This is a genomic window from Vibrio coralliilyticus (assembly GCF_024449095.1).
GTDB classification, from domain to species: domain Bacteria; phylum Pseudomonadota; class Gammaproteobacteria; order Enterobacterales; family Vibrionaceae; genus Vibrio; species Vibrio coralliilyticus_A.
This window is the reverse complement of sequence record NZ_CP024627.1, coordinates 288,358-346,028: the sequence shown is the minus strand read 5'-3', so window position 1 is coordinate 346,028 and position 57,671 is coordinate 288,358. Positions and strand designations below refer to the sequence as shown.

52 protein-coding genes and 9 tRNA genes (2 of these 61 only partly in view) are annotated in these 57,671 nt (G+C 44.9%); 8 read left to right on the top strand and 53 right to left on the bottom strand.

All coding sequences use genetic code 11. The features are described from left to right. On the bottom strand, positions 1–501 hold the beginning of the coding sequence (gene pgi, locus CTT30_RS01610) for a glucose-6-phosphate isomerase (RefSeq protein WP_252035869.1). The gene continues 1,152 nt to the left of window position 1, outside the view; 501 of the gene's 1,653 nt are visible here — the first part of the coding sequence; it begins with the start codon at positions 499–501; its stop codon lies off the left edge, out of view. Between the two features lie 276 nt (positions 502–777). On the opposite strand from pgi, the gene CTT30_RS01605 reads away from it, so the two are divergent. Then, positions 778–1,200 (top strand): secondary thiamine-phosphate synthase enzyme YjbQ, encoded by a 423-nt coding sequence (locus CTT30_RS01605; RefSeq protein WP_239835080.1) that lies wholly within the window; start codon positions 778–780, stop codon positions 1,198–1,200. Between the two features lie 42 nt (positions 1,201–1,242). On the opposite strand, the gene alr is transcribed toward CTT30_RS01605, so the two are convergent. Both alr and CTT30_RS01595 read right to left on the bottom strand, forming a co-directional pair. Beyond that, entirely contained in the window at positions 1,243–2,331 is a 1,089-nt protein-coding gene (alr, locus tag CTT30_RS01600) for an alanine racemase (protein WP_252035868.1), read from the bottom strand. Positions 2,332–2,334: 3 nt separating this feature from the next. Continuing rightward, positions 2,335–3,747 (bottom strand): replicative DNA helicase, encoded by a 1,413-nt coding sequence (locus tag CTT30_RS01595; protein WP_239835079.1) that lies wholly within the window; start codon positions 3,745–3,747, stop codon positions 2,335–2,337. 174 nt (positions 3,748–3,921) lie between these two features. Here CTT30_RS01595 and CTT30_RS01590 point away from each other — a divergent pair, with 174 nt between their 5' ends. Beyond that, on the top strand, positions 3,922–4,686 hold the full coding sequence (locus CTT30_RS01590) for a DUF481 domain-containing protein (protein ID WP_252035867.1): 765 nt from the start codon (positions 3,922–3,924) through the stop codon (positions 4,684–4,686). Positions 4,687–4,759: 73 nt separating this feature from the next. On the opposite strand, the gene rplI is transcribed toward CTT30_RS01590, so the two are convergent. From rplI to fkpA, 14 genes are all read right to left on the bottom strand, one after another. Beyond that, on the bottom strand, positions 4,760–5,212 hold the full coding sequence (gene rplI / locus CTT30_RS01585; RefSeq protein WP_239835077.1) for a 50S ribosomal protein L9: 453 nt from the start codon (positions 5,210–5,212) through the stop codon (positions 4,760–4,762). A 32-nt stretch (positions 5,213–5,244) separates the two neighbouring features. Then, positions 5,245–5,472 carry a 30S ribosomal protein S18 gene (rpsR, locus tag CTT30_RS01580; RefSeq protein WP_000090472.1) on the bottom strand — a complete coding sequence of 76 codons (228 nt, stop codon included), beginning with the start codon at positions 5,470–5,472 and terminating at the stop codon, positions 5,245–5,247. A 103-nt stretch (positions 5,473–5,575) separates the two neighbouring features. After that, positions 5,576–5,956: a 30S ribosomal protein S6 gene (rpsF, locus tag CTT30_RS01575; protein ID WP_004747103.1), complete on the bottom strand. Its 381-nt coding sequence runs from the start codon at positions 5,954–5,956 to the stop codon at positions 5,576–5,578. 208 nt (positions 5,957–6,164) lie between these two features. Beyond that, positions 6,165–6,647, bottom strand: coding sequence for a bacterioferritin (gene bfr, locus CTT30_RS01570; RefSeq protein ID WP_239871423.1), 483 nt, complete (start codon positions 6,645–6,647; stop codon positions 6,165–6,167). Positions 6,648–6,722: 75 nt separating this feature from the next. After that, complete coding sequence (locus CTT30_RS01565) at positions 6,723–6,911, bottom strand: (2Fe-2S)-binding protein (RefSeq protein WP_239835075.1); 189 nt, start codon at positions 6,909–6,911, stop codon at positions 6,723–6,725. Positions 6,912–7,254: 343 nt separating this feature from the next. Next, positions 7,255–8,439 (bottom strand): elongation factor Tu, encoded by a 1,185-nt coding sequence (gene tuf / locus CTT30_RS01560; RefSeq protein ID WP_252035866.1) that lies wholly within the window; start codon positions 8,437–8,439, stop codon positions 7,255–7,257. Positions 8,440–8,593: 154 nt separating this feature from the next. Continuing rightward, the gene (fusA, locus tag CTT30_RS01555; protein WP_006957064.1) at positions 8,594–10,693 is read right to left on the bottom strand and encodes an elongation factor G; all 2,100 of its coding nucleotides are present in this window, start codon (positions 10,691–10,693) and stop codon (positions 8,594–8,596) included. Positions 10,694–10,849: 156 nt separating this feature from the next. After that, positions 10,850–11,320: a 30S ribosomal protein S7 gene (gene rpsG, locus CTT30_RS01550; RefSeq protein WP_006957063.1), complete on the bottom strand. Its 471-nt coding sequence runs from the start codon at positions 11,318–11,320 to the stop codon at positions 10,850–10,852. 97 nt (positions 11,321–11,417) lie between these two features. Next, positions 11,418–11,792 carry a 30S ribosomal protein S12 gene (gene rpsL, locus CTT30_RS01545; protein ID WP_004399892.1) on the bottom strand — a complete coding sequence of 125 codons (375 nt, stop codon included), beginning with the start codon at positions 11,790–11,792 and terminating at the stop codon, positions 11,418–11,420. A 188-nt stretch (positions 11,793–11,980) separates the two neighbouring features. Continuing rightward, positions 11,981–12,256, bottom strand: a complete 276-nt coding sequence (gene tusB, locus CTT30_RS01540) for a sulfurtransferase complex subunit TusB (RefSeq protein WP_239866821.1) — start codon at positions 12,254–12,256, stop codon at positions 11,981–11,983. Positions 12,257–12,263: 7 nt separating this feature from the next. Next, a complete protein-coding gene (gene tusC, locus CTT30_RS01535; protein ID WP_239866824.1) occupies positions 12,264–12,620 on the bottom strand; it encodes a sulfurtransferase complex subunit TusC in 357 nt (118 codons plus the stop codon). Further along, the gene (gene tusD, locus CTT30_RS01530; protein ID WP_239876757.1) at positions 12,617–13,012 is read right to left on the bottom strand and encodes a sulfurtransferase complex subunit TusD; all 396 of its coding nucleotides are present in this window, start codon (positions 13,010–13,012) and stop codon (positions 12,617–12,619) included. Before tusD ends, tusC begins: the two co-directional genes overlap by 4 nt. Then, positions 13,009–13,731, bottom strand: a complete 723-nt coding sequence (locus CTT30_RS01525) for a helix-turn-helix transcriptional regulator (RefSeq protein WP_019275011.1) — start codon at positions 13,729–13,731, stop codon at positions 13,009–13,011. Before CTT30_RS01525 ends, tusD begins: the two co-directional genes overlap by 4 nt. Before the next feature lie 183 nt (positions 13,732–13,914). Beyond that, a complete protein-coding gene (gene fkpA / locus CTT30_RS01520; protein WP_252035865.1) occupies positions 13,915–14,709 on the bottom strand; it encodes an FKBP-type peptidyl-prolyl cis-trans isomerase in 795 nt (264 codons plus the stop codon). Between the two features lie 138 nt (positions 14,710–14,847). On the opposite strand from fkpA, the gene CTT30_RS01515 reads away from it, so the two are divergent. Continuing rightward, on the top strand, positions 14,848–15,828 hold the full coding sequence (locus tag CTT30_RS01515) for a WD40 repeat domain-containing protein (protein WP_239838073.1): 981 nt from the start codon (positions 14,848–14,850) through the stop codon (positions 15,826–15,828). Between the two features lie 2 nt (positions 15,829–15,830). Further along, complete coding sequence (locus CTT30_RS01510; RefSeq protein WP_239838072.1) at positions 15,831–16,058, top strand: SlyX family protein; 228 nt, start codon at positions 15,831–15,833, stop codon at positions 16,056–16,058. Here the strand turns inward: CTT30_RS01510 and CTT30_RS01505 are convergent. The 9 genes from CTT30_RS01505 to tsaE form a co-directional block, all read right to left on the bottom strand. Further along, on the bottom strand, positions 16,055–16,240 hold the full coding sequence (locus CTT30_RS01505; RefSeq protein WP_239876759.1) for a DUF2065 domain-containing protein: 186 nt from the start codon (positions 16,238–16,240) through the stop codon (positions 16,055–16,057). The genes CTT30_RS01510 and CTT30_RS01505 overlap by 4 nt on opposite strands. 62 nt (positions 16,241–16,302) lie before the next feature. Further along, positions 16,303–17,283, bottom strand: coding sequence for a protease modulator HflC (hflC, locus tag CTT30_RS01500; protein WP_239838071.1), 981 nt, complete (start codon positions 17,281–17,283; stop codon positions 16,303–16,305). Positions 17,284–17,285: 2 nt separating this feature from the next. Continuing rightward, positions 17,286–18,479, bottom strand: coding sequence for an FtsH protease activity modulator HflK (gene hflK, locus CTT30_RS01495; RefSeq protein ID WP_239838070.1), 1,194 nt, complete (start codon positions 18,477–18,479; stop codon positions 17,286–17,288). Between the two features lie 45 nt (positions 18,480–18,524). Next, on the bottom strand, positions 18,525–19,814 hold the full coding sequence (gene hflX / locus CTT30_RS01490) for a ribosome rescue GTPase HflX (RefSeq protein WP_239866832.1): 1,290 nt from the start codon (positions 19,812–19,814) through the stop codon (positions 18,525–18,527). 44 nt (positions 19,815–19,858) lie between these two features. Continuing rightward, positions 19,859–20,125, bottom strand: a complete 267-nt coding sequence (gene hfq, locus CTT30_RS01485; RefSeq protein ID WP_006957051.1) for an RNA chaperone Hfq — start codon at positions 20,123–20,125, stop codon at positions 19,859–19,861. 188 nt (positions 20,126–20,313) lie between these two features. Next, positions 20,314–21,261 (bottom strand): tRNA (adenosine(37)-N6)-dimethylallyltransferase MiaA, encoded by a 948-nt coding sequence (gene miaA, locus CTT30_RS01480; RefSeq protein ID WP_239866834.1) that lies wholly within the window; start codon positions 21,259–21,261, stop codon positions 20,314–20,316. Continuing rightward, positions 21,258–23,228, bottom strand: a complete 1,971-nt coding sequence (gene mutL, locus CTT30_RS01475; RefSeq protein ID WP_252035864.1) for a DNA mismatch repair endonuclease MutL — start codon at positions 23,226–23,228, stop codon at positions 21,258–21,260. The genes miaA and mutL overlap by 4 nt, the downstream gene beginning before the upstream one ends. A gap of 8 nt (positions 23,229–23,236) precedes the next feature. Next, the gene (locus CTT30_RS01470; RefSeq protein WP_252035863.1) at positions 23,237–24,958 is read right to left on the bottom strand and encodes a LysM peptidoglycan-binding domain-containing protein; all 1,722 of its coding nucleotides are present in this window, start codon (positions 24,956–24,958) and stop codon (positions 23,237–23,239) included. After that, on the bottom strand, positions 24,955–25,416 hold the full coding sequence (tsaE, locus tag CTT30_RS01465) for a tRNA (adenosine(37)-N6)-threonylcarbamoyltransferase complex ATPase subunit type 1 TsaE (RefSeq protein WP_239838065.1): 462 nt from the start codon (positions 25,414–25,416) through the stop codon (positions 24,955–24,957). The genes CTT30_RS01470 and tsaE overlap by 4 nt, the downstream gene beginning before the upstream one ends. 200 nt (positions 25,417–25,616) lie before the next feature. Here tsaE and queG point away from each other — a divergent pair, with 200 nt between their 5' ends. Then, positions 25,617–26,729 (top strand): tRNA epoxyqueuosine(34) reductase QueG, encoded by a 1,113-nt coding sequence (gene queG / locus CTT30_RS01460; RefSeq protein WP_239876763.1) that lies wholly within the window; start codon positions 25,617–25,619, stop codon positions 26,727–26,729. 546 nt (positions 26,730–27,275) lie between these two features. Here queG and CTT30_RS01455 read toward each other — a convergent pair. The 10 genes from CTT30_RS01455 to orn form a co-directional block, all read right to left on the bottom strand. Further along, positions 27,276–27,351, bottom strand: a tRNA-Gly gene (locus CTT30_RS01455). A 96-nt stretch (positions 27,352–27,447) separates the two neighbouring features. After that, positions 27,448–27,524, bottom strand: a tRNA-Met gene (locus tag CTT30_RS01450). Between the two features lie 41 nt (positions 27,525–27,565). Continuing rightward, positions 27,566–27,641, bottom strand: a tRNA-Gly gene (locus CTT30_RS01445). A gap of 96 nt (positions 27,642–27,737) precedes the next feature. After that, positions 27,738–27,814 (bottom strand) — tRNA-Met (locus CTT30_RS01440). A 42-nt stretch (positions 27,815–27,856) separates the two neighbouring features. Next, positions 27,857–27,932: transfer RNA gene (locus CTT30_RS01435), tRNA-Gly, on the bottom strand. A 3-nt stretch (positions 27,933–27,935) separates the two neighbouring features. Beyond that, positions 27,936–28,012, bottom strand: a tRNA-Met gene (locus tag CTT30_RS01430). A gap of 42 nt (positions 28,013–28,054) precedes the next feature. Then, positions 28,055–28,130, bottom strand: a tRNA-Gly gene (locus CTT30_RS01425). A gap of 96 nt (positions 28,131–28,226) precedes the next feature. Beyond that, positions 28,227–28,303: transfer RNA gene (locus CTT30_RS01420), tRNA-Met, on the bottom strand. A 41-nt stretch (positions 28,304–28,344) separates the two neighbouring features. Beyond that, positions 28,345–28,420, bottom strand: a tRNA-Gly gene (locus CTT30_RS01415). A gap of 179 nt (positions 28,421–28,599) precedes the next feature. After that, on the bottom strand, positions 28,600–29,145 hold the full coding sequence (orn, locus tag CTT30_RS01410) for an oligoribonuclease (protein ID WP_239876764.1): 546 nt from the start codon (positions 29,143–29,145) through the stop codon (positions 28,600–28,602). A 110-nt stretch (positions 29,146–29,255) separates the two neighbouring features. Between orn and rsgA the strand changes: the two genes are divergently transcribed. Further along, entirely contained in the window at positions 29,256–30,311 is a 1,056-nt protein-coding gene (gene rsgA / locus CTT30_RS01405; RefSeq protein ID WP_252035862.1) for a small ribosomal subunit biogenesis GTPase RsgA, read from the top strand. A gap of 111 nt (positions 30,312–30,422) precedes the next feature. Continuing rightward, positions 30,423–31,295, top strand: coding sequence for an archaetidylserine decarboxylase (asd, locus tag CTT30_RS01400; protein WP_252035861.1), 873 nt, complete (start codon positions 30,423–30,425; stop codon positions 31,293–31,295). A 123-nt stretch (positions 31,296–31,418) separates the two neighbouring features. On the opposite strand, the gene CTT30_RS01395 is transcribed toward asd, so the two are convergent. The 16 genes from CTT30_RS01395 to CTT30_RS01320 form a co-directional block, all read right to left on the bottom strand. Next, positions 31,419–32,210, bottom strand: coding sequence for a DUF1338 domain-containing protein (locus CTT30_RS01395; protein ID WP_239876767.1), 792 nt, complete (start codon positions 32,208–32,210; stop codon positions 31,419–31,421). 176 nt (positions 32,211–32,386) lie between these two features. Continuing rightward, on the bottom strand, positions 32,387–33,844 hold the full coding sequence (astD, locus tag CTT30_RS01390; RefSeq protein WP_252035860.1) for a succinylglutamate-semialdehyde dehydrogenase: 1,458 nt from the start codon (positions 33,842–33,844) through the stop codon (positions 32,387–32,389). Between the two features lie 17 nt (positions 33,845–33,861). Next, positions 33,862–34,881 (bottom strand): arginine N-succinyltransferase, encoded by a 1,020-nt coding sequence (gene astA, locus CTT30_RS01385; RefSeq protein WP_239838083.1) that lies wholly within the window; start codon positions 34,879–34,881, stop codon positions 33,862–33,864. A gap of 226 nt (positions 34,882–35,107) precedes the next feature. Next, entirely contained in the window at positions 35,108–36,322 is a 1,215-nt protein-coding gene (locus CTT30_RS01380) for an aspartate aminotransferase family protein (protein WP_252035859.1), read from the bottom strand. A 391-nt stretch (positions 36,323–36,713) separates the two neighbouring features. Next, positions 36,714–37,292: an aminodeoxychorismate/anthranilate synthase component II gene (locus CTT30_RS01375; protein WP_252035858.1), complete on the bottom strand. Its 579-nt coding sequence runs from the start codon at positions 37,290–37,292 to the stop codon at positions 36,714–36,716. A 244-nt stretch (positions 37,293–37,536) separates the two neighbouring features. Continuing rightward, positions 37,537–37,878, bottom strand: coding sequence for a hypothetical protein (locus CTT30_RS01370; protein ID WP_252035857.1), 342 nt, complete (start codon positions 37,876–37,878; stop codon positions 37,537–37,539). A 23-nt stretch (positions 37,879–37,901) separates the two neighbouring features. Then, a complete protein-coding gene (locus tag CTT30_RS01365; RefSeq protein WP_252035856.1) occupies positions 37,902–38,243 on the bottom strand; it encodes a hypothetical protein in 342 nt (113 codons plus the stop codon). A gap of 13 nt (positions 38,244–38,256) precedes the next feature. Beyond that, the gene (locus CTT30_RS01360) at positions 38,257–38,628 is read right to left on the bottom strand and encodes a hypothetical protein (RefSeq protein WP_252035855.1); all 372 of its coding nucleotides are present in this window, start codon (positions 38,626–38,628) and stop codon (positions 38,257–38,259) included. A 163-nt stretch (positions 38,629–38,791) separates the two neighbouring features. Then, the gene (locus CTT30_RS01355; RefSeq protein ID WP_252035854.1) at positions 38,792–46,048 is read right to left on the bottom strand and encodes an RHS repeat-associated core domain-containing protein; all 7,257 of its coding nucleotides are present in this window, start codon (positions 46,046–46,048) and stop codon (positions 38,792–38,794) included. 807 nt (positions 46,049–46,855) lie between these two features. Continuing rightward, positions 46,856–47,179: a hypothetical protein gene (locus CTT30_RS01350; RefSeq protein WP_252035853.1), complete on the bottom strand. Its 324-nt coding sequence runs from the start codon at positions 47,177–47,179 to the stop codon at positions 46,856–46,858. A 149-nt stretch (positions 47,180–47,328) separates the two neighbouring features. Further along, complete coding sequence (locus CTT30_RS01345; protein ID WP_252035852.1) at positions 47,329–47,643, bottom strand: hypothetical protein; 315 nt, start codon at positions 47,641–47,643, stop codon at positions 47,329–47,331. A 29-nt stretch (positions 47,644–47,672) separates the two neighbouring features. Then, the gene (locus tag CTT30_RS01340) at positions 47,673–48,041 is read right to left on the bottom strand and encodes a hypothetical protein (protein ID WP_252035851.1); all 369 of its coding nucleotides are present in this window, start codon (positions 48,039–48,041) and stop codon (positions 47,673–47,675) included. A 139-nt stretch (positions 48,042–48,180) separates the two neighbouring features. Beyond that, entirely contained in the window at positions 48,181–48,504 is a 324-nt protein-coding gene (locus CTT30_RS01335) for a hypothetical protein (RefSeq protein WP_252035850.1), read from the bottom strand. Positions 48,505–48,665: 161 nt separating this feature from the next. Then, positions 48,666–49,040, bottom strand: coding sequence for a hypothetical protein (locus tag CTT30_RS01330; protein ID WP_252035849.1), 375 nt, complete (start codon positions 49,038–49,040; stop codon positions 48,666–48,668). 11 nt (positions 49,041–49,051) lie between these two features. Next, positions 49,052–56,155, bottom strand: coding sequence for an RHS repeat-associated core domain-containing protein (locus CTT30_RS01325; protein ID WP_252035848.1), 7,104 nt, complete (start codon positions 56,153–56,155; stop codon positions 49,052–49,054). 82 nt (positions 56,156–56,237) lie between these two features. Further along, positions 56,238–56,603, bottom strand: coding sequence for a hypothetical protein (locus CTT30_RS01320; RefSeq protein WP_252035847.1), 366 nt, complete (start codon positions 56,601–56,603; stop codon positions 56,238–56,240). Positions 56,604–57,011: 408 nt separating this feature from the next. On the opposite strand from CTT30_RS01320, the gene CTT30_RS01315 reads away from it, so the two are divergent. Beyond that, the gene (locus tag CTT30_RS01315) at positions 57,012–57,389 is read left to right on the top strand and encodes a hypothetical protein (RefSeq protein WP_252035846.1); all 378 of its coding nucleotides are present in this window, start codon (positions 57,012–57,014) and stop codon (positions 57,387–57,389) included. A 53-nt stretch (positions 57,390–57,442) separates the two neighbouring features. On the opposite strand, the gene CTT30_RS01310 is transcribed toward CTT30_RS01315, so the two are convergent. Continuing rightward, positions 57,443–57,671, bottom strand: partial view of an ExeM/NucH family extracellular endonuclease gene (locus tag CTT30_RS01310; protein ID WP_252035845.1) — the 3' end only. 2,369 nt of this gene lie beyond the right edge of the window; 229 of the gene's 2,598 nt are visible here — the last part of the coding sequence; its start codon lies beyond the right edge, outside the window; it ends in the stop codon at positions 57,443–57,445.

Genomic DNA, 57,671 nt, shown 5'->3' with positions numbered 1-57,671 from the left:
AGTCACCATGTAAGGCCCAAGGTCAGAGCCACCAATACCAATGTTAACTACGTCCGTAATCGCTTTACCTGTATAGCCTTTCCACTCACCGCCGATAACGCGCTCGGTGAATGATTTCATTTTTTCTAGCACGGCATTGACCGCAGGCATGACATCTTCACCATCGACCATAACAGGCTTGTTGCTACGGTTACGCAGTGCGGTATGAAGTACTGCACGACCTTCTGTTTGGTTAATCGCTTCGCCACTGAACATCGCTTCGATTGCTGCCTTTAGCTCAGTTTCGTTGGCAAGTGCGAACAGGTGTTTCATGGTTTCTTCATTGATTAGGTTTTTAGAGTAATCAACAAGAATGTCGCTACCGAAACGGGTAGAGAACTTATCAAAACGTGCTGCATCTTGTGCAAATAGATCTTTGAGATCCATATCTTGTGCAGTTTCGAAGTGCGCGGTTAGCGCGTTCCAAGCTTGTGTTTGCGTTGGATTGATATTTTTCAACATGGTTACTATCCCGATGTTACAGTAGGTTTTATTCCATACAGCCTAGCGAAAACTGTGGAATCCCCGATTATGCAAAAATAGTTCGGTTCTGGCGTTGCAACAAGCAGCCAAAACTTTGTAATAAATTTTCAAGGTGCAATTATGAACCAGAGTGGCTGCACCATCATTGAGTTAAGTCACGTTAAATGATTAAGTGACACTCAAACCCAGACTTATATTGACTCTCACCATACCGACAAAGGTTAGGTTTGCCAAATAGATTATAAAGGATGCCATATGTGGTCTCAGAAGCGTATTCAATTGAGCGCAAGAAAGCGTGGGTTTCATCTCATCACCGATGAAATAGAACAACAAATCCCAGAAATCGGTCAGTTTTCTGTCGGAATATTACAGTTATTTATCCAACATACTTCCGCAAGCCTGACCATCAATGAAAATGCAGATCCAACAGTTCGTCATGATATGGAGAAACACTTTAATCACTATGTGCCTGAACGGGCTCCCTATTATAAGCATACCTATGAAGGTGATGATGATATGCCAGCCCATATCAAAGCTTCTACTTTAGGATGCAGTGTCATGATTCCCATTAGCAATGGGCGATTAGCATTAGGGACATGGCAGGGGATCTATCTTGGAGAGCACCGAGATTATGGCGGGAGCCGCACTCTTGTGGCGACAATACACGGTGAACGGTAAAAAGGCTGGCTTTTCGCCAGCCCACTATAAAAGAGTCACTCTCTATGCCTTAGAATATTCCATCTCTACTCGTGAAGTAAGCTTGGTCACCAGCTCATAAGCAATGGTACCAATATGGCAAGCAACTTCCTCTGCTGGCAGGCTATCTCCCCAGAGGATAGCCTCATCTCCAACCATATCATGAGCCTCAGGGCCAAGATCTACCGTTAACATATCCATTGATACTCGACCCGCGATAGGCACTTTACGGCCATTGACTAAGACAGGGGTGCCATTAGGTGCCGCTCTTGGGTAACCATCACCGTAGCCAATAGCAATCACCCCTACTTTGGTATCTCGCTGACTCGTCCAAGTCCCACCATAACCAACACTCTCACCCGCTTTGACATCTCTTACCGCAATAAGATGTGATTTCAGAGTCATTACAGGTTGGTACCCCATCTGCTGGGCTGTTCTGTCATTGAATGGTGATACACCATACATAATGATGCCTGGCCTTACCCAATCTAAGTGACTGTCTTGCCAAGCGAGCAAACCAGCAGAGGCAGCTAGAGAACGCTCACCTTCACACCCGTTAGTGAGTGATAAAAAGAGCTTGGTCTGCTCTGTAGTCGTGGTGTTATCCAACTCATCTGCGCAACCAAAATGACTCATATAGCGTAAAGGTTTTGCCACATTGCGACACGCTTTCAGCCGGGTCACAAAATCGGTGTATTGCTCTGGCCTCACCCCTAATCGATGCATGCCGCTATCGACTTTAAGCCACACCACAACGGGTACTTCCAATTCAGCCTGTTCAAGCGATTCAAGTTGCTCTTCACAGTGCACGACTGTTTGGATGTTATTGGTCACTAAAACAGGTAAATCACCCGATGAATAGAAGCCTTCTAGCAGTAGAATCGGTTTGACAACACCACATGCTCGCAGCTGCAAAGCTTCTTCTATTCGAGCAACACCAAAAGCATCGGCCCCATCGGCGTATTTGGCAATATGTCTCAGGCCATGACCATAACTATTGGCTTTCACAACAGCCATGATTTTGCTGTTTGGCGCTTGAGATTTTATCTGCTCTAAGTTGTGTTGTAGTGCGTCCAAATCGATAAAGGCAGTTGCCGCTTTCATATAACTCATGTGTTACTCTTCATCCACATCAAACGCCGGACCAGCGTAATTATCAAAGCGTGACCATTGGCCTTGGAAGGTCAGACGAACCGAACCAATCGGGCCATTACGCTGCTTACCAATAATGATTTCCGCTGTACCTTTCATCGGACTGTCAGGGTTATAGACTTCGTCACGGTAGATAAACATGATCAAGTCGGCATCCTGCTCGATAGAGCCCGACTCACGCAAGTCAGAGTTTACTGGCCGTTTGTCTGCACGCTGCTCCAAGGAGCGGTTTAACTGCGATAGTGCGACAACAGGCACATTCAATTCTTTGGCTAGAGCCTTCAGAGAGCGAGAAATTTCGGCAATTTCTAACGTTCGATTTTCGGTTAGTGAAGGTACACGCATGAGCTGCAGGTAATCGACCATGATCATGGAAAGACCACCATGATCACGAGCTATACGGCGTGCACGAGAGCGAACTTCAGTGGGAGTCAAACCCGAACTGTCATCGATGAAGATGTTTTTCTTCTCCATCAGCAAACCCATAGTCGATGAAATGCGCGCCCAATCCTCATCATCTAATTGGCCCGTTCGTATCTTGGTTTGATCCACGCGAGACAGTGACGCAAGAGAACGCATCATCAACTGTTCAGACGGCATCTCTAATGAGAAGACTAACACGGGTTTATCATGTGCCATCGCCGCATTCTCAACCAAGTTCATCGCAAAAGTAGTTTTACCCATCGATGGACGAGCTGCCACTATCACCAAGTCTGATCCTTGCAGGCCGGCCGTTTTCTTATTCAAATCGGTAAAGCCTGTCGTCACGCCTGTCACGCCATCTTGCGGTGACTTGTACAGCATTTCGATACGTTCAAGCGTTTTTTCAAGAATATTATCGACGTTTTGTGGACCTTCGCTTTCGTTGGTGCGCGACTCAGCAATGGCAAACACCTTACTCTCTGCCATATCAAGCAGATCTTCCGATGTTCTCCCTTGAGGATCATAGCCCGCATCCGCAATTTCATTGGCAACGCCAATCAAATCACGGGTCAAAGCTCGCTCAGCAACAATATCTGCATAAGCATTAATGTTGGCCGCGCTCGGCGTATTCTTAACAAGGTCCGCAAGGTAAGCAAAGCCACCAACATCATCAAGCTGCTCACGCAGCTCAAGAAACTCCGACAAGGTGATAAGGTCAAGAGGCTGGCTGTCTTCTAAAATGGCTTGTGATGCTTCGAATATCAGACGGTGTGGTCGGCTATAAAAGTCCTTCGCCACCACACGTTCTGCGACAGTATCCCAGCGCTCGTTATCCAGAAGTAAACCACCAATGACGGACTGCTCAGCTTCCAACGAATGCGGAGGAACCTTGATAGCATCAACTTGGGCGTCTACTGGTTTCTGATTACGATTGTCTGTTCTCTGATCTGCCATGTTTTTGCTCAACAACTTACTTATGACCGCCCATTATAGCCAGAATGAGCGGGATGTCTGTAATAAACAAGGGGTTTGAAAGCAACTCATGTAGAATTAACTTAGAACTGACGAAATTAGAGTGAATAGCCTCTACTATTCCTCACAATTTTCCCATTATTAAAGAGGTTGTGAGTGGCGAAACTTTGGCTCTTAAGTGCAGGCCTGCTGTGCTGTTCCGTAGCCTATGCGGATGAGGCGGTACAAAGTCAAACGGATATTGAGATACCCTCCCCTTGGGATACCGAAGTTGAATTCGGTTATCAAGCACACACCGGAAACTCAGATTCGCGCTCTCTCAATTCTCGACTCAGTGCCGAGTATCTTTCTGGCCGTTACCGAACCAGTGGTGAATGGAAATATTATCTTCTATACAAAGATGGTGAGGAGGATAGACGTCAATCCACATATACAGCTCAGAGTGACTATAAACTAGGCCCTAAAACTTACCTATACGGTAGCTTCAAGGGCGTTGACTCTCGCTATAGTGCCTACTTTAAAGACTACACACTCTCAGGCGGTTTGGGTTATCAATTTTCCAATACCGATGTGTTTGTCCTTGAGCTGGAACTAGGTCCAGGTTTTCGTTATCAGGAACCCAATACCGATGAAATTGGCGACAACGACATTGTGTTTGAAGAGATCGTTCAAGAGGCGATTTTTCGAGGCAAGGTCAACTCAAGCTGGCAAGTTGTGAAAAATTTGAATGTGTCAGCGGGGCTGACATTAGTTGCAGGTGACAGTAATCTCAGAGCCGATACGGATGTTAACGTCACCAATAACATCACCGATGACATTGCACTCAAGCTGGCTTATACACGCCAATACCATGACCGTGTACCAGAGGGGCTGAAAAAAGCAGACAGCATCTTTTCTGTCAACTTGCTGTTCTTATTCTAATCTTACTTTCTAAATGCCAGACGTAAAAAAAGCACCTCTAAGAGGTGCTTTTAAAATACATCTTGATACTGAATTACTCAGCAGCAACAACTTGTAGGTTAACTGTCGCGAAAACTTCAGAGTGAAGTTGAACGCTGATCTCGAACTCACCAGTGTTACGTAGTGCGCCTTCTGGAAGACGAACTTCGCTTTTAGCCACTTCAACGCCAGCTGCAGTGATTGCATCAGCGATGTCGCGAGTACCGATAGAACCGAATAGTTTACCTTCGTCACCCGCTTTAGAAGCGATAACAACTGCTTCAAGAGCGTTAACTTTCTCAGCACGCGCTTCTGCAGCTGCTAGTTGCTCAGCAACTTTAGCTTCTAGTTCAGCACGACGAGCTTCGAACATTTCAACGTTAGCTTTAGTTGCCATCACTGCCTTAGCCTGAGGGATAAGGAAGTTACGAGCGTAACCAGATTTAACGTTTACAGTGTCACCAAGACCACCTAGGTTACCGATTTTATCAAGTAGAATAACTTGCATTGCTTAATCCTCTTTCTTAATAAAACGACCGATTACTGATGCTTGTCAGTGTACGGTAGTAGAGCTAGGTAGCGAGAACGCTTGATAGCGCGAGCTAGTTGACGTTGATACTTAGCGCTTGTACCAGTGATACGGCTAGGAACAATTTTACCAGCTTCTGTGATGTAGTTTTTAAGAGTTGCTACGTCTTTGTAATCAATCTCTTGTACGCCTTCTGCAGTGAAACGGCAGAATTTACGACGACGGAAGAAACGAGCCATGGGCTATCTCCTGATCTTAAATTTAAAAAAGTTGTCTGCCTAAATAAACACATTCGAGTAAACCCGTGAGTTATCTAGACTGAGTACTAATTCTGAGTAGTAATTACTCAGCAGCTGCTTCTGGCTTAGCTTCAGCACGCTCTTCGCGACGAGGAGCACGCTCTTCTTTCTGCTTAAGCATGATAGATTGCTCAGTGATAGCCGCTTTAGTACGCATGATCATGTTACGTAGAACTGCATCGTTGAAACGGAAAGCAGTTTCTAGCTCATCGATTACAGCTTGGTCAGCTTCAACGTTCATTAGAACGTAGTGAGCTTTGTGAAGCTTGTTGATTGGGTAAGCCAGTTGACGACGACCCCAGTCTTCTAGACGGTGGATAGTACCGCCAGCTTCAGTGATAGAACCAGTGTAACGCTCGATCATGCCAGCAACTTGCTCGCTTTGATCAGGGTGCACCATGAATACGATTTCGTAATGACGCATTGGTTGCTCCTTACGGATTATTCAGCTTCCACAATTGGCCCGGTCGTCCAGAGGAAGCAAGGAACTAAAGATAATTGACCGAGTTTTAAGGAGCACGAATAGTACAGAATGAATGCAATTTAAGCAAGAAAAATGTGATACAAGTGGTGGTAAGCTGGTAGGAATAGAGCAGCGTATCGCACGCTGCCCAGAGTTGTTCTAATTCTGACTAGTCACCATCTTCATCAACATATTGAGCCTGCAAGTAATTTTGGATACCTGTCATGTCAATTAAACCAAGTTGCGTTTCAAGCCAGTCTACGTGTTCTTCTTCATCTTCCAATATATCTTGAAACAGATCTCTGGATACATAATCGTGTGTGTCTTCTGCGTAAGCGATGGCAGCTTTTAAATCAGGTATCGCAGCCATTTCTAACTTAAGGTCGCACTCCAGCATCTCTTTGGTATCTTCGCCGATCATGAGCTTGCCTAGATCTTGCAAGTTAGGGACGCCTTCAAGAAACAAAATACGTTCAATTAAATGATCCGCATGTTTCATTTCATCAATGGATTCGTGATATTCCTTATCCGCTAGATGCTTTAAGCCCCAGTCTTTATACATTCGTGCATGAAGGAAATATTGATTAATGGCAACTAGTTCATTGCCAAGGATTTTATTGAGATGTTGAATAATGATTGGATCGCCTTTCATGACAAAAACCTCCTCTTTGGCTCCAATTAAACTGTAGAACCAATTGAGAAGGTGTCAAAAAGCCACGAGACGGTTTCAACTCGCTTTTTGGTACTGTACTACACCTGTTTCATTAAGGATTTCCTTCGCCATCTTGACACATTTGCCACATTGGCTACCAAGCGCGGTACATTTCTTTATGCCTCTGATATCAGTGATGCCTTCTTCTAAAGCTAACTTTTTGATTTTCTTATCAGAAATTCCATGACACAAACAAACGTACATAAATGAAAACCCGTAATACAACCTAGGAGAAAAATATAAACAATAATTGTTCTTATTACCAGTTACGATTTTGGAGATATTAAGACTGATTTGTTATATCAAAAATGGCAAAGAAGCGGCTCTAAACACTTACGCATTTAACCACAAAAATAGTAATGAAATCAGTTTTGATAACTGTTTGTTTTAAAGGATAAAGAAAAGAGGAATTGGTGAGTAAGTGAAGTTATCGGACAATTTTTTTTATAACCAAAAATCAAAAAAGAGAAGCCGAAGCTTCTCTTTTTCTAGATGCGCTTTCTTCATAAATGAAGAAAAGTGCAAGATTTCAATTAATTCCTAAGAATTAGTCGAAGATCTTAGCAACAACACCAGCACCTACTGTACGGCCACCTTCACGGATCGCGAAACGAAGACCTTCGTCCATTGCGATTGGTGCGATTAGCTCTACAGTCATCTTGATGTTATCGCCTGGCATTACCATTTCTACGCCTTCTGGTAGCTCGATGTTACCAGTTACGTCAGTTGTACGGAAGTAGAACTGTGGACGGTAGCCTTTGAAGAACGGAGTATGACGGCCGCCTTCGTCTTTAGAAAGTACGTATACTTCTGACTCAAACTTAGTGTGTGGGTTGATTGACTTAGGAGCCGCTAGTACTTGACCACGCTCTACTTCGTCACGCTTAGTACCACGTAGAAGTGCACCAACGTTCTCACCCGCACGACCTTCGTCTAGAAGCTTACGGAACATCTCAACACCAGTACAAGTAGTTGTTGTAGTCTCTTTAATACCTACGATTTCTACTTCGTCACCTACTGTTAGGATACCACGCTCGATACGACCAGTTACTACTGTACCACGACCTTGGATTGAGAATACGTCTTCGATCGGCATTAGGAATGGCTGATCGATTGCACGCTCTGGCTCTGGGATGTAGCTGTCTAGTGCTTCTGCTAGTTCAACGATTTTCGCTTCCCACTGCTCTTCGCCGTTTAGGGCACCTAGTGCAGAACCTTGGATAACTGGTAGGTCATCACCTGGGAAATCGTACTCAGATAGAAGTTCACGAACTTCCATTTCTACTAGCTCTAGAAGCTCTTCATCGTCAACCATGTCACATTTGTTCATGAATACGATGATGTATGGGATACCAACCTGACGGCCTAGTAGGATGTGCTCACGAGTTTGTGGCATTGGGCCATCAGTCGCAGCAACAACTAGGATACCACCGTCCATTTGCGCAGCACCAGTGATCATGTTTTTAACATAGTCAGCGTGTCCTGGGCAGTCTACGTGTGCGTAGTGACGAGTTGGAGTGTCGTACTCAACGTGAGAAGTTGCGATTGTGATACCGCGCTCACGCTCTTCTGGAGCGTTATCGATTGATGCGAAGTCTTTCGCTTCACCGCCGTACACTTTAGCAAGAGTTGTACAGATTGCAGCAGTTAGAGTTGTTTTACCGTGGTCAACGTGGCCGATAGTACCAACGTTAACGTGCGGTTTAGTACGTTCAAATTTTTCTTTAGACACGATCGTGTTCCTTCCTAGTTATGATTCGCCGCGAACATTATTGATCACGACGCGCCAGAATTTGCTATTTTATGCGCCAACGTCCGTCAGCGCAATATTTGGACGTATTGATCTTTAAAAAAGTCTTGCTATTTTTAAAGGTTAATACGATTTATTAGTAACCACGGTCTGCAATGATTTTATCTGCAAAGTTTTTCGGTACTTCAGCGTACTCGTTAAACTCCATAGAATAAGACGCACGGCCTTGAGTTGCAGAACGTAGATCAGTTGCGTAACCAAACATCTCAGATAGTGGCACTTGAGCGCGGATGATCTTAATACCAGCCACACCATCGTCCATACCTTCGATCATGCCGCGACGGCGGTTTAGATCACCAACAACGTCCCCCATCCAATCTTCAGGCGTAGTTACTTCAACATTCATCATTGGCTCAAGAAGTACAGGCTGTGCTTCTAATGAACCCTTCTTGAATGCCATCGAGCCAGCGATCTTAAACGCCATCTCGTTAGAGTCAACATCGTGGTAAGAACCATCAAACAGTGTTGCTTTAATGTCTAGAACTGGGTAACCCGCTAGAACACCACTGTTCATTTGCTCTTCGATACCTTTCGCTACCGAACTGATGTATTCCTTAGGAACAACACCACCCACAATTTCGTCAACAAAGACAAAACCTTCACCAGGTTCAGATGGCTCCAGTTTGATCCATACGTGACCATACTGACCACGACCACCAGATTGACGTACAAATTTACCTTCAACTTCCGCGTTACCACGAATCGTCTCTCGGTAAGCAACCTGAGGTTTACCAACATTACAGTCAACGCTGAATTCACGTTTCATACGGTCAACGATGATATCTAGGTGAAGCTCACCCATACCAGAGATCAGTGTCTGACCTGTTTCGTCATCCGTTTCTACGCGGAAAGACGGATCTTCTGCGGCTAGTTTACCTAGCGCAATAGCCATCTTTTCTTGATCGGCAACAGAGCGAGGCTCTACCGCGATCTGAATTACTGGGTCAGGGAACTCCATGCGCTCCAGAATCACCTTGTGGTTCTGGTCACACAGTGTGTCACCTGTTGTCACGTCTTTCAGGCCAATTGCCGCTGCAATATCACCTGCGCGAACTTCTTTAATTTCATCACGCTTGTTTGAGTGCATCTGTACGATACGACCAAAGCGTTCTTTTTTCTGTTTAACAGAGTTGTAAACCGCATCGCCAGAGTTGACCACACCAGAGTAAACACGCATAAAGGTTAGCGTACCTACAAACGGGTCCGTCGCGATTTTGAATGCGAGAGCTGAGAACGGTTCGTTGTCGTCTGCATGACGCTCAACTTCGTTGTCGTTGTCATCAACACCTTTGATCGCTGGAACGTCAATTGGCGATGGTAAGAATTCGACTACTGCATCGAGTACTGCTTGAACACCTTTGTTCTTAAACGCACTACCACAAGTGGCCAGTACGATTTCATTGTTTAGTGTACGAGTACGTAATGCTTGCTTGATTTCAGCTTCCGTTAGTTCGCCTTCTTCAAGATACTTATCCATTAGCTCTTCGCTAGCTTCTGCCGCTGACTCAACTAGGTTGTTGTGCCACTCTTCAGCAAGCTCAAGCATGTCCGCTGGAATATCTTCGTAAGTGAAAGTTGTACCTTGGTCAGCTTCACTCCAGTTGATCATCTTCATCTTGATTAGGTCAATCACACCCTTGAAGTCTTCTTCCGCACCAACATTAAGTTGGATAGGAACAGGGTTTGCACCAAGACGGTTTTTGATTTGATCAACAACGCGTAGGAAGTCAGCACCTGCACGGTCCATCTTGTTAACAAATACCATGCGAGGAACGTGGTATTTGTCAGCTTGACGCCATACAGTTTCAGATTGAGGTTCAACACCCGATGAACCACAGAACACTACAACTGCACCATCAAGTACGCGTAGTGAACGCTCTACTTCGATAGTGAAATCTACGTGTCCAGGAGTATCGATAATGTTGATGCGGTGGTCCTGGAATTGAGCTTCCATACCACGCCAGAAAGTGGTCGTAGCCGCAGAGGTGATCGTGATACCACGCTCTTGCTCTTGCTCCATCCAGTCCATGGTAGCAGCACCGTCGTGAACCTCACCGATTTTATGAGAAAGACCAGTGTAGAAAAGAATGCGTTCACTTGTGGTTGTTTTACCTGCGTCTACGTGAGCGACGATACCAATATTGCGGTAACGCTCAATAGGTGTTTTACGAGCCACGATTGAATCCTCTTGAATTAGGGACTATTGCTATTTCTAGTTGCATCTTAGCCTGCTCATGGCAATTTTCACGTGCCCTAGATATAGCAATAGTTCCTAAGCTTACGCATAGGAACTAGAGTTGCGCCGCGAGGGTTCTCGCGGCACTGAAAGGTATTACCAGCGGTAATGAGCGAATGCTTTGTTCGCTTCTGCCATACGGTGAACGTCTTCACGTTTCTTAACAGCAGTACCTTTGTTCTCAGACGCATCTAGCATTTCAGCAGCTAGGCGTTGAGCCATAGATTTTTCACCACGCTTACGCGCAGCTTCAACTACCCAACGCATAGCAAGTGCGTTACGGCGAACCGGACGTACTTCTACAGGTACTTGGTAAGTTGAACCACCCACGCGACGAGATTTAACCTCTACCGCAGGGCGAACATTTTCAAGAGCTTCTTCAAATACAGCTAAGTGATCTTTACCAGATTTCTCAGCCATTGCATCTAGTGCAGTGTAAACAATTTTCTCTGCAGTAGATTTTTTACCGTCAACCATAAGGATGTTAACGAATTTTGCCAGCAGTTCAGATTTGAACTTTGGATCTGGAAGGATCTTACGCTGACCGATGACGCGACGACGTGGCATGGATTTTCTCCGTTGTCTTCTTCAGGTTATCCAAAACTTTTCAGTTTCTTCAAAAATTAAAAATAATTTAGTGTTTGGCCTTACTTAACGGATACCATTAAGATTTTGGACGCTTAACACCGTACTTAGAACGACCTTGTTTACGGTCGTTAACGCCAGCACAGTCTAGTGCGCCGCGAACTGTGTGGTAACGTACACCCGGAAGGTCTTTTACACGACCGCCACGGATTAGAACAACTGAGTGCTCTTGAAGGTTGTGACCTTCACCACCGATGTACGAAGTCACTTCGAAGCCGTTCGTTAGACGAACACGACATACTTTACGAAGTGCTGAGTTAGGTTTTTTAGGTGTAGTAGTGTAAACACGAGTACATACACCACGTTTTTGTGGACACGCTTCTAGTGCAGGCACGTTGCTTTTAACAACTTGCTTTGCACGAGGCTTACGTACCAACTGGTTAATAGTTGCCATTAACTAGCTCCTGATTTACTTGAAAGTAAGCTTTGTGAAAAATCTATCCCTAATCACCAATGGCAATTAGGGACGCAAAATTCTATGCAGCAGTGAGAGGTGTGTCAAGAAATATACGGATCTTTTTTGTTCAACTCAAACCTTCATACCGTAAATGTTCTTCCACACCGATTGAAAAGAGGATAAGGCTAATCCCAAGTCAGAGAAGTTTCCTGTGCCACAGTAAGATCAACAAACCCATCATAGCCGATAACCTCAACTGAAGGGCTGACGCGATTAAGGATGCCACGCGCTTCTAAATCACTGCGAAGTGCTGCGATATTGAAGCCTTTTACCATGGGGTATGACCTGTGTTGAGGGTTGAGTGCATAAACGGCATTTTCAATAAACAGTAAGGTGTCGCTCTCTTTAGATACTTTTCTCACCTCTTCTACAGCCGCTACGGATTTGACGATGTGTAACATAAGACCTCTAGAATGAAAGTATTTTTCTCGCACTATGTATCTGCGTTTTGAGCTCATCGTCGTCGAGCAATTGAGCATCAATAATCAAATCCGCTTGCGCCAGACCACGCTCAGCCAGAGATTGCGCGCATACATACACTTGCTCTATATCGTAAAGATCGAACAGCTTCAACATAGGTGAATAATCTTTACTCAGGATGTCACTGGTTTGCTGACCGGCAATCAACTGATAAACACCATCCCCTATAAACAGTACGCTAATATCTTCACAATATGCGGATGCGGCTAATAAAGCATCAACACCTTCACGTCCAGATGCACTTCCATGCGGAGCGCTACGAAATAAGTAGGTTAACTGACTCAAAACTGTACAACCCTATCTTGTGTCAGCATGGCTTCCGCCAAACTACCTAAGCCCGCTTGATGGAAGCCATCGGCCAAATTACTTTGGATTAAGTTGTGCTGATTGGATTCATCCTGACTGACAATCCCACGGCGCAGCGCTGCCGCCACACACGTTTCTAACCGCACATTATGCTCTGTAGCTAGAGCTTGCCACGCCTTCACCAAATCAAACTCATCATTAGCAGGGACGCTGAGTGCTGTGCCATTGGTCACGCCATCTTGGTAAAAGAATACACTGACCAATTGATGCCCTTTAGTAATCAGGCTGCGTGCAAATTGATAAGCCGTTCTAGCCGACTGACTACCATATACCGGCCCATTGACGACTAAGGTATAGCTCAATGCACTCAACTTTCGTCGTCCTCAGTTTTACGCTGACGAATATAAAGATAGACGGTGTGCTTAGAGATATTTAAACGATCTGCGACACGGTTTATTGCATCTTTAATATCAAAAATCCCTTTGTCGTACAGCTCCATCACAATCTGACGATTTTTGGTATTGTTTGATACTGACTTATCCGCATTGATCTCTTCAATTGTGCGTTCAACCGTCTGATCAACCAGTTCTTCGACATCGCTGGCAAAATTCACTGACGATGCCGCTTGCTTAGCTTCTTCTGTTGGCATGAAAGATTGCAGTACCTGAGAAAAAGGCGCGTCAAGATTAACGTTGATACATAGCAGGCCGATCACTCGGTTCTCACCATTACGGATCGCAACCGTAATCGACTTCATCAACACGCCACCTTTCGCACGAGTAAAATATGAGCGGGAGAAATTACGCTCAGAGCCTTCGATATCTCGCAGCATTTTCAACGCTAGATCAGTGATGGGTGAGCCAACCTGACGGCCCGTATTTTCACCATTGGCAATTTTAATGGCTGACGTATTGAGATCTTCCAAAGAATGCAGAACGATTTCACAAAAAGGGCCAATAAGACTGGCGATACCGTCCACAACGGCTTCATACGATCTGAGAATAATTTTATCGTGCTCGCTAAATGGCATCACATTGACAGATTCCATTTCGAGCAACATATCCGTGTTAACTGTGTCTGTAGTTGTCACTTTTTAAGCCTTCGAGCGAAAAATCAACAAATTGGTGTAAGTTTATCAGAAATTTTGAATTGAACATCTAGCAATGCCACCATCTAGTGATTTAGAACAAACTATTCACGCGATACAGCGCCAAAAAATGAAAAAAGGCCTGATTTTCATCAGACCTTTGGGTTTATTTCAGAGGGAAGTGGCTTATTGAACCGCTTGCTCACCTTCACCGTTATCGATTTTCAGTAATTCAACTTCGAAGACCAGTGTCGAGTTAGCAGGAATACTAGGCGTGTCTTGCTCACCATATGCTAGCTCTGGCGGAATAACGAACTTGAATTTAGAGCCAACAGGCATCAGCTGCACACCTTCCGTCCAACCTGAAATCACACGATTCAGTGGGAAAGTCGCAGGTTCACCACGGTCGTATGAACTATCAAACTGAGTACCGTCGATTAAAGTGCCTTTATAATGGACTTGTACAGTATCAGTATCTTTAGGCTGGTCGCCTTCGGCAGGAGTCATGACTTGATACAGTAGGCCAGATTCTGTCTTCTTCACGCCTTCTTGCTTTTCAAAGTCAGCACGGAAGTCATCGCCTGCTTTCTTCGCTTCAGCTGCTTTTTCTGCCGCTTGCTTTTGCATTGTTTCAGCAACACGCTTATCTAGCGATTCAAGGGCTGCGCGTGTTTCTTCTTCATTTAGCTCAGGGCTACCCGCAAACACATGTTCAATGCCTTTCAGTACAAGGTCTTTATCTAGATTGATACCAATCTCGTTTGGCTTATCTAGACTAGTGTTTAGATAGTTTGCGAATGATACGCCAATTGCGTAAGCCGCTTTTTCATCGTCGGTTTTAAAGTGAACCGTTTTACCGGCTTCTGCTTGCACTTGTTCTGCTGCTGGTGCAGCCTCTGTTTTAGCTTCTTCTTCTTTCTGACAGCCAACCGCCAACATTACTGTTGCTGCAAGCAGTGACACCTTAAAAATAGATTTCATTGAATTCTCCAATTAATGGCTAACCATTTGTCTTTGCGCACAAATCTTTAATTTCGACTGGTGCTTATAAGCATGTTGTACCACTATAACCAATATGCGTTTTAATTAAACGTTAACTAAAGCGGATCTTTGTATTTAATGCGAACTATTTTTCATACTCTATTACTTACGTTTGTCATCACAACGTTAAATGGTTGCTTTTTCTCCACGCAAGATGATCAACGTTGGGTTATAGAGCCCCTAGGAACAACTAGCTTCGCCTTAAGCCGAGATGCCCGCTTTGCCCTATTGTACTCCAAAGAGCATCAACTAGTACTGTGGGATCTCTATGAAAGCCAGCAGCTTGCCTCATTAGGTGAACAAGATCCTCAAGCGAGTACCGTTTCTCGAATCCGTATCTCAGATAATGGCCGATTTGCCGTCACCGCAACACAAATAAACTTTGCTGTTTGGGACTTGGCTTGGACCCAAGCTCAAGGGCTATGGTCGATATCTGACGGACTGATTCGTGACGTTGATATTGCTAGTAACGGCGAACAAGTACTGCTTGGTTTATCGAATGGCAAAGCCATTTACGTCAACTTAGTCACCGGAAGACGACTAGAGTTCCTTGCCCACAATGAAAAAGTCAATTCCGTGGCACTTTCACCCAATGGTCGTTTTGCGTTATCTGGTGGCAATGATTACACCGCCTACTTATGGGATACCCGTACAGGTCAGATTCTCAAAAGCTTCGAACACGAGCAACGAATTAATCGCGTTGCCTTACAAAGAGATGGTCTTTATGCCTTTACGTCCGATGGTGGAAACCAAGCAATTATTTGGAACCTACGTACTGGGGAGAAATTATCGCAGCTGCGAAGCTTTTCGCGTCAATTGATCTTTTCTACAGCCCGCTTTTCAGATGATGGCCAATACTTAGTGACAGGAACACCTTCAAGCCGAATTATGGTCTGGGAAACCAATACGGGCAAACGTGTCGATGGATTTGAAGCTGAGCCGTTAAAAGATACTCGCCCTCCACGCGCAGTGGTGTATGATGCAGCCTTTGACAACCAGAATCGAGTAATATCGGGCACATCCGCAGGAATAGCCCAAGCTTGGAATGTGGACGACTAATCATGACCGAAAAGCGTGTAGCAGAACTAGAAAACCGTATCAATGACATGGAGTGCCAATTGGCGTTTCAAGAACAAACCATTGATTCACTTAACGATGCATTGAGCCAACAACAGTTGCTGATCACAAAAATGCAAGATCAGATGAAGTACGTAGTGGGTAAAGTCAAGAATATGGACACTTCAAATATGGCCGATCCATCCGAAGAAACTCCACCACCTCATTACTAACTGAACACGTAAGCAATAACAGCGCCTGCAACCACTAGACACCCACCAATACGCCTCAATTGATTGTTCGGCTGTTCACTCAATTGCGCAACCATGTTTCGCCAACCATTCGGGGCAATTAAAGGCCCGATTCCTTCAACAATTAACACCAGACCAAGCGCCATCCAAAGTGAGTTTGACATCATGATTCCCTCGAAAAAAGAAAGGCTCCGTGAAGGAGCCTTTGCTATTTGTAAATTTGATCTTATTTTGCCGGAGCGCCCGCTGAGTTGTTCATGTACTGGAAGAACTCACTCTTAGGATCTAACACCAAAATATCACTCTTCTCACTGAATGATTCTTCGTACGCTTTTAGTGAACGTAGGAAACTGTAAAACTCAGGAGCTTTGTTATACGCTTCAGAATAAACCTTCGCAGCTTCTGCATCCGCCGCACCTCGTGTCACACGAGCTGTTTTGTCTGCTTCAGCCAAAATGGTCGCCACTTCAAGTTCAGCTTGAGCGCGAATAATTTCAGCTTGCTCACGACCTTGAGAACGGAATTGCCTTGCAACCGACTCACGTTCAGCTCTCATACGATCGTATATTGACTTACTAATGCTGTCCGGAAGGTTAATTTTCTTCATGCGGAAGTCGAAGACATGAATACCTAAGTCTTCCATGGCATCTTTACGCGTATCATTCAGTACATTTTTCATAATGATATCGCGCTCACCATCAACTTCTAAGGCCTCTTTTGCTGCTTTAGTCGTTACAACTTCACTATCAGCACTATCCGGTAAGACATCATCATTGCGCGGGCCAGAAACAATCTGCTTAATTTCACGCGAACCAATTTCAGAACGAAGTACATCGGTCACTTTACGACTCAAAAGAGCTTGTGCCGTTGATGAATTACCGCCACCGGTTGCAAGATAATACTGACCGAAATCTTCGATACGCCATTTCACGTAGGAATCAATGATTACGTCTTTTTTCTCGGACGTAACGAAACGATCCGAACGGCCATCCATAGTTTGGATACGTGCATCTAATGTTCTTACACGATCAAACAATGGCATCTTGAAATGTAAGCCCGGTTCATAAATTCGTGCAATCTCATTGTTGTCTTTCAACACACGACCGAAGCGAATGACGATACCGCGCTCACCTTCAGGGATGACAAATAGCGACATCAGCATCAAAACCAGTGCGACGACTAGTACAGGGATCATTAACTTACGCATTCTTAATATCTCCCTTGACGTGAACCCGTTGAACGAGATTGTGAATCTGAGGTTGTCTCTGTGCGTTGAGGCTCCAGTTCGATTTGATCATACGAAGAAGATTTCGATTTACGATTAGTTTGTGCTTTACCTTCTTGACCTGCCAGCTTATCGATCGGCAAGTATAGAAGGTTACCACTCGACTCTGAGTCAATCAGGACTTTAGAAGTATTGGAGTAGACTTGCTCCATAGTATCTAAGTACAGACGATTACGGGTAACCTCAGGAGCTGCTTGATATTCTGGTAGCAGTTTTTCGAACTGAGCGACTTCACCTAAGGCGGCATTCGTGACTCGCTCACTATAACCCTGCGCTTCTTTTAGAAGTCGCTCTGCACGACCTTTCGCTTTAGGGATAATATCGTTTTGATATGCTTCCGCTTCACGCTTAAATCGCTGTGCGTCTTCTCGAGATGCCGTGGCATCATCGAAAGCAGCTTTAACCTCTTCCGGTGGACGAGCATCTTCAAAGTTAACTGCGACCACTTCGATACCCATATCATAGCTAGCGACAATATCTTCGAGTGTTGTCTGCGTGTTTTGACGAATCGACAAACGACCACTGGTCAAAATGCTATCCATCAGAGAGTCACCAATCACTGCTCGAAGCGCAGAGTCGGTCGCTTGGCGTAAGCTGTCATCAGCGTTGGTCACGCGGAATAGGTATTTATACGGGTCAGCAACACGGTACTGAACATCCATAGCAACGGTCACAACATTTTCATCTTTCGTCAACATAAGACCAGATGAACGTAGCGAGCGAATTGCCTGTACGTTAACAGGGGTTACTTCATCAATGAAGCGAGGACGCCAGTTCAGACCAGGATCGACGATGCGATCGTATTTACCCAGTCGTAGAACGACACCACGCTCAGCTTCACCGATGGTGTAAAAGCCAGCGAAGAACCAGATTGCTATCGCGATTACTGCAATGACACCAAAACCTAGTGCACCGCCGCCACCACCGATAGAAGATCCTTTGCCTCCTTTTCCACCACCAAACTTTCCACCCAGTTTCTGACTCAGTTTATTAAATACTTCGTCTAAGTCTGGCGGTCCTTGATCACGGCCACCTTTGTTACCACGATTATTACTCCCCCAAGGGTCGTTATCGCGGCCATTGTTGCCGTTGTTATTACCAGGCTCATTCCACGCCATTAGAAAGCTCCATCATTTGATATGACGTTATACTGTAGCAGTCATTTAAGTAACTATAAAGTCACGTAAAACTGCCCCTTCTCTTTTTTCAAGTCTAGACCAATCCACTTGCTGCATGCGAACATCAATCAACAAGTTACCATCCTGATCATACTCTTCTCGTTGAATACATTTCATTTGGAAGAATGTACTACGAATACGCCCCTGATGTTGTGGCGGAATTCGCAATTGATACTGAACCATTTGACTGGCTAAACGCTCAGTCAGGGCTTCAAATAGCAGTTCAATACCAATGCCTTCCATTGCCGAAACCCAAACGGCACGAGGAATGCCTTCTTCGTCCCTTTCAATACGAGGTTTCTGATCTTCGAGATTGTCAATTTTGTTCATCACTAGAAGAGCCGGCACCTCATGGGCATCAATCTCTTCAAGCACTTCATGAACAGCCTGAATATTCTCACGAAAACGCTCATCACTGGCATCGACAACATGTAACAAAATGTCAGCTTCCTGCGTTTCTTGCAGGGTTGCTTTGAAAGCAGCAACCAGATCATGGGGTAAATGTCGGATGAATCCAACCGTGTCAGCTAAAATGGCTGTACCCACATCCGCAAGCTCAATCTTTCTCAACGTTGGATCCAAAGTGGCAAACAGCTGGTCAGCTGCATATACGCCCGCTTCAGTAATGCGGTTAAACATGGTGGATTTACCCGCGTTGGTATAACCAACCAGAGAAATCGTTGGGATTTCCGCTCGATTTCTGGCTCGGCGACCTTGTTCACGCTGTTTCGCCACCTTTTCCAAGCGTCGCAAAATAGCCTTTATACGATCACGCAATAAACGTCGGTCAGTTTCTAGCTGAGTTTCACCTGGACCACGTAAACCAATACCACCTTTTTGTCGTTCAAGGTGCGTCCAACCACGAATAAGTCGAGTAGAAATATGACGAAGTTGAGCAAGCTCAACTTGTAATTTACCTTCATGTGTTCGGGCGCGTTGGGCAAAAATATCTAAGATAAGACCGGTGCGATCAAGCACTCGACATTTACACAACGATTCTAGGTTACGTTCTTGGGCAGGAGAGAGGGCGTGATTGAATATCACTATATCAGCGCCAGCAAGTTGCACCGCTTGGGCAATTTCCTGAGCTTTACCCTCTCCGACATAGTATTTAGGGTGTGGTGACTGGCGACTGCCGGTTACAACTTGTAACGATGAGACTCCAGCCGAAGATACCAGCATTTCAAATTCACTGAGATCTTCCCACTCCCCTTCTTGCGTGAAGTTGATATGAACAAGTACGGCTCGCTCACCGGCTTCATAACGGTCAAACAAGCAATCAACTCCTTAAAATAATACTAATTTTCTTTTTCAGAGAATTAATCTTCTGATTTCTCTTGCTGACGCTCGCCGCCCTGAGGACGCTCACCGCTGTGGTGGCTTACTGGACGAGCAGGAACAACTGTCGAGATAGCATGTTTATATACCATCTGATTTACTGTATTTTTCAGCAAGATCACAAATTGATCGAAAGATTCAATCTGACCTTGAAGTTTAATTCCATTTACTAGGTAGATTGATACTGGGATACGTTCACGACGTAATGCATTTAAGAATGGGTCTTGAAGAGATTGCCCCTTAGCCATTTTATTTTCCTTATTTTGTAATTTTGTTCTAGTTATTTAGCTAGTGGTGCACTGAAAAAACTAGGTGCGCCTTTGCATCTGAGCTAAACGAATAAAAAACACCCTGTCGTTACCTGTTATGACGGCTTTGCTAGCAAATTTCAAGTAACAGATCCTTTACAGAGCACATTCACGCAAAAGCGATCACATTATACACGGCTAAAACCTTCAGACGCTATGGCATTTGATACGGTTTCTAGAGCCTGTTCTATGTTTTCGCTATCTAACCAAGTTAAATCATCCCAGCTGCGCAACCAGGTGATTTGTCGCTTGGCCAACTGGCGGGTCGCACAGATACCTTTAAAAATGGCATCTTCAAGTGTGCAATTCCCATCCAAATAGTCCCACATTTGCCGATAACCGACACAACGAATAGAAGGAAGATCAGCGTGAAGATCGTCTCGGGCGTACAGCCCTCGCATCTCCTGTTCAAACCCTGCTTCTATCATTTTGTCGAATCTCAACTCAATTCGGCGGTGGAGTTCTGCCCTTTCCTTGGGAGCTATCGCGAACTGTTTCACTCTAAACGGCAGGCTTTCACCTTTCGTTTGAGTTAGTTCAGTAAGAGTTTTACCTGAAATTCGATAAACTTCCAATGCCCTAGACAATCTTTGTGGATCATTTCGGTGGATTCGTTCAGCGGAAACAGGATCGATCTCTTTGAGTTGATCGTGCAGTACGTCCCAGCCATGAGTCAATGCTTCCTGCTCAATTTGCTGGCGTATTTCAGAGTTTGCAGCCGGAAGAGGTGATAAACCTTCCAGTAGTGCTTTGTAGTAGAGCATGGTGCCCCCTACCAGCAATGGAATTTTTCCTTGCTCAACAATGTGATGCATTTCATTTAATGCATCACGACGAAAGTCGGCTGCCGAGTATGCTTCACTTGGGTCAAGAATATCAATCAGTCGATGTGGAGCCTGTGCTTGCTCTTGTTCATCTGGCTTCGCGGTGCCTATATCCATCCCTTTGTAAATCAAAGCAGAATCAACAGAAATAATCTCTACTGGATATTTTCTCCGCAAGCGGATAGCTAGGTCGGTTTTGCCAGAGGCGGTTGGCCCCATTAAAAAAAGAGCCAAAGGTAGTTCATTATTCATAACTTCATCGCTGCAATCGTTGCAGAAAAATCAACAGGGTACACAAAGCTGCGGTCATCCAAAGGGAGGTTACCTTGCCACAACTGCTCTATCTCAGCGATGACTTGTATCGCCTCCGACAAAGTGTAGTCGTTTTTTACCTGTGTGACGTGGTTCGTTAGCCAATCAGAGAGCTGCAATTTCTGCCCACTCTCTGACGTCAAAGCGGCGTAAGATAACAGATCTGGTATCAATTGTTGCAAGTTTTGCTGACGAAGTGGTTGAGGTACCCCCATCACCATCAACGCAGATGCATGACGACTTTTCAGCTCGATACCAAACTGGAGTAATGCTTCTTGGTGAATCTGAGCGGCTTCAATCTGCACTGTGCTGAGCTTCAATGACAAAGGGACCAACAGAGGCTGGCTTTTTAGTCCACCGCCAATGGTCGATAACTGCCCTTTAATACGCAACCATTCCGCTTTCGCCAGTGAAACTAATCTCGCCCCCTGTTTATCTCCCATCAGCACATATTGTCCTTGAGTCACACAAATCGCTTTGCCCAGCGCCTCAATGGATTGAGAAACCTGCTCGGATGTTAAACATGAACGAGCAACCTCCGCACCCAATTCGATGCTTGGACTGGTTTGAGGGAGATGAGGAGTTGTTAATAACTCCTTATATGCTTTGACTTCCTGCTTGCTTGGCGCAGGTTCTCCGTATCTTTCTTCGGATGCAACCTTAGGCTTAGAGGACGAGCGTGATTCAACCCAGTCACCTCTTGGAATCGATTCTCTCACCTGTTGAGCCTGACGTTTTTCTTGATAGTCTTGCTGCCCAGGATAAGCCGGAACTTTCTCTATTGCTTGATAGACAGCCTCAGGCACATCATGGCTGACAGAGTCAGCAGGTGCTGAACTTTCTGCCTGTGTGTGCGTATCCTTTTCCGTGTGGAAAGCGGATGCATTGATTTCAGGTTTATCAATGTGGGCACTTTGTACTAGAGCGTCACTGAGTGCCTGATAAATAAAATCGTGAACCAAGCGAGCTTGGTGAAAACGAACCTCGTGTTTTGCTGGGTGAACATTGACATCCACTTGGTGTGGGTCGATTTCAATAAATAACACATAAGTCGCAAACTGATCTGGCCGTAGACTGCTTTCATAGCTTTGACGAATTGCGTGATTGATCAATTTATCACGCATCATCCGCCCATTCACATAGCAATACTGCAGATCACTTTGTTGACGAGCACCTTCAGGTGTTGTGATCCAGCCATGTAACTTTAGCCCCTGATGTTCGAGTTCGATTTTCAACATATTACGCACGAACGGGTTACCACACACAGCTGCAATGCGTTTTTCTTCTTGGAGCTGAGTCTTCGCCGCTCGGTACTGTTTAATCACCTTGCCGTTGTGTCGCAAATTGATCGTGACATCAAACCGACTCAAGGCAATTCGCTTTAGCAGCTCATCGATATGAGTGAACTCAGTCTTTTCTGTGCGAAGAAATTTACGTCGTGCCGGCGTATTAAAAAACAAATCCAAGACTTCAACAGAGGTGCCAATAGGGTGTGCTGTGGGTTGCAACTTGACCGCCATCTCACGGCCTTCGCTGTAAGCAGACCAAGCTTGATCTTGTGTCGCTGGACGCGAAGTCAGAGTAAGACGAGAAACTGAACTAATACTGGCCAGCGCTTCACCGCGAAAGCCTAGGCTCATGATCGCTTCCAGATCGTCCAAAGTGTGGATCTTTGATGTGGCGTGACGACTCAGTGCTAGACCAAGTTCATCTTTAATGATCCCTTTACCGTTATCACGCACACGAATAAGCTTAGCACCACCTTTTTCGATATCAACATCAATTCGGGTCGCGCCAGAGTCTAAACTATTTTCAACCAGCTCTTTGACCACAGAAGCCGGCCTCTCAACCACTTCCCCTGCCGCAATTTGGTTAGCCAGCCGCGCTGGAAGAATCTTAATCGTCATACCAATAGCTACTTATTCGGAATCACCAAAACTTGCCCTATCGCCAATTCGTCTGAACGCAAGTTATTTGCCTTACGGATCGCACCAACACTGACATCGTATTGGCTGGCAATTTTGCCTAAGAACTCACCCCGCTTCACCTTATGCTTGCGCAGCGGCTGATCTTTCAAACTCACTGTAATGCGTAGCTTTTGGCCAAGTTTAAGTGTATCCGAGCGCAATTTATTTTCTCGTTTAATATGGGCAACTGAGACTTTATATCGCTCAGCAATCTTACCGAGATATTCCCCACTCTGAACCACGTGTGTGATGGTCTTAGTTTCCACAGGGTTCATCACTTTAGGTACCGGCACTGCGCCTTTGGAGCCAGGAATGGTCAATACCTGGCCAATCGCTAAACCAGAGCTTTTCAGATTATTGGACTGCATAATGGCCTTCGTCGTTGTACCGTACTTCTTAGCAATCACAGAAAGGGACTCACCTCGTTTCACTTTATGCTTGATCGTCTTCCCTCGGTTCGCAAACAAAGTCCCCTCAGGAGGGTTAGCTTCGAAGTATTCGACAATCGCTTTCGTCAACGCTCTGGCCAATTTATCTTGATGGCTACGCTGGAAGAGCAGTTTTTCTTCGGTTGGGTTCGTAATAAAACCGGTTTCAACAAGCACTGAAGGAATATCGGGAGACTTCAACACCGCGAGGCTTGCATTCACTGGCTGTTTTTTATGTAGCCTTATCCCCGCACGGCTCATCTGTTTTAGGATCTTTGTCGCCAGTTTATAGCCTTCTTTTTGTGAATGACTAAACTGCAAATCTAACAATGTCTGGCTGATATTTCTGTCTCTGGTGTTTTTCGAAAGAACTTCCCCCGCTCCGCCTAATAACTGAGACTGTTCTTCATGATTTTCTACCCAGCGTGCAATTTCTGAATTCGCACGGCGGGTATTCAGAACAAATACAGATCCCCCACGAGGTTGAGGGCTACGGAAACCATCAGCATGAATTGATACCAATAAGTGCGCTTTATTGCCACGTGCAATCTCGGAGCGTTTATTGAGATTGACAAAATAATCCCCGCGACGAGTCAAAACGGCCTTCATTCCTGGAACAGCATTAATCTGAGCAGCAATTTTCTTAGAAATCGCCAAAGTGGCGTGCTTTTCATACTTGCGACTTGGGCCAATAGAGCCCGGATCTTCACCACCATGACCAGCATCAATAGCGACCACAATGTCCGCAGTGCCTAATAACTGGGAAGCATCTCTATTCACTTGAGGTGAAGAGTTGGACGAAACCTTGGCGGAAGAGGTAGTGGAAGTGCCATGCGGCAGATCAATCACGAGTCGATGACCATACTGTCCACCAGGAGTGGGCGCTAACTTAAATAAGCGCGGTGCCACTTTACGCTTGAGTTCAAACACCAAACGATAAGTGCCCTTTTGTGGGGGTGAACTTTTACGTATTTTCTTCAATACAGGGCTATCCGACACATTGATCGGCAATTTGGTATTAAGCGAAGTTCGCGGTAGATCGACAACCAAACGTTCTGGGCTGCTAAGCGTAAAATAGCTGTATTCGGCTTCGGAAGCCAAGTCGATTACGACACGGGTTTCATCTGGAGAAGGCCAAACACGTATGCTTTCCAGAGCATTTGCCCACACGCGTATGGGCAAAAGAAACAGAACGAAAAGAAGAGAAACAGAGACAGCTCGAACAAATTTACTGATTATCATAACTCCAACTGCTCAAGTAATTTAGAACCATAACTATTATTGGCGGTGAGATCGACCACACGCGCTTCACCGTCATAGCGCAGTTCAATATCTAAATCAGCACAAGGTAGTAAACCTTGGCCTTTCTCTGGCCACTCAACTAAGCAGATAGCATCAGGAGTAAAGTAATCTCGGATTCCCATAAACTCGAGTTCTTCTGGGTCAGCTAAGCGATACAGATCAAAGTGATACACCTGCCATTGATCCAACTGGTACGGTTCTACCAATGTATAGGTTGGACTTTTTACATTGCCCTGATGACCCAGTGCACGTACAAACCCGCGACTGAACGTCGTTTTACCCGCACCCAAATCACCATGCAAATAGATGGTCGTTTGTTGAGAGCATAGGTTTGCCAAGACTGTCCCTAATTGAATCGTTGCGTGTTCATCTTTAAGGGCAAAATGTTTCGTGGTCATGAAGATCAATCTCTAGTGGGTGACTATATAAAAATCAAAAGAACAGGAATAGTAAACTGGGTTGGAATTGAGAGACAAGGTCTGTTGTGTAAGTAAAAGCCAAATTCCTGTAATTCTGCCAAGACTTCTTCGTTTTCGCGTCTAGATTCAACGAAAAAGATCCGTTAAGATCCGCTCCCCATTTCACCAGAGTCATTAGAATGAACTACCAAGAGCTCGCAAACAAGATCAAAGTTTGGGCAAAAGAGCTTGGCTTCCAAAAGGCCGGTATTTGCGATATTGACCTGAGTGAACATGAAGCTGCGTTACAAAAGTGGCTTGATGCTGGACACCACGGTGAAATGGACTGGATGGCTCGTCACGGTATGATGCGTGCGCGACCTGCTGAGCTGTTACCAGGAACAATACGCGTCATTAGTGTTCGTATGGACTACCTTCCCCCTGAAGCCTTGTTTGCAGCCAATCTAGCAGATCCTACCCAAGCTTATATTAGCCGCTATGCACTGGGTCGCGATTACCACAAGCTGGTACGTAATCAGTTAAAGAAACTTGGCAAAAAAATAGAACAGGAAGTGGGCCAGTTCGGCTACCGCCCTTTTGTCGATTCAGCGCCGATACTTGAACGTCCCTTAGCTCAAAAAGCAGGCCTAGGCTGGACGGGAAAACACTCTCTCATTCTAGATAAAGATTGTGGTTCATGGTTCTTCCTTGGCGAACTACTGATTGACCTGCCTTTGCCTGTTGATGACGTTCATCAGGGTGACTGTGGTAAATGCACCGCCTGCATGACTTCTTGCCCCACTCAGGCCATCATCGAGGATGGAGTGGTCGATGCTCGTCGTTGTATTTCTTATCTGACGATTGAGTTCGATGGTGTAATCCCAGAAGAGTTTCGTAAGCCGATGGGCAACCGTATTTACGGATGCGACGATTGCCAGTTGGTTTGCCCATGGAATCGGTTTTCTGATGTCACAGAGCAGGAAGACTTCCATCGTCGGCAAGCTCTAACTTCACCTGACCTCCTAGCTCTATTTGAATGGGATGAAGAAACCTTCCTCAACAATATGCAAGGCTCAGCCATTCGTAGAATCGGTTATATTCAATGGCTAAGAAATTTATCGATCGCCATGGGCAATGCGCCATATTCAGCTAATATTATTGAGGCACTCAAACAACGCTTAGGATTAAATGACCTATTAGATGAACATATTCGCTGGGCATTGGAGCAACAAATTGCTCAGGTTCCTAACTCTTCGACTAAGCTCAATAGGCTCATTCGAATTGTACAGAAAGGGCTTCCCAGAGATGCATAAACTTTGCCTAACTTTCTTCAGCAGAGTTTGATTTAGCTCTAAAAATGAAAATGTGGAAAAAACAAAGGGCGATTGCTTGTTTTCTTTCAGCTGAAGAAGTTAATCACATTAGCTATAAATGACTAAGATCAAAAAACAATCACTTAATGATCGAATGAGATTCTCTATAAGTTGTAGTGAATATTAATAATATTAAATAAATACAGTAACTTACAAAAAATATCCAACTAGAAAGAAGCTTTCATAAAACAAAAGATCATTTCTCAGCCACACTTATTTGTGAAAATAATCAGGTTACCCACCAACTTATCCACAATATAAATTTTGTGGATAACTCTGTTAATCTTTACAGCTAACCCTGACTCACCGAGGCTTGTCATCAAGATATAAATAAGCACATCTCGTACTGATTTGATTTTTAGACATAAAAATGCCCACCTATTCGGAGGACTTAATATGATTTTTGATTGGTTTATGCTTCACAGCATTAGATAAAGAGCGGTGACCAATGAGGTCGATTCAGACATTTTTGGTCTGAGAAGAATTTGGAGCGACACACGAGGTTCGAACTCGTGACCTCAACCTTGGCAAGGTTGCGCTCTACCAACTGAGCTAGTGTCGCATTTGGTTGCGGAGGCTAGATTTGAATCGATAACCTTCGCTAGGTTTTATGAATGGCTGAGCCCGACGAGCTAGCGAATCACAACACCTTAAAATTTGGTTGCGGGGGCCGGATTTGAACCGACGACCTTCGGGTTATGAGCCCGACGAGCTACCAAGCTGCTCCACCCCGCGTCCGTAATCATCATTCAAAGCATGATGAAAGCTTTTTAATTTGGAGCGACACACGAGGTTCGAACTCGTGACCTCAACCTTGGCAAGGTTGCGCTCTACCAACTGAGCTAGTGTCGCATTTGGTTGCGGAGGCTAGATTTGAATCGATAACCTTCGCCAGGTTTTATGAATGGCTGAGCCCGACGAGCTAGTGAATCACAACACCTTAAAATTTGGTTGCGGGGGCCGGATTTGAACCGACGACCTTCGGGTTATGAGCCCGACGAGCTACCAAGCTGCTCCACCCCGCGTCCGTATTCATCATTTAAGGCATGAAGAAGGCCTATAAATTTTGGAGCGACACACGAGGTTCGAACTCGTGACCTCAACCTTGGCAAGGTTGCGCTCTACCAACTGAGCTAGTGTCGCATTTGGTTGCGGGGGCCGGATTTGAACCGACGACCTTCGGGTTATGAGCCCGACGAGCTACCAAGCTGCTCCACCCCGCGTCCGTATTCATCATTTAAGGCATGATGAAGGCCTATAAATTTTGGAGCGACACACGAGGTTCGAACTCGTGACCTCAACCTTGGCAAGGTTGCGCTCTACCAACTGAGCTAGTGTCGCACTTGGTTGCGGAGGCTAGATTTGAATCGATAACCTTCGCTAGGCTTTATGAATGGCTGAGCCCGACGAGCTAGCGAATCACAACACCTTAAAATTTGGTTGCGGGGGCCGGATTTGAACCGACGACCTTCGGGTTATGAGCCCGACGAGCTACCAAGCTGCTCCACCCCGCGTCCGTAATCATCATTCAAAGCATGATGAAAGCTTCTTAATTTGGAGCGACACACGAGGTTCGAACTCGTGACCTCAACCTTGGCAAGGTTGCGCTCTACCAACTGAGCTAGTGTCGCATCAACAACGTTTTCGTCGTTTAGGGCTGCGAATTATAAGAGCATTTTTTTGTGATGCAAGTCCTTCCAGCAAAAAAAAGGCGTTTTTTTTCTGTTTGATGAAAAAGCACACAGATTAGAATATTTTTCCATCTAAGCTTGGCTTTTCCATCATCATCTTTGATAAAGAGTTGCTGATATTAGATGTTAAAAATTGTTTGGCGATAGTACTTTAACTCAGAAATTGACTCACGAATGTCATCCAAAGCTAAGTGGCTTCCTTTCTTAGAAAAGCCCTCTAATACCTCAGGCTTCCAACGACGTGTCAACTCCTTCAGTGTACTGACATCGATATAGCGATAGTGGAAATACGTTTCCAGTTCAGGCATGTGCTTATACAAAAAGCGGCGATCTTGGCCAACACTGTTACCACATATTGGGGACATCCCCTTCGGCACCCATTGCTCAAGGAATTCAATTGTCTGACGAACCGCTTCCTGCTCATTTACATCACTAGCACGTACACGCTCGACTAAGCCACTGCCAGTATGTGTGGTCGTACACCACTCATCCATCTTGGCCAGCTCTTGTTCTGATTGGTGAATGGCAAGTACCGGTCCTTCAGCTAAAATATTCAACTCACCATCCGTGACGATAGTAGCGATTTCGATGACTTTATGGGTTTCCGGGTCTAAACCTGTCATCTCGAGATCAATCCAAATCAAATTTTGATCGCTAAAGGACATAAATCGTTGCCTATTGGTTTTATGCTAAAAGAGGTACTATACCCAAATTCTGATCTTCAGGGTAGTTATCCTAGGATCCATCAAGGCGAATTAAGTTAAGTAGACAAATTGTGGCAAAGAAGAAAAAACTAACCAAAGGTCAAGTTAGACGAGTTAGGAGCAACCAGAAGCGAAAACTCACCAAGGAAGATTCCGTTCAATGGGAAGAGTCCATGTTGGGTACAGCCCAGAAAGGTCTAGTGATAACACGTTTCGGCCAACATGCCGACATTGAAGATATCGAAAGTGGCGAAGTCCAGCGCTGCAATTTGCGCCGCGGTATCGAGACCTTAGTTTCTGGCGACAAGGTGATTTGGCGCGCTGGACTGGAGTCTATGGAAGGCATCAATGGTGTTGTCGAGGCTGTTGAGCCACGTACTTCCGTTTTGACTCGTCCTGATTATTACGATGGTTTAAAGCCTGTCGCGGCTAACGTCGATCAAATGATCATTGTTTCTTCGGTATTGCCTGAGCTGTCACTGAATATTATTGATCGCTACTTGGTCGCATCAGAAACACTCAACATTTCTCCGTTACTCGTACTGAATAAAATTGACTTGCTGGAAGATGAGCAGCGAGCCTTATATCAAGAGTGGCTCAGTGAATACGAACGTATCGGTTACAAAGTACTGTTTGTGAGTAAGCAAACTGGCGAGGGTATCGCTGCGCTGGAGGCTGAACTCAAAGATCGCACCAATATTTTTGTCGGCCAGTCAGGTGTGGGTAAATCAAGCCTCGTCAACGCACTTATGCCTGAATTTAATGTCGAAGAAGGTGAAGTCTCTGAAAACTCGGGGCTAGGTCAACACACCACAACCGCCTCGCGCCTGTATCATATCCCGACAGGTGGTGATTTGATTGATTCTCCCGGAGTGCGTGAATTTGGTTTATGGCACTTAGACGCAGAAGACGTGACCAAAGCATTCGTTGAATTTCGCCGCTATTTAGGTGGGTGTAAGTTTCGAGACTGTAAGCATAATGATGACCCTGGCTGCGTGCTGCGCGAAGCCGTTGAAAGTGGCGAGATTAGTGAAATACGCTTCGAAAACTATCATCGCATCCTCGAGAGTATGGCGGAAGTGAAAGCCAACCGTCAGTACTCACGCAGTAAAAAAGCCGATCTGTAACGGCTTCTTGCACAAATCATCGGTGCTAGATACTGACTTCGTTAACAAATTTAAGTAGTATCTCGCGCCCAAAAGTAAGCAAACATACAGTTAGCATTGGAATTAATGACAATGGATAAGATAAAAGTTGGACTGCAATACTGGATCCCTCAACACGGCTTAACCCGTCTCGTCGGTAAGCTGGCATCCGCAAAAGCTGGCGGCCTAACCACAGCTATCATTCGCTGGTTCATCAAGCAATACAATGTCAACATGGACGAGGCTAAGCACTCAGATCCCAAGCACTTCAAAACTTTCAACGACTTTTTTGTTCGTGAGTTGAAAGAAGGCGCGCGCCCGATCACTGAAGGCGAGTCTATTATCACCCACCCTGCAGATGCATGCGTCAGTCAGTTTGGTCCAATTACTGACGGCAAGCTGATTCAAGCAAAAGGTCACGATTTTTCAGCGCAGGAGCTACTGGGTGGCGACGCTGAGCTAGCAGAAGAGTTCGCCGACGGTGAATTTGCAACACTTTACCTGTCACCACGTGACTACCACCGAGTCCATATGCCATGTGATGGTACACTGCGTCAGATGATCTACGTGCCGGGCGATCTGTTTTCAGTCAACCCTCTGACCGCTGAAAATGTCCCAAACCTGTTTGCTCGTAATGAGCGTGTGGTGTGTGTCTTCGATACCGCATTTGGTCCAATGGCTCAAGTGCTGGTGGGTGCAACGATCGTCGGTAGTATAGAGCAGATCTGGGCTGGCACGATTACCCCACCACGCGGCAATACGGTCTACAAATGGGATTACCCAAGCGAAGGGGACAAAGCCGTGATTCTTAAGAAAGGCGAAGAAATGGGCCGTTTCAAGTTAGGTTCGACCGTTATCAACCTATTTGCTAAAGACGCGATAAAATTCGACGATTCCATGGCTAACGGCCAAACAACGGTGATGGGTACGCCTTATGCCCATCTGGCCAAGCAAGAACAAGAATAAACAAAACAGCCCCGACTATCGGGGCTGTTTCATTCTCTATCAGCATTGTCGAGTGAGCAGGAACACTCCATGACTGGCTACCTGCTCAATTCTCTCAAGCGAAGTGTACTTTAGGGCTTTCTACTAACCGTTAGTACTTTCGAAAATCTTGTCAGCAGAAGCGGCAACAAACCCAGGGTAAAGTTCACCGTTGCTCATTGGGTAACGCTTAGCAAACTCATAGAAGCCACCAGGAACCATCTCAGTACCTTCAGTGAAGGTCACTGGTACTTTATCTGCCATAGTAGAAGACTGTTCAAGCAGCACATCCGGCGAGCCTTTCACTTCACCGCCTGATTCATTGATCGTAAAGCCAGCTTCACGTAGGTGGTCATTAACACCTTTCACTTCTTCAAAAGCGTCCAGCTGATTTACACTAACCGTAAAGTGGTTAGCACCGTAGCCGTGTGCCGCTAGCCAAGAAGCGTATTCACTCTCTTTTGCCAGCAGCTGATAATCAGAAAAACTCAGATCCCATAGACGCCCACCAGACAAGAACTCATGACCTTTTAGCTTATCGGTGTCCAATTGCTCAACCAGCTTGGCAACGATGGCCTGAAGCTCTGGAGAACACTCGTTCACTTTTAGTTCACTGATAAAAACTTTTGGCTGTTTCGGGTCTGGATGCTCAAAGTGCTTCGCCACTAACTTCTTACTTTCGAACTCGTAATCACCGCATGGCTTATAGCCAACGTCGATAAACGGTTTGGCCAGAGTCTCAATACCTAGAGGTGCGACATTAAATGTACGCAGCGCAATGTGGTCATTAATCAATGGCTCATTTTCCTGAAGCAGATGGTGAACTTTATCAGCAGAGGGACATAAGCGTTGAATATAGTCATTCCATAACGACTGGAATAAAACTTGTGGCGTCATAACGCCTCCTTGTTTGGGGTTGTCTACGTTAACGGAGTTATATTTATTGTTTATATAATTTTATAAATGAGGCTATCTGACCAAATTTGTCCAGAAATCTGATCAGATAGCCTTCAACCTGTGACGTTTAAAAGCCTCCCCAAAAGGGAGGCGTAAGGGAAACCCTTAAAATATTTTTATAACTCAACACCCGGGCTCAATGTAGCAGGCAGTAGAGTTTCCCCACCTTCCATTGATGCCATTGGGTATGCGCAGTAATCTGCTGCGTAGTAAGCACTTGGGCGTAAGTTACCCGAAGCACCTGGACCACCGAATGGTGCATCACCGCTTGCGCCAGTTAGCTGACGGTTGCGATTGACGATACCTGCGCGAATGTGGTCAACAAAGTAATCCCACTCGCTGTCATCGGTTGAAACCAGCCCCGCCGATAAGCCAAAGCGCGTATCGTTTGCCAGTTCAACGGCTTTCTCTAAGCCTTGGTAACGCACCACTTGCAGTAGTGGTCCAAAATACTCTTCATCTGGCAGATCAGCGATTGGTGTTACATCAATGATACCCGGAGAAACAAATGCTGCTTCACCCGCTTTCGCTTCCAGCAAGCTCACACCGCCAAGGCTTTGCAAGTTTGTTTGCGCATTAAGAATAAAGTCAGCCGCTGCTTTAGAAATCTGAGGGCCCATAAATGGTGCAGGCTCAGCAAATGGCTGATCAACACGAATCTTTTGTGTTGCTTCAACCAGCTTGCTCACCAGTTGATCACCTTTCTCACCAACAGGTACGTAAAGGCGACGGGCACAAGTACAACGTTGACCTGCACTAATGAAAGCAGACTGAATAATGGTATACACGGTTGCATCCAACTCGCCATAGTTCTCAGAGATCACCATAGGGTTGTTACCACCCATTTCTAGCGCCAACATTTTACCCGGCTGCCCTGCAAACTGACGGTGCAGGATATGACCTGTGTTTGCACTACCCGTGAACAATACGCCATCAATACCTTTCGAATCTGCCAGAGCAACACCAGTTTCCTTCGCGCCCTGAACAAGGTTGATTACACCTGCTGGTAAGCCTGCTTGTTGCCATAGTTTCATCGCGAACTCGCCAGTGAGTGGCGTTTGCTCTGAAGGCTTAAACACGACCGTGTTACCAGCAAGTAGCGCCGGAACAATGTGGCCATTTGGTAAATGACCAGGGAAGTTATAAGGGCCGAATACCGCCATCACACCTAGAGGGCGGTGACGTAGAACAATCTGGTTGCCTGCCGCTTCACGTGTTGCTTCACCCGTACGGTCATGGTATGCACGAATAGAAATCGCAATCTTACCCGCCATCGCAGCCGCTTCTGTGCGTGTTTCCCAAATAGGCTTTCCGGTTTCTTTTGCAATGATTTCAGCGATTTGCTCGCTGTTTTCTTTAACTTTTTCGGCAAAGGCCAGAACGATAGTCTCACGCTCAGCATAAGTCATTTTCTTCCAGCTAAGGAAGGCGCTGCGTGCTGCACTGACGGCCGCTTCAACCTGCGCAGGCGACGCACTGTCACCTTGCCAGATTACTTCATTGTTGTATGGGCTAGTCGAGTTCATCGCTTCGCCTTGCCCTGCAAGCCACTCGCCTGCAATCCAATGTGTCATGTTTCTGTTCCTTTCGATTACTGAGCTAGCATGCGAACGTATTCGCCTTCGTTGACTTCCAATGCTTTGGCAACATCCGGTGATAGAATCACAGACTCAGAAGCTTGGTCATACGCGGCTTTAGCAGCCACGGCACGGAAGTTTTCAAACGACGTGTTTGAGATAAGGTAATCTTGCGAGCTAGTGTGCTCAGCAATGGTGATTTTCGCGCGGAATGAGTGGCGCACCGACTCAATATTACGCACATCACACTCTACCGACGGGCCGCCATCAAAGATATCGACGTAGTTACGGCAAGTGAAGCCTTCTTTCTCAAGCAAGCGCAATGCAGGCTTGGTATTTTCGTGAACCTGACCAATTACGGCCTGAGCCTCTTTGCTCAGCAAGTTGATATAAATCGGCAACTTAGGCATTAGGTCGGCGATAAAGCCTTTCTTGCCGATACCCGTCAGGTAATCGGCCATAGTGAAATCAATCGAGAAGAAATGCTCTTGCAACCACTGCCAGAATGGCGAGTTACCATTTTCATCGGACACGCCGCGCATCTCAGCAAACACCGTTTTAGAGAAACGATGTGGGTGCTCTGCCATCATGAGAAAACGACATTTAGACATCAAACGGCCATTTAAGCCACCACGGAAATTCGGGCGCAAGAACAAAGTACAGATCTCACTGCAGCCTGTGTAGTTATTACCGAAGGTCAACAGTTTAACCACATTATTCACCCCCAATTTTGGTGATGAATGCACTATGGTACTGATGTGGTAAGAATAAAATGGAACATCCCAACCAATTGAAGCTTCAATACCAGTACAACCAGCCACTTCACCAGTTTCACTATCGAAACCGACCATTAAGTAACCTTCGTCACCCGGTTCCGTTACATTAGGCTTGGCAAAGCTGTACTCAGAATGAGTAATACGATTGGTTAACAGTTCCTCGTTAACCGGAAGAGATGTGAATCCATGACCCGACTCAACCGCACAAGTGTGCAGCGCATCGTAGTCCGACATTGCTATAGGGCGAACAACCAGCATCGATACTCCCTCCTGATGCAGGATACCAATGCTATCGGTCATCTATTTGTTGTTGCTGGCAAATCGCTAATCACTACGTTGTAGTTTTTGAAGTTAGGCTCGCTAGCTTGCTGCAAGCTACGCCTTGTTCTAAGCAATTTTTCCTGAGTAACTACCCAAACACATGACCGATAGCACTGGTATTGGGAGAACTGTTGCGATACAGCTCTCCCAGTTTGTTTATTTATTATTTAACTAGAGTGGCGAGTGCTTTATCTAGTTTTGCTAATCCTTCTGCGATTTCTTCTTTGCTGATAACCAGTGAAGGCGTAAAGCGAACCACATTTGCGCCAGCCACTAGCACCATCAGGCCTTCTTTGCCTGCTGCAACCAGTACATCTCGCGCGCGGCCTTGCCATTCATCATTCAGAGCAGCACCAAGTAGAAGACCTTTACCTCGTACTTCAGCGAAGATTTGGTATTTATCATTAAGTTTAGTTAATCCGTCACGGAACAGCGCTTCACGCTCTGCAACACCCGCTAGAGTTTCTGGTGTGCTGACAACATCAACAACCGCTTCAGCAACCGCACACGCGAGTGGGTTACCACCGTACGTTGAGCCGTGCGTACCAATTTTCAGATGTTTAGCCAGCTCTGTAGTTGTCAACATCGCGCCGATAGGGAAACCACCACCGAGCGATTTCGCTGTGCTCAGAATATCTGGTGTGACACCCAGACCTTGGTAAGCATAGAAGTGACCAGTACGACCGTTACCCGTCTGAACTTCGTCAAAGATAAGCAGCGCGTTGTGCTTATCACACAATTCACGAACCGTTTGAACGAACTCATCAGTTGGAGAGATGATACCACCTTCACCTTGAAGCGGTTCCATCATGATCGCACAAGTACGGTCAGAAATGTGCGCGCGTAGTGCTTCCACATCATTGTATGGCAGATGAGTAACATCGCCAGGCTTAGGACCAAAACCGTCCGAGTAAGCCTCTTGGCCACCCACTGTGACAGTAAAGAAAGTACGACCGTGGAAGCCTTGCTTGAACGCGATGATTTCAGATTTCTCAGGACCAAACTTGTCAGCCGCATAGCGACGTGCCAGCTTTAGAGCCGCTTCGTTTGCTTCTGCGCCTGAATTAGCGAAGAACACTTTTTCTGCAAAGCTCACCTCTGTCAGCTTCTTCGCCAAGCGAAGCGCAGGTTCGTTTGTCATGACATTACTGAGATGCCACAGTTTTTTGCCTTGCTCCGTCAGAGCGTTAACCATTGCAGGGTGACAATGACCCAGACAGCTCACGGCGATACCACCAGCAAAGTCGATGTACTCTTTGCCTTCCTGATCCCAAACACGAGCACCTTCGCCCTTGACTGGAACCATTTCCATTGGGTTATAACAAGGGACCATCACCTCATCAAACAAACCGCGTTCTACTTTATTTTCGACTGTCATTGCACATTCCCTCTCGATACCGCATGCCAGGTAATTTTTGCATCCTTGCTTTCATTTAACGAAAGCACATATTGTTTTGCATTTCAGCAATTACGGCATTGTATTTACATTTAATTAACCATTTCAATAGTGAATTATTCTTTTTACTTCACCACTAAAAGCCTGTTCTGCATCAGCGTTGAGTATTTATGCATTAAGCCACTGCTTTTATGAAGCAATATATTCTTATAACAAAGATAAGCTGTAGTTAAGCATAGTAATAACAAGGGCGCAGAGTCAGACAGAACAACGCCTGCGAATAGTTTTTCACATAATATCCGTGCGCAAAAATATGAAAGAAATGTTAAAAAAAGTGATCTCAATCAGGGTTTATTGAGTCAAAAAGAGAGGGTTAGCGACGTAAAAAGTTAGCAAGTAGCTCATGCCCTTGCTCGGTTTTGATCGATTCAGGGTGAAATTGCACCGCATCAATAGGTAATGTTTTATGCTGATAGCCCATAATTTCATCCATCGAGCCATCTTCGAGCTCCGTCCAAGCGGTGAGCTCAAAACACTCGGGTAGCGTACCGTTTTGTACCACCAGCGAATGATAGCGCGTGACTGTGAGAGGGTTATTCAAACCAGTAAAGACGCTGCACCCATTGTGTCGAATTGGGGAAGTTTTTCCATGCATCACCTGACGAGCTCGCACCACTTTACCACCAAACACCTGAGCAATTGCTTGATGGCCTAAGCACACTCCAAGTATCGGCAGTTTACCGGCAAAGTGTTCGATCACTTTCAGGGTGATCCCTGCTTCATTGGGAGTACACGGCCCTGGTGAGATCACGAGATGAGTCGGCTGCATCGCTTCAATAGCTGCAATGTCTGTTTCATCGTTACGCACAACTTTTACCTCTACACCCAACTCGCAAAAGTACTGGTACAGGTTATAAGTAAAGGAATCGTAGTTATCGATGATTAACAACATGGGTCAGGATTGGTAGTAATAAAATTGGCTCGTCAGGGGCGGTATTGTGCAATACCAAGATGGAAAGGCAAGCAATAACTCCGCAATCGATAAAAATAACGCCAGCATAAGCTGGCGTTATGGGTTTACAGTCATCTAGGCTAGCGATCTATTTTAATGTAAGCAGCATTGCTACAATCATTCCCAGCATAGTTATGGACCATTACTTTGGCGCACATTGGAAATGCGGTTCCACGTATCCTTGTTATTTCTCTACGATACCTACGTAAACAGGACCTGGTGCACTTCCGTAATGAGGAAGGTTGCTACAAGTATATTGATCACCATTGTAATAAGTTGCAATACTCTTACCAGTTGATTGCGCTGTCAGTAATACGCTTAACATCCCTTGACATGCTTCAGGGCTGACCCCTTTCCAATGTTTCTCAATATTACACATCACGGTATAATCATTCCGGTATGCGGTATACACATTGATACTGCCGTCAGCATATTGGAGAATATTTTTCACTGTACCGATGCAACCAATATTTGCTATTGAAGGTGTACTAAATAGAATTGCTGTTAGTAGTAGTATTTTTTTCATCAATGTTTCCTATATTAAAATGATTATCTCAGCGAGCCGCGGCAATATTCGACCTGAATAGTGTTCGTCCCACAGCCACTTTTGACAACACAAGCCACCGCCTTGTTTTCCTTTGACATATGCATCAACCATGAATACATGGCATAGAAATGTGGTGCATTCATATCAAAACTAAAATAACGTGGAGTTTGCCCTGCACACGTACCATGAGTACCGTTTCCATTGATTAAAAATACTCCCTGGGTTCCTACATGAACATATTGAGGAACCCCCATTGCAATCCAGTCTCCATTTTTACTGGCATTAATAGCAAACGCTTGGAATGAAAAGAGAAAGAGTGAAGTTAAAATTAGAAGTCGTTTCATTTTGCATTGTGTCCTACTGGAGTAATGGCGGGTTACCAAGGGTGATGTACCTTGCTTTACAGTAGCTAGAGTATTCAACTGAATCGTCAAAAGAGACCGACACCTCTTTACCTGCCATAAACGCGCCTAAAATCATTGAATAAGCAGAACTGTCGGTTGCCGCAAATAACACCGTATTACTAGGAGTCCATAGTTTACATGTTCCAGCTTTATCTACGCCTTTTAACGTAAACCAGAACGCTGGCGGTCTCCAAGAAGTAATCTCACCGCCGTCATGGGTGCGAATATATTCAATTTCACCTTTTACAAATCCTTTCTCTGCATTCGCTACTACAGAGAAAAGTACTAAAGGGACAAGAAAAATTAACTTATATAATGTTTTCATATTTTCACTTAAGGGGTTAATAAATTATTACTTAATTATCTATATCTGAATGTTTTTTTATGCTTAGCATTCGGTTGCTTCTCCCTACCATCAATAAAACTTATTTTTGAGAAGAAAAAGCAATAGTTGCTAACATCATTAATCATTAAAGAACTAATTCTCATCATTGATTCCACTGGGTAGAATATCCAGGAACAGTGTCCTTAGAATGGTTAGCCGATACACCATTCAACACGTTAGGGATTAAACTGGCAGGGCTCGATACAATAGTCGTATTGGGACGAAGTATCGACATTAGGGCAGTGCCACAAATTAAGTCCAGAGAGGCACAGGACCCGCGGCTCCCTGCAGCCGGATAGGCAAATCCCGGCAATGAAAGAAGATAAGAAGACTTAATATAGCCATGCCGCTGTAAATTATTGGTTCTCCAAGCGCCTAGCGAATGACCAATAAGGTGACCGTTTTTTGTCCCTTCTCTTACAACTTGAGATGAGACCGCATCCAGTAAACCTTGAACGTTTAGTAGTGAGTCATTGATATCCCAAAACACACCTAATCCTGGCTTAATAAACCGGCTCGTAAAGCCTTCTACATGTGATTTATTACTGTATGAGCCACCGGCAATAGACAAGCCCGCTTTCGAATTTAGTCCAAGAATTAAATTAAACTCTTCTAAGCTCATCCCCCAACGAGCCGCATGCCGTTGCAGCTCTGCTTGAGCTAAGTATTGCAACGAACTACCCACGCCATTTTGAACCATGGTCCCGATGCTTGCTCCCCAGTTACCCTGAAGAAACATTAAGGCTTGCCCTAACTTAGGATCTTGTGAGCCAGCGACCATAGTGCCCGCTTTTATCGCAGATTGTTGCACTGTTAAATCCGCACCTGAGCTACCGAAAACCCATTGCGCACCTCCGGCTACGGCTGCCGATTTAAGTGAATCTGAAGAGGAGACACCATGAGCTCTATTAACTTCATAAGTCCCAACTGCTGCACATGCTGGTGCCCACGGCCCGCAGAATGCAGAACCAGCAGTAATAATGGCTCTAGCAATGCCATAATCTATTTTCTTAATCACTCTCCTTACTATTTTTTTCAAGGATTTGAAAAAGTAGCCACTTGGATCGGTATAACTCAGCGGATTATTAAGCACATAGCTATATCGATTGAAACTGCCAACTGTATAAAGCTGTTGAACAAATGGGTCCGGGCTAATAAATCGCCCCAACTCTTGATCGTAGACTCGTCCATTCATATGAACTAAACCAACTTCGGTAATGTCTTCATGTCCGGTATAACCGCGGTTGGTAATGGCGTTTTGTACCACCTCCAATGGCCCATTATCAGACCACGCGACGTTACGCTGCTTACCCCAAGTATCGTAACTGCGGCGCTCTACCACTAAGCCGTAGCCATCGGTGATCATATCGACTGAGTTCAACGCATCGTAATGAAGGTAGCGGACTTGTTTATCTTTAAGCTGGCTCTCACCATCGTCAGTGTGAGTATTCAGAGCAATCAACTTGCCATCGGCATAAACAAAGTGTTTGTGCTGCACAACCCCTGTATTGGTATCCTTGACTCGCTCATAGCTCTTGCCAAAGTAGAAGGTTTCAATGCCGTCGCTGTTCTTCTTCAGATAACGATTATGGTTAGCGTCATAGAAAAACTCGACGGTTTTACCGTTGCGGGTGATCTTGTTTGGCTTGTTGAACTCCGTCCATTCCAGCTCTCGCTCGTTGGTCGAGTTGCCATCCGCCCATGCGCGCAGCATGTTACCGTTATCGTCATATTGGTAATTCAGCCCATTGGCTTTTGTCACGGCATGTGGCCCTGCCTGCTGGCCACTGTAGTGGTAGTCTCCAATGTCGGATTTATGGATCAGATTGCCCAGCTTGTCATAACGATAATGAAACGGCCCTGCTAAGTCTGGGTTGTTTACTCCGTGTTGCACTTTATTCGCCAAACTGATGGTATTGCTGGTGACGCGGTCTAAACCATCGTACGTCCAAGTATCGGTGATGCCCAACTGCTCATCGTATCGGTAGGTCACGTTGTTGTGATTGTCGTAGCGATACTGAATAAAGCGGATATTACGCCCTTGGCTGGTACTTGCAGAGAGGCGCGGATCAAACAATACGTTCGCTTTATGGGTGGTAATATAATTCGGTCGACCGGTATTGGCATCATGGCTGTAGGTGTTAACTAAACCATTACCCAGCGTTTCCGACAATGTATGATCGTACGCATCGGTTTCACGACGCTGCCAGTAGTAAAGGTAGGCAGGGTTATCTAATGACGCTTCCATTTCTGACTGAGTCAGAATCATATTGAGATGATCAGCCTGGCTCGATTGCTGAGTATTCTCACAATGATTACGAGAAGAGGCCTCTAGCTGATCCCCGCCTAACTGATTCGCATATTCACAGTTCAAACCACTCAACTCTGCCACTTTTTCTGACAGGTTAATCAACTGGCTTGCCAAGTCGGTGTAGAACTTATAGCGAGTGTTGGCCACTGTTGCAGCTTCAGATAAGTCATCGGCAGCAAACAACAGCTCGTCACGGGTTTCACTGTCCGCCTGAGCAATATAGATATCGTTGTTGCTCATTAAATCTTTCTGACCGTTACTGTCATAGTCAGTCAGTAAGAAGTCATGTGAAGCACTCAAGCTTTGCGCATTAAACTCCGAAGCTGGCACCGTATGAACGGTCGCATTGTAGTTGCGGATTCCCGGTTGAGTATTGGCTAAGGTGGTCGTTAGGCGATAAATCGCGCCTTCCAGCGTAATATCCAGTGGGATAGAGACATCATCATGAAGCAGTACCCAAGTTGCTGGGCGTAAGTAACATTCACCTTGGTCGTTACACCACTGCTTATAGCGATAGCCGTCACCCAACAAAGCTTGCGAGGAGGCATCCAGATTGTGCACGTTAACGGTTTTGCTGTTGTACTCAGCCGCCTTAGTGGTAAAGAAGCTTTCCTGAGTGGCGTAGCGCTCTGCCTTAGTGAGGTAAACATTGGCTTGTGCTATCGCATCATTCAGCAGCTCACGAATACCTTCACGGAAACTGGCACTGGTAAAGACTTCATCTGCATAATTTCGCGGGCTGCGTACCCCTGCGACGTAGCCATAAGGGTTATAAACATATTCAACTGCTAGGCGATCATTGCTGTTGGTGCTGCTCAATAACTTGGCCGCACCGGCAAGCGTGGTATCGATGCCGTTTGGTCGAACTTCCCTAGCAACACGCTCGAACTTATCGTAGAAATAATGGGTACTGAACTTCTCGTCACCAACTTGAACGGCGACTTCTTCAGTAAGACCAGCAGTATTGTAGTAATAGTCCGTTTCACTGCCATTACCAGCAAAACCAGATAGGGTGCCAAGCGCGCCGCGTTCATCGTAACGCCAGGTAGACACATTACTCCCTTCGGTCTGCTTCACTTTTCGGCCAAGGTTATCGTACTCAATCGTGGTGATCGTTCCTTTCGCATCGCGCTTGTAAACCAGTTCGCCCGCTGCGTTGTAGTTGTAACTCCACTGGCCCATATCTGGGTCATCCAACGAATGACGATGACCTAAATTGTCATAGCGGATGTGAGTCGTGTTACCTGCGGAATCCGTGCTTGAACGTAGTTTTCCATCCGGATAGTACTGATAGGTTTGGTATGCACCATCTGGCTCTTCTTTACGTAAAGTATGACCCATCACATTCGTTACTGTCGTATGAATAAAGCCTCGTGCATCTTTAACACTGGTCTTGTATCCATCATAACTTGTGTCGAAAGTGGCGATTCCCCCAGCATTGGCAGGCTCTTGCTTTTGAATTTCTCGGTTTAAGGCATCATAAGTAAAAGCCACTCGAGGTGCCGAGGCACTGCTACCAACAAACTGAGGTCGAGAAAGGCTAACTTTTCGACCATTGCGATCCCACCGAGTATCGACCACGACCAACTGACCGCTAAAGCCAGTGTGCAGTTTACGAATTTCTCGGCCTGCATAGTCAAAAAATGTCATTACCTGGCCACCAGAGGCGGGGTTAAGAGTAACGCAGCTCACCGTCTGACTTGTTGAGTGCGGACCACATTGCTCTCCCAGTTGGTATTGGGTGAGATTGGTATTCCCCGTGCCGGGCAGAGATTCACTAATTACACGACCAAAAGCGTCATAAGTAAGGCTCTTGGTACGGCCTTTCAATGCACCAATTGATTGGCTCAGCAAGCCTTGAGCATTAAATTGAGTAAATGAGACATGCCCTAATGCATTGGCCGATTCTGTAACGTATAACCCTTGACTGTCATATTGAGTGGTTGAGATTCGCGCAACGAGGTCAGAGCCTTCTACGCTTTGCGACACAACATTGCCCCATTGATCATTATGATAGCGATTAGTAACGCTTTTACCGCCTGACGCAATATCACTGCTTGACTCATAGTTAGAGCTATTCACAGAACTGGAAATCAAAAAACCATGGTTATCGTAGTGATAACTATTACTGGTCGTACGGGTCAGTTGAGTTGTATCGTCGGTTATCGTAGCTGTTGACGTGACCACAGCGCCAATTTTCCAAAAGCTATCACCCGTTTCCGTGACCAGTTCAGTACGTGTCGTCCTTGAGGTAGTGAACTCCATATTTCCATCACCGTCAAAATCACCAATCGCGTAGCTACCACATGATTTCGGGTTAGCGGTATTAAAATCTGCGGCGGAAGAGTGGATTAACGTTCCAGCGTACACCGTGAGCCCATCTAGATCAGTGCTAGATTCTGTGACTTGATACTTAAAGTAAGAGTCGTAACGTTGTAGCACTAAAGGAATATCGACATCGCTATGAATGAGAACGATATGATCATTGGCTTTAAAGTAAACGTCACCGTTCGCGGCACAATAACGCCCAAGCCCCGCTTTGAAAGAGCTCAGCACGGCCGCTAGATTATCGATGTTGCTGACTGCCGAAATATCATAAATATGATGATTGTTGTTCACACCAGTTGAGAGGTAATCAAGCTTATTCGTTCGAGTAAATTGACCTGCGCCATCAAGCTCACTTGAAATAACGGTTGTCTCTTCAAGCAAATTCCCAAAGCGGTCCATGATACTGCTCATGGTCTCTTTTCTTTCGACCACATCACTGTTCAAGCCATACTGACTTTTAACAACTTTGTCTGCGTACACTTGGTAGTACTTAGCGTTATAGCCTTGACGAGTATGCAATTTGTATTGGTAACGATTCTCAGCGACTTTCTTACCATTTTTAAAGATTTCGACCTCAAGTGGCTTGCTGGCTATCGCAAGATCTTCTTGCTCAAACGTGGTTTTAGTGGTCGTGATAACATCCGCATCTTCTGTTTCAGTCATCATTTTAAAACCTAAGAAGCCTCCTCCATTAAGATGCGTCTTCGCGTCTTGATATTGGTAGCGATGGTGAGTCGTAGCATAGCCTTTTGGCGCTTTAACCATACTCGCGACTAAATAGCGCCTTGGCGTTATCACTTGAAATGGGTATGAGCTGATATTAGAAGCCGTGTAAACACTGTTATCACTGGCAGCTTTGTAAGTCACCGTATAATCAACACCCACTTCAGAAAAATGCGTAATTTTGTCTTGGGCATGCTGCGAGGAATAGCGAATATGAGCTTTAGCGTTGTTACCATCAGCACGAGTTAATACATCCGGCCAGCCATCGCCATTCACATCTTGAACCGAATAAATCTTTTCGCCGGCATCGAGAAATACGCTGGTCGAAAACTGGTTATTCTGAGTGTTTTGGTAGAAGTAACGGCCATAGCCCAATTCTGGGTAACCGTCATTATTTAAGTCGGAGAAGTAGATACTCTTATCGTGTGAGACGCTATGACTAATAGCAAAAGGAGAATTAAATGATTTACCATTAAACAGGTGAATGTAGAGTTTACCTTTCGATGTTCCTGAGCCCATCACCACATCAAGATAACCATCAGCATTCACATCAGCAAACGACTTTAAAACTCGTCCCTCCGCAGAGGGCAACGTTTGCCAAGCCCCTCCCGTTATTCGATAACGATATCCGCCATTTGCCACATCAAACTTATGTAAGTCATCAATCCCATCACCATTGATATCAATGGTTGCGTAACCTTTTTGATAGGTCTCAACACCGTCACCATTAAAGTCACCATAATTCACGCCATTGGAAGCATATTTGCAGCTATCACCTGAACAGGTATTAAACTGACAATAGTGACCTAATTGACCATTCCCCTTGTTATACGAACTTGCGGTATTGATACTACATTGGTTCAAAGCAACACTAGGCGAGATGACACTACCACTCAAGCTGTATGACTTCACATTGGTATGTGTTACACCGTTTAAGCCTCTGATTGACATGGTGCCATTGCTGTTACGGCTCAACTCACCGTACGTTTTTACTTGCCCATTTGCCTCTAAGTATCTGGGGCTATTAAAACCTGTACTTGTTGCCCCACCTAGCCCCGGATGACTTCGACCAGTCCAAGTAAAGCGAATATCACTAGAGCACTGGCCTTCAGCACAGTAATTAATCTTGGTCAGTTGGCTGCGAGAAGTCGTAGGAGACGTCTGATAAATGAGATCATATGTGCCAATTTTCTCTCCTTTGCTGTCAAAGGTTTCGATCTGCTTTAGTCGCTCTGTTCTATTAAGTTGCTTACCGCCAAGATAGTGAGAAGTTGTATCTGAGCGGTTTTCATAAACAAGGTTAACTTTTCCCCCAACGTAGGTGATCTGTGTGAGCTTATGTTTACCCGCCCCATTGTCTTCGCTGTAAACAAAATTGATATGATTTGCCTTACTGGCATCCGTAATTCGATTCAGTGCCCATTTATATACATCGAGTTGTGTGGGGAGTTCGACTCGCGAGTCTTCCGTTACACCATACTCATAAATAGAGCCGTCCTTGTACCAGACCTTAAAGCTCGATGGCCCTTTTCCTACGCGACCAAACGACACAATCTTGGCATAGCCATTATTTTCCACTCGATATTCCGTCAGGTCTTCGCCGTCCCTACCTGAAATCGCGATCAGCCTTTGTCCATCAAGGCAGAATCGGTCATTGTCATCAAAATTCACCCCACCCCGACGACCGTCTTTATATAAGCTCTTACCACAACGAGAAATCGAAGATAACCCGCCTAAGCTCCACCCCATTCCAAGCATGCCATTAGGGGAATCACTGCGATACTCGATACTTAACCTAGGTTGATGGCCCGCTCGGCCCGGTGCTACTGAGATGGGCAATGAGTAGCTTGCTTGGCTGCCTGAGACCGAAAAGTCACCTGATAGTTTGATGCTTTTTCCAGCCTCTAAGGTGAGAGCCAAAGCAGAATAAGAAAAGACGACTGCTAGAAGTAAAACTACATGTACTGCATAGATAAGGGGAAAACGATTCGATTTCATATAAGCCACTGCGGTTATTTTCTTGATTTGGATTTGTTGACCACTCTAAAAACTCAGAAAGCTATCAATTTGAGCTGTGTATGAGGCATTTCTGAAGCAAACGGTGAGGAAAATCACTGCATTTTATTTTGGGGACGGCTTTCGACGGTTTTTATTCAAACCCAAGCCATCAATTGATGATAAAAATAAAGGCGCTGAGTGTATGGTGTGTAAGACAGTGGTAATAAAAACGAGTAAAACCACGATAGGGAGATAGTGTATTTGAGTCATCATTGATTTCACTCTGGTGAAAAGTGGAAATGGGCTACACTTCCACCCCATATTGTTATCTAATTAGCAGGAAAAATCATAATACACGTGAATAATAATTGACCTTTAAATAGATTCAAATCAAAAAAACATAGATACGATTCAAATCACAACCAATATGAAAAAATGGTACTTTGGTTTAGTTAGTCAAATAAATCCCGTTAAGATCTGCGCTCTACTCTATAAAATGCTTTAATTTGATACGCACTGTTGAATACTCAAGTAGGAACCAGCGTAACCGACCTGTTAATTCAAATAAGACATGTAAAAGCGGTATGGTTACTACAAGCTTGCTCTGAAACAGCCTTGTACAACCTGAAGCACCTGTAAGGAAGGAAATTAAGCCTAAGCTTAAATTGATGATCTCGACTCCATGGTTAAAGAGCTGCTATGCATTATTCATCATCCAGCTTGTCGTTACTCATATTTTCAGATAATGACATGTAAACATTGTTCAAGCACCAAGCTATAACTTGGGGGTTGTATATAAGAGGCAAATTACTCAGCTTCCATTTGAATGACATAATCCATGCGAAAGTGCCCGCTATCTTGACAAACTCCACGCGCTTTTATTGCCTTACCAGTAGCCTGAGATGCCAGAACAAGACTCAGCACCGCGTCTGCAGCAACGGCTTCATTTTTGTGTAAGAAGACATAAGCCGCTTTTTTACAACTCTCAGCCCCCCACCCATCGGCCACTTTAAAATAGTATGTACCATTAGTGGTGATATGGACTCGCTCTACTATATGTGGTTCTGTCCACTCTAAAGAATAAGCAACCGAACTCATTAGGGAACACACAATAAAAAATAATCGCTTCATTAGATAGCCTTTAATAGTTAATTTATAAGTGGTTAACTATTTAATCTTAAATATAACCACCACTCGTAGATACAACTCAAATCACAACGAATATGAAAAAATGGTACTTTGGTTTAGTGAGTCAAATAAATCCCATTAAGATCTGCGCTCTACTCTATGTACAACTCTTTAATCCGATACCATCCACCTTCACACCCTTCTATCACAATTTTTACCGTATCTTGCGTCGCTTTCGCTGAAAGTAATGCGGATTTAAAAATATTTTCCGATGTCCCTAACCCAGCCCATCCATTGCTGTTTGCGCACTGACCTGATGTTTTTGCATTCGGGAAACCTTGCTGAAGACTCACTGCAATTGTTCCGTTAGGTTTAACAAAAACACCTTTTATAGTGCCAACATCCATTGAGGATCCAGCAAAAGTGGATGAAGATATAAACAAAAGAGCCAAAAGGATTTTTTTCATGATTAATTCCTTATGTAATTTATAAAACGTTAATAAATAACCATATAGTCAAGCTGACAATCGTTGGAGCCTTCAACAATACGGGCAAATACCTGTTTTTCTGATGAGTGAGCTGTGAGCAACATACTGTAAGTGTTTTTAAAGTGAGTGTGAGATTGTTTTAAAACGAAATAAACACCTTCTCCTAACTTACAATTAAGCTCGCTGGGCACATCTCCTGGCACTTTTCCTGGTGGCGGGAACTTAATGCTTCCATCTCGGTGCAAATAAATAGAGTCAATTTTTCCCACACAACCACTAGAACGGCAACCTTCGAAAGGCGGCGTTCCCGCTAATGAGCCACTTATATTTATAGATAAAGAAAAAAGTAGAAATAATAGGGTATAAATTCTTTTCATAACGTCACTATTAAAAGGTCATTTAAAATTTATTTTATTGCTAGAAAGCTATTAATCTAGTCAACATCCAAGCCCAAATACTCAAGCTTGCAGGCCGTAGCACTTTTTATTGTGCCGTAGTGTCGAGTTTTTCTGGTTACTACCGCGCATAAACCACGCTAAATATTTTACATACAGGGGCAGTAGTCCCCGACCATCGTTGGTCTTCATAGGCAAATATTGACATTGGTGTATTGGCTTGGTAGGCAGCAAGTAACATACTTAAAATCGATTCATAGCCTGGGCTGACTTTATCTATAAAATATCCAGTGCTACATTGCTGCCCGTTAGTTTCCATACTAACAAAAACATCACCATGAACAGAATAAGCTTGTATTCTTTTAATCAGTCCAGTTGGTGATTCTTCTGTTGCGCTTACACCGAAGCTAAGCAGTAGAATAAGAAAGGTAAAATATTTTTTCATTTTAATCTATTAATCTTGATTAAGGTAATTTAGTTAACTGGTTTTAGTCGCGCTAAGAATGGCGTTAAAGATATAACGCCAAATTAATTTAGTCACTCAGTGGAGGTTCCTTCCCTTACTAGAAAATCAACTAAGGCATGTAACGGAAAGATCGGCACCATTTACATTTCAATCCAAATCCATTTTACAGGTGAAGACCTAACTTCTAACTCTCCCCAATCACCCGACAGACGATACTGATCATTTAACAATTGAAAAGTGTCAATATTGCCATAATCTTCCTCACCAGAAACATCTTTAAATGGAGTCTCGTTTTTACTTATCCATTTGACGCACTTCAAGCCTTGAAAAACTATCTTTCCTTTCTTATAGCAATATTGCTCACCGCTTTCAGGAGACCTATATAGAGGATGATTTTCCGTTAAGACCGCTTCAACAATAAAAGAAATTTCATTGTAAGATTCACAAATTCTCAATACGAAACTATCTTCCAAATAAATATCAGCAAAGTCTTCCCAGTCATAATAACTACTCATTACAAACTCTCCTATAAATCAAAATCAATTGGCGTGTGATTTTCAGGGCTCTTACGTGTTACTGGCTCACCCACAGTATTTACCCTTTGGCCACTAGAGGTTTTAAGCTCAACATGAGGGCCTGCACTACCTGGCGCGCGTTGACTTCCACCTTTAATAGTTACCCGAGCAACTCCATTTTCATCAACCATTTTCACAGGACCGTTTGCCGTTTGGGAGGCTTTAAAACCTACCGATTCCGCTTTTGCCTTTATAACACTAGCCTTTGTTGAACCATCAGTCTCTATTATGTCTCCAACTTGCTTACCACGTCCTCCTTTTGCAACATCATCTGCTGGGCTCTTAAATACATTTTTTGCAGCCCTTACAATCCGAGGAGCGACTTTAGCACCTACTTTTACAGCGACTCTGCCAACAATCCCGATCCCTGTGACAGAAATAGCATCAACGGCTAATGACTTCGCTGCTTCTGTCCATTCGCCATTTAAAGCATGTTTAACCGTGTTGTAGCCAGGAATAAAATCTTTGACTACATCCCAAGTGTCGCCCCAACCCCAGCCATCGTCTTCTTCATCATCAGGGGTCTGAGAAAGATCTGGTTCAGTCGTTACCTCTGGCTTTTCTACAGGCTCTTCTTTGTTTTCAGGCTTAGCTTTATCGCCATCACTTCCACCTTTATTATCATTTCCATTATCTCTCTTGGTAGTTCGACCTGATATACCGTCATGATTGTTACCATCTGTACGACATTCACCAGTCGCACCGCTGCCGCTGCTATCCCTCCACCAGTAACCACTAGGATCCACGAATTTCAGGGGGTTATTCGACACATAAGAATAACGATTAAAACTGTTGGTAATGTATGGAGCCTGAACAAACGGGTCTGCACTAATAAACCTACCCAATTCCTGATCGTAGACACGACCATTCATATGTACTAATCCAACTTCGACGATCTCTTCATGGCCTGTGTAACCACGGTTGGTAATGGCTTGTTGCACTACATCGAGCGGGCCATCTTCACGCCATGCGACTTTACGCTGCTTACCCCAGGTGTCGTAACTGCGGCGCTCTACCACCACACCGTAGCCATCAGTGATCATATCGACTGAATTGAGTGCATCGTAGTGAAGGTAACGCGTTTGCTTGTCTTTAAGCTTGTTCTCACCATCACCAGTATGCGTATTGAGTGCGATCAGCTTACCGTCAGCGTAAATAAAGTGCTTATGCTGCACTATGCCTGTGTTGCTATCGGTGACACGCTCATAGCTTTTGCCGAAGTAGAAAGTCTCGATACCATCGCTATTTTTCTTCAGGTAGCGGTTGTGGTTGGCATCGTAGAAGAACTCTACCGTTTTACCATTACGCGTAATCTTAGTTGGCTTGTTAAACTCTGACCACTCCAACTCACGCTCGTTCTGCTGACTGCCATCCGCCCAAGCGCGCAGCATATTACCATTGGCATCGTACTGGTAGTTTAAGCCGTTGGCTTTGGTCACCGCATGCGGGCCAGCTTGCTGGTTGCTATATACGTAGTCACCAATACCGGTCTTAAACATCAGGTTGCCAAGTTTGTCGTATTGATAAACAAACGGACCAGCCAAGTCTGGGTTGTTTTCACCATGCTGAGTCTTACTCGCCAATGAAATACCATTACTGATCACGCGATCAATCCCGTCGTATTCCCATGTATCGGTAATACCGAGCTTCTCGTCATAACGATAGGTCACATTGTTGTGGTTATCGTAACGGTAATGAATAAAGCGAATATTGCGCCCGTTCGCCGTGCTCCCTGATAGTCGCGGATCAAACAGTACATTAGCCTTGTGGGTAGTGATGTAGCTTGGTCTACCCGTATTGGCATCATGGTTGTACGTGTTGACTAAGCCATTACCTAAGGTTTCCGATAAGGTATGGTCATACGCATCAGTTTCTCGGCGCTGCCAGTAGTAAACGTATGCCGGGTTATCGAGTGACTCCTCAAGCTGAGACTGAGTTAGGATCAGGTTAAGGTGGTCAGCTTGGCTCGACTGCTGCGTGTTAGCACAGTTAGTGCGCTGATCCGCTTGCAGCTGATTGCCCCCTAGCTGGTTAGCGTACTCACAATACAACCCACTTAGGTCAGCGACTTTCTCTGAAAGGTTAATCAGTTGGTTAGCCAAATCCGTGTAGAACTTGTAACGCGTACTCGCGATGGTCGCCGCTTGAGATAAGTCATCTGCGGCAAACAGTAACTCGGTGGTGGTCGTGCTATCAGCCTGAGCAATATAGATGTCTTTATTACTCATCAGATCTTTCTGACCGTTGCTGTCGTAGTCAGTCAGAATAAAATCGTGCGATGGGGTTAGAGCTTGTGAAGCAAACTCCGTAGCCGACACAGTATGCAGCGTTGCATTGTAGTTTCGAATGCCCACACTAGAGCTATTGGCTAATGAGGTAGATAAACGATAGATCGCCCCCTCTAACGTAATATCCAGCGGGATAGAAACATCATCATGCAATAGCACCCAAGTTGCCGGGCGCAAATAACATTCGCCTTGTGCATTACACCACTGTTTATAGCGGTAGCCATTGCCGAGCAGCGCCTGAGAAGAGCTGTCTAGGTTATGTACGTTGACGGTTTTACTGTTGTATTCCGCCGCTTTAGTGGTAAAGAAGCTCTCTTGAGTCGAATAACGCTCCGCTTTACTTAGGTATTCGGCCGCCTGAGCAATCGCTTGGTCTAGCAGCTGTTTGATATCTTCACGGAAACTAGCACTGGTAAAGGCTTTGTCTGCGTAGCTTTTCGGGCTACGTACCGCAGAAACATACCCATTCGGGTTATAAACGTATTCGACTGCCAGTCTATTGTCGTTATTCGCGCTAGTAAGTAACTTAGCCGCCCCAGCTAATGTAGTATCAACGCCGTTCGGGCGAACCTCTCGGGCAACGCGCTCGTACTTATCGTAGAAGTAGTAAGTACTGAACTTCTCGTTATTGACTTTAACCGCAACCTCTTCAGTTAAGCCCGCTTCGTTGTAGTAGTAATCGGTCTCGCTACCATTTCCTGCGAAGCCTGACAGCGTGCCTAGGGCACCGCGTTCATCGAAGCGCCAAGTAGAAACTTTACCGTCCTCAATCTGTTTTGTCTTACGACCCAAGCGGTCATATTCGATGGTAGTGACGGTGCCCTTCGCATCACGCTTATAGATCAATTCACCTGCCGCATTGTAGGTGTAAGACCACTTGCCCATATCTGGGTCATCTAGGTAGCTGCGGTGGCCTAGGTTGTCGTAACGGATCTGAGTGATGTTGCCTGCCGAGTCGGTACTTGCTTTAAGTTTGCCATCTGGGTAGTACTGGTAGATTTGGTATGCGCCATGCGGTTCATCTTTACGCAAGATATGGCCCATCACGTTAGTCACTGTGCTGTGACTAAAGCCACGCGCATCTTTGACACTGGTTTTGTAACCATCATAAGTGGTGACAAAGATCGCTATACCGCCACCATTGGCTGGCTCTTGTTTTTTGATCTCGCGGTTTAACGCATCATAATTAAAAGTAACTACAGGGGCAGTTGCTTTGGTGCCAACAAACTGTGGACGTGTCACACTCAGTTTTCGACCATTGCGATCCCAGCGAGTATCGACTACGACTAACTGACCGCTAAAGCCAGTGTGCAGTTTACGAATCTCTCGGCCTGCATAGTCGAAGTGCGTCGTCACCTGACCGCCAGAAGCAGGTTTGGTTGTCACACAACTTACCGTTTGACTGATTGCATGAGAGCCACACTGAGCACCCAACTGGTATTGAGTGAGATTGGTATTCCCCGTTCCCGGTAAAGTTTCACTGGTGACACGGCCAAAGGAATCGTAAGCGAAACTACTGGTACGACCTTTGAGTGCACTGACTGATTTAGTCAGCATGCCTCGCGCATTAAATTGAGTCGAAGAACGATGGCCCAGAGCATTCGCTGACGAAGTAACGTATAAACCTTGGCTATCATAAAGAGTGGTCGAAGTGCGCGCAGCAAGATCTGTCCCTTCTACGCTTTGTGAAACCACATTGCCCCACTGATCATAGCTATAACGGTTAGTTACGCTCTTGCCGCCAGAGGCAATATCACTACTTGACTCGTAATCAGAGCTATTTACTGTGCTAGAGGTTAAGAAACCATTGTCATCATAGCTATAAGTGTTGCTGATAGCGCGTTTTAGGTTGGTGATATTATCCGCTAAGGTAGAGGTTGAGTTGGCAACCGTACCAATTTTCCAGAAGCTATCCCCCGTCTCGGTGACTAATTCAGTACGGGTTGTTTTTGAGGTGGTGAACTCCATTTTTCCATCACCATCAAAATCACCAATAGCGTAGCTGCCACAAGATTGCGGGTTGGCTGCGGTAAAATCTGCTGCCGAAGCATTAACTAACTTACCAGTGTAAACGGTTAGTCCATCTAGGTCGGTGCTTGAGCCCGTGACCTGATATTTAAAGTAAGCGTTATAACGTTGAAGAACGAGGGGAATATCGACATCACTATGGATAAGCACAATATGGTCATTGGCTTTAAAGTACACTTCACCATTCGCACCGCAGTAACGACCAAGCCCTGCTTTAAAGGAACTCAGCAACGTTGAAAGGTTATCAATATTGCTTACGGTTGAGATATCGTAGATATGGTGATTGTTGTTCAGCCCGGTTGATAGATATTCAAACTTGCTGGTACTTGTGAACTGGCCAGCTCCTTCAATATCACTTGAGACAACAGAGGTTTCATCAAGCAAGTTACCGAAACGGTCCATCACACGTGTAATGGTCTCTTTTCTTTCCACTACCTCGCTATTGCCTAAACCATATTTATTTTTGACGACCTGCTCTGCATACACTTGATAGTATTTGGCGTTGTAGCCTTGACGAGTATGCTGCTTGTACTGGTAGCTGATCTCAGAAACTTTTTTACCGTCTTTAGAGACTTCTACTGTCAGTGGCTTACCAGTAATTGCTAGCTTGTCTTGTTCAAATGTCGTTTTGGTTACCGTAACAACATCAGCCGATTCCGTTTCTGTGATGGTTTTAAAGCCTAAGAAACCACCACCTTTGAGGTGCGTTTTTGCCCCTGCATATTTATAGCTATAGCTAGTTGCGCCATAGCCTTTCGGTGATTTAGTCACATTCGCCACTAGATAGCGCCTTGGTGTGACGACTTTATACGGATACGAGCTAGAGGCTCCAGTAGTGGTATAAATGCTATTTTCCACCGCGGCTTTATAGCTCACCGAATAGTCAACACCTACTTCAGAAAAGCGTGTGATCTTATCTTGTACATGTTTCGATGATTGGCGGATATGTGCTTTAACATTATCGCCATCGGCACGTGTGAGTACATCAGCCCAACCGTCACCATTAACATCTTGTACTGAATATATTTTCGCTCCAGCATCAAGAAACACACCAGTAGCAAACTGATTATTTTTAGTATTTTGGTAGAAGTTACGACCGTAACCTAGCTCTGGATAACCGTCATTGTTCAGATCAGAAAAATAGACCCCATCTTCATGCGAGACACTATGGCTATTGATTGGAGACGGGGAGCCATAAGATTTACCGTTAAATAGATGGACATAAAGCAGCCCAGTTGAGGTAGGTGAGCCCATTACAGCATCTAGGTAGCCGTCATTATTGATATCAGTAAACGACTTTAATACACGCCCACCATGAGAGGGCAGCGTTTGCCAACCTGAACCTGTAATTTGATAACGATAACCACCATTAGGAATATCAAACTTGTGCAGGTCATCAAGCCCATCACCGTTGATATCAACGGTAGAATAACCTTTTTGGTAGGTTTCAATGCCGTCGCCATTAAAATCGCCGTAGTTGACACCATTAGAGCCATATTTGCAGCTATCACCAGAGCAAGCCGTAAACTGACAATAGTAGCCAAATTGTCCATTACCCTTGTTATATGAACTTGCCGCATTCACATTACACTGATTCAATGCTACTGAAGGCGCTGTGACACTGCCATTTAAACTAAATGACTTCACGTTAGCGTGTGTTGTGCCATTCAACCCTTTAACCGACATAGTGCCATTAGTACTACGACTTAACTCACCGTAAGCGGTTCCCTTACCATCACCATTGGTATCGTAATATCTTGGGCTATTGAAGCCAGTGTTTGATGCACCGCCTAGCCCCGGGTCTCTGCGTCCAGCCCAAGTAAAGCTAATATCCGTCGAACACTGACCATTGGCACAATAATTAATCTTAGTTAGCTGGCTTCGAGCGGTATAAGAGGACTTCTGATAAGTCAGGCCATAGGTACCAATTTTATTTCCGGTACTGTCAAAGGTCTCAACCTGCTTTAAACGCTCGTTTCTGTTGAGTAGTTTTCCGCCAAGGAATTGCGAGGTACTGTCTGGGCGAGTCTCATAAACCAGATTGACTTTACCGCCAACGTAGTTAACTTGTGCCAGTTTATGCTTCCCGGCGCTATTTTCTTCGCTGTATACAAATTGAATATGGTTAGCCTTGCTGGCATCAGTGATTTTATTTAGCGACCACTTGTATACATCCGCCAGTTTTGGGAGCTCTACACGTGAATCTTCACTAACACCATATTCATAAACAGAGCCATCTTTGTACCAAACTTTAAAGCTAGCCGGACCATTGCCCGCTCGGCCAAAGGAAACAATCTTGGCATAGCCGTTGTTTTCAACGCGATATTCGGTCAGATTCTCACCATCGCGGCCTGAAATGGCGACTAGCCTTTGACCATCAAGGCAGTAGCGGTCATTGGCATCAAAATTAACGCCGCCCCAACGACCATCTTTTTCAAGGTTTTTTCCACAACGAGAAATTGATGATAATCCACCTAAGCTCCACCCCATGCCTAGAATGCCGTTTGGCGAATCACTGCGGTACTCAAGACTCAATGAAGGTTGATGGCCTGCACGACCTGGTGCAACCGAGATAGGCAAAGAATAGCTCGCCTGACCACCAGATACCAAGAAGTCGCCTGACAACTGAATACTTTTTTCAGCATCAGCAGTTAACGATAATGCTGGCTGAGAAAATAACGCCAAGAGTAGCGAGGAAGAAAATAGTGCAAAGGAATGCGTGAAACGGGTTGATTTCATATTAGCCACTGCTGTTTTCATTCTGAATTTGGAATATCAGCGCCCCAAGCATTATGTTCAGGCACTGTTTAAATCGTTATTTTTATTGACTGAGCGATTGCAACTTTTTTAAACGTTGCTTTAAATTTTCTAGCTCAGGCGGTGAGGGGTATTCCTCACTAATATTTTTTTGTGAGAACTCGGCAAGTTCTCCACTTAATAAAGGTAAATCCACCCTTTCCGCTTCAATCAAACCATGGGCAATGGTTTGCTGAAGCTGAATCACCGGTGAAGGGAAATTGGCATCTTGACTCAATGTTATTTTTGGCAATGCATTACTACTCTTGTCACTCAGAGCAGGTACTTCATCCGTGATTGATTGAGGTGAAGGTTTGAAGAAAGTCACATATAGGGCGCCAGCGATAGAAGCGAACAAAGCCACAACTAGGACATAGTGCTTTTTAGTCATATGAATTAAATCTCAGCTTTTAACGCAGAAACTAGGTGCGCCTACGCTTTTCGTCGTCGGACTAATGATAGATATGAAGTATAAATGAAAAACGATAATAATTAATACTTATATAAATTCAAAATATAATTTAATGGCTATGAGATGAATCACAATAAAAATCAGTAAATAGTACTTTGGTTTCAGTTAGTTAAATAAGTAAAAACGAATATAAGAATCGGATAAGGGCAAGGAAAATTTGGTCGCTTAAGCCTCCATTAACTCAAGTCGTACCTGAAAGACTAAATACACTCTAATTCACACTTTTTTGTCTCTATAAAATTATCACTACACATTGATGATAGTTATAAATAAAATCCACTCTTCCTTAAGAATTTGTCCTTAATTTCATATCAACCGAGAACAATAATGAAACTAAAACACATCGCAGTGACGAGCCTTTCAGCGTTAGTTTTGAGCGCTTGCCAAACTACGAATATTGAAGATTTACAACCAACAGCTAGCCAAGAAACTATTGATACCGCTAAAGAGCATCTGAGCGACGTCAAAGGATTGAAGGTGATGGACAATGGTGTGATCTATTACGTTAGAACCTTACCTGGCAGCTCTCGCTGGCAAACGTCTCATATCAATGAAATTAGCTACAGAGTCTCTTGTGAAAACCTGCGCTGGTATATTGAGCGCGGTATGATTGTGCGTATGCACCACAGAGGTAGTGGCGGATCGACACAAGACTACGACCTAACACGTTGTGAGACCGAAGTTCCAACGGATTTATACGAATAAAAAAACCGCCACTGAATGTGGCGGTTTTTACTTGGTCTCTGTAAAAGAGTGGCTTATTTACGACGACGCCACAGTGCTAAGCCAAACAATGACATTAGTGCACCAAAACCGAACGAACCAGCCATGTTCAATTCTAGGACTGCTGGATCGTGGTCAGAAGAGCGGAAGTGATCGTTGTACTTCGGCAAGTCACCTTTGTACTCATCGTTGTAATCAAATAGCGTCGATTCGCCGCCATTGATATGCCAGTCTGTGGCATCCACGAAATGCTTCTTCAGGCTT

Excerpts from the sequence above, each read along its gene's own strand:
- CTT30_RS01605 (WP_239835080.1), top strand. The coding sequence starts at position 778 with ATGTGGTCTCAGAAGCGTATTCAATTGAGCGCAAGAAAGCGTGGGTTT.
- alr (WP_252035868.1), bottom strand. The coding sequence starts at position 2,331 with ATGAGTTATATGAAAGCGGCAACTGCCTTTATCGATTTGGACGCACTA.
- CTT30_RS01595 (WP_239835079.1), bottom strand. The coding sequence starts at position 3,747 with ATGGCAGATCAGAGAACAGACAATCGTAATCAGAAACCAGTAGACGCC.
- rplI (WP_239835077.1), bottom strand. The coding sequence starts at position 5,212 with ATGCAAGTTATTCTACTTGATAAAATCGGTAACCTAGGTGGTCTTGGT.
- rpsR (WP_000090472.1), bottom strand. The coding sequence starts at position 5,472 with ATGGCTCGTTTCTTCCGTCGTCGTAAATTCTGCCGTTTCACTGCAGAA.
- rpsF (WP_004747103.1), bottom strand. The coding sequence starts at position 5,956 with ATGCGTCATTACGAAATCGTATTCATGGTGCACCCTGATCAAAGCGAG.
- bfr (WP_239871423.1), bottom strand. The coding sequence starts at position 6,647 with ATGAAAGGCGATCCAATCATTATTCAACATCTCAATAAAATCCTTGGC.
- CTT30_RS01565 (WP_239835075.1), bottom strand. The coding sequence starts at position 6,911 with ATGTACGTTTGTTTGTGTCATGGAATTTCTGATAAGAAAATCAAAAAG.
- rpsG (WP_006957063.1), bottom strand. The coding sequence starts at position 11,320 with ATGCCACGTCGTCGCGTCATCGGTCAGCGTAAGATCCTTCCAGATCCA.
- rpsL (WP_004399892.1), bottom strand. The coding sequence starts at position 11,792 with ATGGCAACTATTAACCAGTTGGTACGTAAGCCTCGTGCAAAGCAAGTT.
- tusB (WP_239866821.1), bottom strand. The coding sequence starts at position 12,256 with ATGTTACACATCGTCAAATCCGTAGCGGCTGTAGAAGAGGTGAGAAAA.
- fkpA (WP_252035865.1), bottom strand. The coding sequence starts at position 14,709 with ATGAAATCTATTTTTAAGGTGTCACTGCTTGCAGCAACAGTAATGTTG.
- CTT30_RS01515 (WP_239838073.1), top strand. The coding sequence starts at position 14,848 with ATGCGAACTATTTTTCATACTCTATTACTTACGTTTGTCATCACAACG.
- CTT30_RS01510 (WP_239838072.1), top strand. The coding sequence starts at position 15,831 with ATGACCGAAAAGCGTGTAGCAGAACTAGAAAACCGTATCAATGACATG.
- CTT30_RS01505 (WP_239876759.1), bottom strand. The coding sequence starts at position 16,240 with ATGTCAAACTCACTTTGGATGGCGCTTGGTCTGGTGTTAATTGTTGAA.
- hflC (WP_239838071.1), bottom strand. The coding sequence starts at position 17,283 with ATGCGTAAGTTAATGATCCCTGTACTAGTCGTCGCACTGGTTTTGATG.
- hflK (WP_239838070.1), bottom strand. The coding sequence starts at position 18,479 with ATGGCGTGGAATGAGCCTGGTAATAACAACGGCAACAATGGCCGCGAT.
- hfq (WP_006957051.1), bottom strand. The coding sequence starts at position 20,125 with ATGGCTAAGGGGCAATCTCTTCAAGACCCATTCTTAAATGCATTACGT.
- miaA (WP_239866834.1), bottom strand. The coding sequence starts at position 21,261 with ATGAATAATGAACTACCTTTGGCTCTTTTTTTAATGGGGCCAACCGCC.
- mutL (WP_252035864.1), bottom strand. The coding sequence starts at position 23,228 with ATGACGATTAAGATTCTTCCAGCGCGGCTGGCTAACCAAATTGCGGCA.
- CTT30_RS01470 (WP_252035863.1), bottom strand. The coding sequence starts at position 24,958 with ATGATAATCAGTAAATTTGTTCGAGCTGTCTCTGTTTCTCTTCTTTTC.
- tsaE (WP_239838065.1), bottom strand. The coding sequence starts at position 25,416 with ATGACCACGAAACATTTTGCCCTTAAAGATGAACACGCAACGATTCAA.
- queG (WP_239876763.1), top strand. The coding sequence starts at position 25,617 with ATGAACTACCAAGAGCTCGCAAACAAGATCAAAGTTTGGGCAAAAGAG.
- orn (WP_239876764.1), bottom strand. The coding sequence starts at position 29,145 with ATGTCCTTTAGCGATCAAAATTTGATTTGGATTGATCTCGAGATGACA.
- asd (WP_252035861.1), top strand. The coding sequence starts at position 30,423 with ATGGATAAGATAAAAGTTGGACTGCAATACTGGATCCCTCAACACGGC.
- CTT30_RS01395 (WP_239876767.1), bottom strand. The coding sequence starts at position 32,210 with ATGACGCCACAAGTTTTATTCCAGTCGTTATGGAATGACTATATTCAA.
- astD (WP_252035860.1), bottom strand. The coding sequence starts at position 33,844 with ATGACACATTGGATTGCAGGCGAGTGGCTTGCAGGGCAAGGCGAAGCG.
- astA (WP_239838083.1), bottom strand. The coding sequence starts at position 34,881 with ATGCTGGTTGTTCGCCCTATAGCAATGTCGGACTACGATGCGCTGCAC.
- CTT30_RS01380 (WP_252035859.1), bottom strand. The coding sequence starts at position 36,322 with ATGACAGTCGAAAATAAAGTAGAACGCGGTTTGTTTGATGAGGTGATG.
- CTT30_RS01375 (WP_252035858.1), bottom strand. The coding sequence starts at position 37,292 with ATGTTGTTAATCATCGATAACTACGATTCCTTTACTTATAACCTGTAC.
- CTT30_RS01370 (WP_252035857.1), bottom strand. The coding sequence starts at position 37,878 with ATGAAAAAAATACTACTACTAACAGCAATTCTATTTAGTACACCTTCA.
- CTT30_RS01365 (WP_252035856.1), bottom strand. The coding sequence starts at position 38,243 with ATGAAACGACTTCTAATTTTAACTTCACTCTTTCTCTTTTCATTCCAA.
- CTT30_RS01360 (WP_252035855.1), bottom strand. The coding sequence starts at position 38,628 with ATGAAAACATTATATAAGTTAATTTTTCTTGTCCCTTTAGTACTTTTC.
- CTT30_RS01355 (WP_252035854.1), bottom strand. The coding sequence starts at position 46,048 with ATGAAATCGAATCGTTTTCCCCTTATCTATGCAGTACATGTAGTTTTA.
- CTT30_RS01350 (WP_252035853.1), bottom strand. The coding sequence starts at position 47,179 with ATGAAGCGATTATTTTTTATTGTGTGTTCCCTAATGAGTTCGGTTGCT.
- CTT30_RS01345 (WP_252035852.1), bottom strand. The coding sequence starts at position 47,643 with ATGAAAAAAATCCTTTTGGCTCTTTTGTTTATATCTTCATCCACTTTT.
- CTT30_RS01340 (WP_252035851.1), bottom strand. The coding sequence starts at position 48,041 with ATGAAAAGAATTTATACCCTATTATTTCTACTTTTTTCTTTATCTATA.
- CTT30_RS01335 (WP_252035850.1), bottom strand. The coding sequence starts at position 48,504 with ATGAAAAAATATTTTACCTTTCTTATTCTACTGCTTAGCTTCGGTGTA.
- CTT30_RS01330 (WP_252035849.1), bottom strand. The coding sequence starts at position 49,040 with ATGAGTAGTTATTATGACTGGGAAGACTTTGCTGATATTTATTTGGAA.
- CTT30_RS01325 (WP_252035848.1), bottom strand. The coding sequence starts at position 56,155 with ATGAAATCAACCCGTTTCACGCATTCCTTTGCACTATTTTCTTCCTCG.
- CTT30_RS01320 (WP_252035847.1), bottom strand. The coding sequence starts at position 56,603 with ATGACTAAAAAGCACTATGTCCTAGTTGTGGCTTTGTTCGCTTCTATC.
- CTT30_RS01315 (WP_252035846.1), top strand. The coding sequence starts at position 57,012 with ATGAAACTAAAACACATCGCAGTGACGAGCCTTTCAGCGTTAGTTTTG.